Origin of the sequence: Roseomonas sp. HF4, from assembly GCF_005222755.1 — a bacterium.
Taxonomy (GTDB): Bacteria; Pseudomonadota; Alphaproteobacteria; order Acetobacterales; family Acetobacteraceae; genus Neoroseomonas.
The window spans coordinates 1-54,257 of the sequence record NZ_STGD01000014.1 but is presented as its reverse complement, the minus strand read 5'-3'; the positions used below and the strand labels follow the sequence as shown (position 1 = coordinate 54,257).

General features: G+C 70.6%; 62 protein-coding genes and 1 pseudogene (1 of these 63 running past the window's edge). 16 read left to right on the top strand and 47 right to left on the bottom strand.

All coding sequences use genetic code 11. The features are described from left to right. The 3 genes from E8M80_RS19625 to E8M80_RS19615 form a co-directional block, all read left to right on the top strand. Positions 1-565: the 3' portion of a universal stress protein gene (locus E8M80_RS19625; RefSeq protein WP_137127424.1), read on the top strand. Its footprint begins 314 nt before the window's first position; only the last 565 of its 879 coding nucleotides appear in the window; its start codon lies off the left edge, out of view; it ends in the stop codon at positions 563-565. A 126-nt stretch (positions 566-691) separates the two neighbouring features. Next, entirely contained in the window at positions 692-1,402 is a 711-nt protein-coding gene (locus E8M80_RS19620) for a pirin family protein (RefSeq protein WP_137127423.1), read from the top strand. A gap of 133 nt (positions 1,403-1,535) precedes the next feature. Continuing rightward, positions 1,536-2,360 (top strand): aldo/keto reductase, encoded by an 825-nt coding sequence (locus tag E8M80_RS19615; protein WP_137127422.1) that lies wholly within the window; start codon positions 1,536-1,538, stop codon positions 2,358-2,360. Between the two features lie 155 nt (positions 2,361-2,515). On the opposite strand, the gene E8M80_RS19610 is transcribed toward E8M80_RS19615, so the two are convergent. Next, complete coding sequence (locus tag E8M80_RS19610; RefSeq protein WP_137127421.1) at positions 2,516-4,738, bottom strand: primosomal protein N'; 2,223 nt, start codon at positions 4,736-4,738, stop codon at positions 2,516-2,518. A 75-nt stretch (positions 4,739-4,813) separates the two neighbouring features. Between E8M80_RS19610 and fsa the strand changes: the two genes are divergently transcribed. The 4 genes from fsa to pap all read left to right on the top strand — a co-directional run bounded on the left by fsa (position 4,814) and on the right by pap (position 8,900). Continuing rightward, on the top strand, positions 4,814-5,470 hold the full coding sequence (fsa, locus tag E8M80_RS19605) for a fructose-6-phosphate aldolase (protein ID WP_137127420.1): 657 nt from the start codon (positions 4,814-4,816) through the stop codon (positions 5,468-5,470). After that, positions 5,467-6,153, top strand: coding sequence for a DUF484 family protein (locus E8M80_RS19600; protein ID WP_170979516.1), 687 nt, complete (start codon positions 5,467-5,469; stop codon positions 6,151-6,153). The genes fsa and E8M80_RS19600 overlap by 4 nt, the downstream gene beginning before the upstream one ends. Beyond that, the gene (locus E8M80_RS19595; protein WP_137127419.1) at positions 6,150-7,085 is read left to right on the top strand and encodes a tyrosine recombinase XerC; all 936 of its coding nucleotides are present in this window, start codon (positions 6,150-6,152) and stop codon (positions 7,083-7,085) included. The genes E8M80_RS19600 and E8M80_RS19595 overlap by 4 nt, the downstream gene beginning before the upstream one ends. Before the next feature lie 324 nt (positions 7,086-7,409). Further along, positions 7,410-8,900, top strand: a complete 1,491-nt coding sequence (gene pap / locus E8M80_RS19590; RefSeq protein WP_137127418.1) for a polyphosphate:AMP phosphotransferase — start codon at positions 7,410-7,412, stop codon at positions 8,898-8,900. Positions 8,901-8,903: 3 nt separating this feature from the next. On the opposite strand, the gene E8M80_RS19585 is transcribed toward pap, so the two are convergent. Together E8M80_RS19585 and E8M80_RS19580 are read right to left on the bottom strand one after the other, a co-directional pair. Beyond that, on the bottom strand, positions 8,904-9,599 hold the full coding sequence (locus E8M80_RS19585) for a CBS domain-containing protein (protein WP_137127417.1): 696 nt from the start codon (positions 9,597-9,599) through the stop codon (positions 8,904-8,906). 81 nt (positions 9,600-9,680) lie between these two features. Continuing rightward, the gene (locus tag E8M80_RS19580) at positions 9,681-10,652 is read right to left on the bottom strand and encodes a tripartite tricarboxylate transporter substrate binding protein (RefSeq protein WP_137127416.1); all 972 of its coding nucleotides are present in this window, start codon (positions 10,650-10,652) and stop codon (positions 9,681-9,683) included. Positions 10,653-10,772: 120 nt separating this feature from the next. Here E8M80_RS19580 and E8M80_RS19575 point away from each other — a divergent pair, with 120 nt between their 5' ends. Beyond that, complete coding sequence (locus E8M80_RS19575; protein ID WP_137127415.1) at positions 10,773-12,110, top strand: replication-associated recombination protein A; 1,338 nt, start codon at positions 10,773-10,775, stop codon at positions 12,108-12,110. Continuing rightward, on the top strand, positions 12,110-12,478 hold the full coding sequence (locus tag E8M80_RS19570; protein ID WP_137127414.1) for a CrcB family protein: 369 nt from the start codon (positions 12,110-12,112) through the stop codon (positions 12,476-12,478). Before E8M80_RS19575 ends, E8M80_RS19570 begins: the two co-directional genes overlap by 1 nt. A gap of 139 nt (positions 12,479-12,617) precedes the next feature. On the opposite strand, the gene E8M80_RS19565 is transcribed toward E8M80_RS19570, so the two are convergent. The 5 genes from E8M80_RS19565 to E8M80_RS19545 are packed head-to-tail and all read right to left on the bottom strand — an operon-like array spanning position 12,618 to position 18,388. Continuing rightward, a complete protein-coding gene (locus E8M80_RS19565; RefSeq protein WP_240790129.1) occupies positions 12,618-13,094 on the bottom strand; it encodes a YaiI/YqxD family protein in 477 nt (158 codons plus the stop codon). Beyond that, positions 13,079-14,176: a 4-oxalomesaconate tautomerase gene (locus E8M80_RS19560; RefSeq protein ID WP_137127413.1), complete on the bottom strand. Its 1,098-nt coding sequence runs from the start codon at positions 14,174-14,176 to the stop codon at positions 13,079-13,081. The genes E8M80_RS19565 and E8M80_RS19560 overlap by 16 nt, the downstream gene beginning before the upstream one ends. 10 nt (positions 14,177-14,186) lie before the next feature. Beyond that, positions 14,187-16,151 carry a tripartite tricarboxylate transporter permease gene (locus E8M80_RS19555; protein ID WP_137127412.1) on the bottom strand — a complete coding sequence of 655 codons (1,965 nt, stop codon included), beginning with the start codon at positions 16,149-16,151 and terminating at the stop codon, positions 14,187-14,189. Positions 16,152-16,188: 37 nt separating this feature from the next. Then, positions 16,189-17,271, bottom strand: coding sequence for a tripartite tricarboxylate transporter substrate binding protein (locus tag E8M80_RS19550; protein ID WP_137127411.1), 1,083 nt, complete (start codon positions 17,269-17,271; stop codon positions 16,189-16,191). Positions 17,272-17,308: 37 nt separating this feature from the next. Next, positions 17,309-18,388, bottom strand: a complete 1,080-nt coding sequence (locus E8M80_RS19545; protein ID WP_137127410.1) for a tripartite tricarboxylate transporter substrate binding protein — start codon at positions 18,386-18,388, stop codon at positions 17,309-17,311. Between the two features lie 117 nt (positions 18,389-18,505). Between E8M80_RS19545 and E8M80_RS19540 the strand changes: the two genes are divergently transcribed. Genes E8M80_RS19540 through E8M80_RS19525 form a run of 4 tightly spaced genes read left to right on the top strand, consistent with a single transcriptional unit; the run spans position 18,506 to position 23,033 of the window. After that, a complete protein-coding gene (locus E8M80_RS19540) occupies positions 18,506-19,480 on the top strand; it encodes an RluA family pseudouridine synthase (protein ID WP_137127409.1) in 975 nt (324 codons plus the stop codon). A gap of 10 nt (positions 19,481-19,490) precedes the next feature. Then, positions 19,491-22,004, top strand: coding sequence for an AsmA family protein (locus E8M80_RS19535; protein ID WP_137127408.1), 2,514 nt, complete (start codon positions 19,491-19,493; stop codon positions 22,002-22,004). Positions 22,005-22,062: 58 nt separating this feature from the next. Then, positions 22,063-22,770, top strand: coding sequence for an ATP12 family protein (locus E8M80_RS19530; RefSeq protein ID WP_137127407.1), 708 nt, complete (start codon positions 22,063-22,065; stop codon positions 22,768-22,770). Then, on the top strand, positions 22,767-23,033 hold the full coding sequence (locus E8M80_RS19525) for an acylphosphatase (protein WP_137127406.1): 267 nt from the start codon (positions 22,767-22,769) through the stop codon (positions 23,031-23,033). Before E8M80_RS19530 ends, E8M80_RS19525 begins: the two co-directional genes overlap by 4 nt. 49 nt (positions 23,034-23,082) lie before the next feature. On the opposite strand, the gene E8M80_RS19520 is transcribed toward E8M80_RS19525, so the two are convergent. Beyond that, positions 23,083-24,069 (bottom strand): cyclase family protein, encoded by a 987-nt coding sequence (locus tag E8M80_RS19520; protein ID WP_170979515.1) that lies wholly within the window; start codon positions 24,067-24,069, stop codon positions 23,083-23,085. Between the two features lie 78 nt (positions 24,070-24,147). Between E8M80_RS19520 and E8M80_RS19515 the strand changes: the two genes are divergently transcribed. After that, the gene (locus E8M80_RS19515; protein WP_137127404.1) at positions 24,148-24,783 is read left to right on the top strand and encodes a hypothetical protein; all 636 of its coding nucleotides are present in this window, start codon (positions 24,148-24,150) and stop codon (positions 24,781-24,783) included. 149 nt (positions 24,784-24,932) lie between these two features. Next, entirely contained in the window at positions 24,933-25,295 is a 363-nt protein-coding gene (locus E8M80_RS19510) for a hypothetical protein (RefSeq protein WP_137127403.1), read from the top strand. A 73-nt stretch (positions 25,296-25,368) separates the two neighbouring features. On the opposite strand, the gene rplQ is transcribed toward E8M80_RS19510, so the two are convergent. The 38 genes and pseudogenes from rplQ to E8M80_RS27060 all read right to left on the bottom strand — a co-directional run. Next, positions 25,369-25,794 (bottom strand): 50S ribosomal protein L17, encoded by a 426-nt coding sequence (gene rplQ, locus E8M80_RS19505; RefSeq protein WP_137127402.1) that lies wholly within the window; start codon positions 25,792-25,794, stop codon positions 25,369-25,371. Positions 25,795-25,823: 29 nt separating this feature from the next. Then, complete coding sequence (locus E8M80_RS19500) at positions 25,824-26,840, bottom strand: DNA-directed RNA polymerase subunit alpha (RefSeq protein ID WP_137127516.1); 1,017 nt, start codon at positions 26,838-26,840, stop codon at positions 25,824-25,826. Between the two features lie 46 nt (positions 26,841-26,886). Then, positions 26,887-27,291, bottom strand: a complete 405-nt coding sequence (gene rpsK, locus E8M80_RS19495) for a 30S ribosomal protein S11 (RefSeq protein ID WP_137127401.1) — start codon at positions 27,289-27,291, stop codon at positions 26,887-26,889. 1 nt (position 27,292) lies between these two features. Next, on the bottom strand, positions 27,293-27,670 hold the full coding sequence (rpsM, locus tag E8M80_RS19490) for a 30S ribosomal protein S13 (protein WP_137127400.1): 378 nt from the start codon (positions 27,668-27,670) through the stop codon (positions 27,293-27,295). Between the two features lie 164 nt (positions 27,671-27,834). Further along, positions 27,835-28,488: an adenylate kinase gene (locus E8M80_RS19485; protein ID WP_137127399.1), complete on the bottom strand. Its 654-nt coding sequence runs from the start codon at positions 28,486-28,488 to the stop codon at positions 27,835-27,837. A gap of 17 nt (positions 28,489-28,505) precedes the next feature. Further along, positions 28,506-29,864: a preprotein translocase subunit SecY gene (gene secY, locus E8M80_RS19480; RefSeq protein WP_137127398.1), complete on the bottom strand. Its 1,359-nt coding sequence runs from the start codon at positions 29,862-29,864 to the stop codon at positions 28,506-28,508. A gap of 97 nt (positions 29,865-29,961) precedes the next feature. Continuing rightward, entirely contained in the window at positions 29,962-30,450 is a 489-nt protein-coding gene (gene rplO / locus E8M80_RS19475) for a 50S ribosomal protein L15 (protein ID WP_137127397.1), read from the bottom strand. A gap of 4 nt (positions 30,451-30,454) precedes the next feature. Then, positions 30,455-30,646, bottom strand: a complete 192-nt coding sequence (rpmD, locus tag E8M80_RS19470; RefSeq protein WP_137127396.1) for a 50S ribosomal protein L30 — start codon at positions 30,644-30,646, stop codon at positions 30,455-30,457. Then, positions 30,639-31,268, bottom strand: a complete 630-nt coding sequence (gene rpsE / locus E8M80_RS19465) for a 30S ribosomal protein S5 (protein WP_137127395.1) — start codon at positions 31,266-31,268, stop codon at positions 30,639-30,641. The genes rpmD and rpsE overlap by 8 nt, the downstream gene beginning before the upstream one ends. Positions 31,269-31,281: 13 nt before the next feature. Next, positions 31,282-31,644, bottom strand: coding sequence for a 50S ribosomal protein L18 (rplR, locus tag E8M80_RS19460; RefSeq protein ID WP_137127394.1), 363 nt, complete (start codon positions 31,642-31,644; stop codon positions 31,282-31,284). After that, the gene (rplF, locus tag E8M80_RS19455) at positions 31,644-32,177 is read right to left on the bottom strand and encodes a 50S ribosomal protein L6 (protein WP_137127393.1); all 534 of its coding nucleotides are present in this window, start codon (positions 32,175-32,177) and stop codon (positions 31,644-31,646) included. The genes rplR and rplF overlap by 1 nt, the downstream gene beginning before the upstream one ends. 17 nt (positions 32,178-32,194) lie before the next feature. Next, complete coding sequence (gene rpsH / locus E8M80_RS19450) at positions 32,195-32,593, bottom strand: 30S ribosomal protein S8 (protein WP_137127392.1); 399 nt, start codon at positions 32,591-32,593, stop codon at positions 32,195-32,197. A gap of 13 nt (positions 32,594-32,606) precedes the next feature. Next, positions 32,607-32,912 carry a 30S ribosomal protein S14 gene (gene rpsN, locus E8M80_RS19445; protein WP_137127391.1) on the bottom strand — a complete coding sequence of 102 codons (306 nt, stop codon included), beginning with the start codon at positions 32,910-32,912 and terminating at the stop codon, positions 32,607-32,609. Positions 32,913-32,966: 54 nt separating this feature from the next. Then, positions 32,967-33,527 (bottom strand): 50S ribosomal protein L5, encoded by a 561-nt coding sequence (rplE, locus tag E8M80_RS19440; RefSeq protein ID WP_137127390.1) that lies wholly within the window; start codon positions 33,525-33,527, stop codon positions 32,967-32,969. Then, a complete protein-coding gene (gene rplX / locus E8M80_RS19435) occupies positions 33,524-33,844 on the bottom strand; it encodes a 50S ribosomal protein L24 (RefSeq protein WP_137127389.1) in 321 nt (106 codons plus the stop codon). The genes rplE and rplX overlap by 4 nt, the downstream gene beginning before the upstream one ends. After that, positions 33,844-34,212 carry a 50S ribosomal protein L14 gene (rplN, locus tag E8M80_RS19430; RefSeq protein WP_137127388.1) on the bottom strand — a complete coding sequence of 123 codons (369 nt, stop codon included), beginning with the start codon at positions 34,210-34,212 and terminating at the stop codon, positions 33,844-33,846. Before rplN ends, rplX begins: the two co-directional genes overlap by 1 nt. A 3-nt stretch (positions 34,213-34,215) precedes the next feature. After that, entirely contained in the window at positions 34,216-34,494 is a 279-nt protein-coding gene (rpsQ, locus tag E8M80_RS19425) for a 30S ribosomal protein S17 (RefSeq protein ID WP_137127387.1), read from the bottom strand. A 16-nt stretch (positions 34,495-34,510) separates the two neighbouring features. Continuing rightward, complete coding sequence (rpmC, locus tag E8M80_RS19420) at positions 34,511-34,726, bottom strand: 50S ribosomal protein L29 (RefSeq protein ID WP_137127386.1); 216 nt, start codon at positions 34,724-34,726, stop codon at positions 34,511-34,513. A 1-nt stretch (position 34,727) separates the two neighbouring features. Next, positions 34,728-35,147 carry a 50S ribosomal protein L16 gene (gene rplP, locus E8M80_RS19415; protein ID WP_137127385.1) on the bottom strand — a complete coding sequence of 140 codons (420 nt, stop codon included), beginning with the start codon at positions 35,145-35,147 and terminating at the stop codon, positions 34,728-34,730. Positions 35,148-35,159: 12 nt separating this feature from the next. Continuing rightward, on the bottom strand, positions 35,160-35,837 hold the full coding sequence (gene rpsC / locus E8M80_RS19410) for a 30S ribosomal protein S3 (protein ID WP_137127384.1): 678 nt from the start codon (positions 35,835-35,837) through the stop codon (positions 35,160-35,162). A 1-nt stretch (position 35,838) separates the two neighbouring features. After that, positions 35,839-36,240, bottom strand: a complete 402-nt coding sequence (rplV, locus tag E8M80_RS19405; protein ID WP_137127383.1) for a 50S ribosomal protein L22 — start codon at positions 36,238-36,240, stop codon at positions 35,839-35,841. A 4-nt stretch (positions 36,241-36,244) separates the two neighbouring features. Next, positions 36,245-36,523: a 30S ribosomal protein S19 gene (rpsS, locus tag E8M80_RS19400; RefSeq protein WP_137127382.1), complete on the bottom strand. Its 279-nt coding sequence runs from the start codon at positions 36,521-36,523 to the stop codon at positions 36,245-36,247. A gap of 5 nt (positions 36,524-36,528) precedes the next feature. Continuing rightward, the gene (rplB, locus tag E8M80_RS19395) at positions 36,529-37,365 is read right to left on the bottom strand and encodes a 50S ribosomal protein L2 (protein ID WP_137127381.1); all 837 of its coding nucleotides are present in this window, start codon (positions 37,363-37,365) and stop codon (positions 36,529-36,531) included. A 3-nt stretch (positions 37,366-37,368) separates the two neighbouring features. Continuing rightward, positions 37,369-37,665, bottom strand: coding sequence for a 50S ribosomal protein L23 (locus tag E8M80_RS19390; RefSeq protein ID WP_170979526.1), 297 nt, complete (start codon positions 37,663-37,665; stop codon positions 37,369-37,371). A gap of 29 nt (positions 37,666-37,694) precedes the next feature. Further along, the gene (gene rplD, locus E8M80_RS19385) at positions 37,695-38,315 is read right to left on the bottom strand and encodes a 50S ribosomal protein L4 (RefSeq protein ID WP_137127515.1); all 621 of its coding nucleotides are present in this window, start codon (positions 38,313-38,315) and stop codon (positions 37,695-37,697) included. Positions 38,316-38,326: 11 nt separating this feature from the next. After that, complete coding sequence (gene rplC / locus E8M80_RS19380; RefSeq protein WP_137127379.1) at positions 38,327-39,013, bottom strand: 50S ribosomal protein L3; 687 nt, start codon at positions 39,011-39,013, stop codon at positions 38,327-38,329. Between the two features lie 11 nt (positions 39,014-39,024). Continuing rightward, on the bottom strand, positions 39,025-39,333 hold the full coding sequence (gene rpsJ / locus E8M80_RS19375; RefSeq protein ID WP_137127378.1) for a 30S ribosomal protein S10: 309 nt from the start codon (positions 39,331-39,333) through the stop codon (positions 39,025-39,027). Between the two features lie 24 nt (positions 39,334-39,357). After that, positions 39,358-40,545, bottom strand: coding sequence for an elongation factor Tu (tuf, locus tag E8M80_RS19370; protein ID WP_137127377.1), 1,188 nt, complete (start codon positions 40,543-40,545; stop codon positions 39,358-39,360). A 27-nt stretch (positions 40,546-40,572) separates the two neighbouring features. Further along, on the bottom strand, positions 40,573-41,049 hold the full coding sequence (rpsG, locus tag E8M80_RS19365) for a 30S ribosomal protein S7 (protein WP_137127376.1): 477 nt from the start codon (positions 41,047-41,049) through the stop codon (positions 40,573-40,575). 11 nt (positions 41,050-41,060) lie between these two features. Then, the gene (gene rpsL, locus E8M80_RS19360; protein WP_137127375.1) at positions 41,061-41,432 is read right to left on the bottom strand and encodes a 30S ribosomal protein S12; all 372 of its coding nucleotides are present in this window, start codon (positions 41,430-41,432) and stop codon (positions 41,061-41,063) included. A 296-nt stretch (positions 41,433-41,728) separates the two neighbouring features. Then, positions 41,729-45,901 (bottom strand): DNA-directed RNA polymerase subunit beta', encoded by a 4,173-nt coding sequence (rpoC, locus tag E8M80_RS19355; RefSeq protein WP_137127374.1) that lies wholly within the window; start codon positions 45,899-45,901, stop codon positions 41,729-41,731. Positions 45,902-45,983: 82 nt separating this feature from the next. Beyond that, complete coding sequence (gene rpoB / locus E8M80_RS19350; protein WP_137127373.1) at positions 45,984-50,171, bottom strand: DNA-directed RNA polymerase subunit beta; 4,188 nt, start codon at positions 50,169-50,171, stop codon at positions 45,984-45,986. A gap of 183 nt (positions 50,172-50,354) precedes the next feature. Next, positions 50,355-50,732: a 50S ribosomal protein L7/L12 gene (gene rplL / locus E8M80_RS19345; RefSeq protein ID WP_137127372.1), complete on the bottom strand. Its 378-nt coding sequence runs from the start codon at positions 50,730-50,732 to the stop codon at positions 50,355-50,357. A 108-nt stretch (positions 50,733-50,840) separates the two neighbouring features. Then, complete coding sequence (gene rplJ / locus E8M80_RS19340; RefSeq protein ID WP_137127371.1) at positions 50,841-51,365, bottom strand: 50S ribosomal protein L10; 525 nt, start codon at positions 51,363-51,365, stop codon at positions 50,841-50,843. Positions 51,366-51,656: 291 nt separating this feature from the next. After that, positions 51,657-52,358 (bottom strand): 50S ribosomal protein L1, encoded by a 702-nt coding sequence (gene rplA, locus E8M80_RS19335; protein ID WP_137127370.1) that lies wholly within the window; start codon positions 52,356-52,358, stop codon positions 51,657-51,659. A 3-nt stretch (positions 52,359-52,361) separates the two neighbouring features. Then, positions 52,362-52,796, bottom strand: a complete 435-nt coding sequence (gene rplK / locus E8M80_RS19330) for a 50S ribosomal protein L11 (protein WP_137127369.1) — start codon at positions 52,794-52,796, stop codon at positions 52,362-52,364. Between the two features lie 314 nt (positions 52,797-53,110). Beyond that, complete coding sequence (locus E8M80_RS26720) at positions 53,111-53,428, bottom strand: hypothetical protein (RefSeq protein WP_240790128.1); 318 nt, start codon at positions 53,426-53,428, stop codon at positions 53,111-53,113. Positions 53,429-53,440: 12 nt separating this feature from the next. Further along, positions 53,441-53,680, bottom strand: a pseudogene (locus E8M80_RS27060) (transposase); the annotation flags it as partial. A gap of 178 nt (positions 53,681-53,858) precedes the next feature. Between E8M80_RS27060 and E8M80_RS19320 the strand changes: the two are divergent. After that, entirely contained in the window at positions 53,859-54,176 is a 318-nt protein-coding gene (locus E8M80_RS19320; RefSeq protein ID WP_137127367.1) for a hypothetical protein, read from the top strand. The last annotated feature ends 81 nt before the right edge of the window (positions 54,177-54,257 follow it).

The window sequence follows — 54,257 nt, the reverse complement described above, 5'->3', positions numbered from 1 at the left end:
CCCCACCCTGTCCTTCGAATCGATCGCAGGGCGGGAGGAGGACATCGTCGCGCAGCAGTCGCGCCTCTATGACATGGCAGTGGTGCCGCACCCCGAGGCGGGCGAGGACGTGTCCAGTTCCGACGCGCTGCACGCCATCCTGTTCGATTCCGGCCGCCCGGTGCTGATCGCCCCGCGCGTCGCGCCGGCCGACATCGGCACCAAGGTCTGCGTCGCCTGGAACGGCACGGCCGAGAGCGCAGCCGCCGTCGCCGCCGCCCTGCCCTGGCTGCACAAGGCGAGCGCGGTGCGCATCCTCTGTTCCGACGAATACCAGCGCCGCGGCCCGAAGGCCGAGGGCATCCAGGCCTATCTCCGCTGGCATTCCATCACCGCCGAGATCGTGCCCTTCAAGCCGACGACGCGGGAAGTGGGCGCGGGCCTGCTCGGCGCGGTGCGGGACTTCGAGGCGGACCTGCTCTGCATGGGCGCCTATTCGCATTCCCGCCTGCGCCAGCTCATCCTGGGCGGCGTGACGCGCCACGTGCTCGAGAACGCCGAGATCCCGGTCCTGATGTGCCGCTGAGCGCGGCGTCATCACCGGCGTGAATGGCCGCGATCCGGGCGCCCGCGTGGCGGCCGGGCACGCCCGGCCCTATCTGCCGTGTCGAACGGAGGTCCGCCCGGCGGGCCACAGAGACGGAGCATCCCGATGATCGAGATCCGCCCCTTCGACAGCCTCGGCAAGGCGAATTTCGGCTGGCTGAACGCCAACCACCACTTCTCCTTCGGCCACTACATGGACCCGAAGCGCATGGCCTGGGGCCGGCTGCGCGTCTGGAACGACGATGAGATCGCGCCCGGCAAGGGCTTCGACCCGCACCCGCATCGCGACATGGAGATCATCACCTATGTCCGCGAGGGCGCCATCACGCACCGCGACAACATGGGGAACGAAGGCCGCACGGGAGCGGGCGACGTGCAGATCATGTCCGCCGGCAGCGGCGTGGTGCACGCGGAATACAATCTCGAGCCCACCACCACGCGCATCTTCCAGATCTGGATCATGCCCGACCGCCAGGGCGTGAAGCCCGCCTGGGGCGCCAAGGCCTTCCCGAAGGAGAAGCGCGAGGCCGGGTTCGAAGTGCTCGCCTCCGGCCGGCCGCAGGACGGCGGCAACGGCGCGCTCCCGATCAACGTGGACGGCGCCGTGATGGCCGCCACGCTGGCGAAGGGGCAGACGCTGGTGCAGCCGCTGGCCGCCGGGCGCGCGGCCTACATCGTGCCGGCGAAGGGCGTGGTCACGGTGAACGGGCATGCCGCAGCGGCGCGGGACGGCATCGCGATCCGCGACGAGGCGGAGTTCGCCATCACGGCGTCGGAGGACGCGGAACTCGTGATGGTGGAAGTGGCGGCGGACTGACGGGGAAGGTCGGGGGAGGGGAACCTCCCCCGAACCCCCTCCCTTCTTTGGCACTTGGCGCGGCGTGCAAGGGGGCACTTTCCCGGTCCGGCGCGGCAGGTCTAGCCTCAGGGCAATCCCGGAGGAGCCGCCGATGCCGAGCCTGCCCGACGGCACCCCGATCCCAGCCCTCGGCCAGGGCACCTGGCACATGGGGGACGACCGCCGCGCGCGGGGGCAGGAGGCCGATGCGCTCCGCCTCGGCCTCGACCTCGGCATGACGCTGATCGACACCGCCGAGATGTACGCCGAGGGCGGCGCCGAGGAGGTGGTGGGCGAGGCCATCCGCGGCCGGCGCGACGACGCCTTCCTGGTCTCCAAGGTCTATCCGCACAACGCATCCCGCCGCGGCGCCGTCGCCGCCTGCGAGCGCAGCCTGAAGCGCCTCGGCGTCGAGGCGATCGACCTTTACCTGTTGCACTGGCGCGGCGCCGTGCCGCTGGCCGAGACGGTCGAGGCCTTCGAGGCGCTGCGCGCCGCCGGCAAGATCCGCCGGTGGGGCGTGTCCAACTGCGACGTGGACGACCTCGAGGAGCTCGGCCCAGCGCTGGCCGACTGCGCGACCGACCAAGTGCTCTACAGCCTCGAGCATCGGGGCGTGGAGTTCGACCTGCTGCCCTTCTGCGCCGCGCGGCGCATGCCGGTCATGGCCTATTCGCCGATCGGCCAGGGCGGCAAGCTGCTCCGCCACCGTGCGCTGCACGAGGTGGCGGCCCGGCATGGCGTGACACCTGCGCAGGTGGCGCTGGCCTGGACGCTGCGCGACCCCAACATCGTCAGCATCCCGAAGGCGTCCGACCCGGCGCATGTGCGGCAGAACGCGGCGGCGCGGGACGTCCGGCTGGCGGCAGACGACCTCGCGACGCTCGATGCCGCCTTCGCCCCGCCCGCGCGCAAGCGCGGTCTCGCCATGCTCTAGAAATCACGGTTTCCAAAGGCCCTTCGGCCTTTGGCCGGAGGGGTTCGGGGAGGGCGGAGCCCTCCCTGAGGTCGGCGCGGGGTTCGGGGAGGGCGGATGCCTCCTCGCGGACAGCGCCGTGTTCGGGGAAAGCTGCCCCCCTCTCCGCCGCCCCATCACAGGAACCCGACCGGATCCACGTCCACCTGCACGCGCACATTGCCCGGCACCTGCACCTTCGCGAGCCACGCCTCCAACAGCGGCTGCACCGCGATGTCGCGCCGCGTCCTCAGCAGCAGCCGCCGCCGATGCCGCCCGCGCAGGATGGCGAGTGGCGCCGGTGCCGGACCCAGCACCTCCACCCCCTCCCCGCCCGGCGCCGCCTGGCCCAGGTCGCGCGCCGTCCGGTCCGCCGCGCGCTCGTCCTCGGAGCTCACGACCAGCGCCGCGAGGCGCCCGAAGGGCGGCCAGTGTCCCGGCTTCCGGCCTTCCGCCTCGGCCTCCATGAAGGCGTCGAGGTCGCCGCCGACCAGCGCCTGCATCACCGGATGCTCGGGGGAGAAGGTCTGCAGCAGCACGCGGCCCGGCCGTTCCTCCCGCCCCGCGCGGCCGGCCACCTGGTGCAGCAGCTGCACCGTGCGTTCCGCCGCGCGCAGGTCGCCGCCCGCCAGGCCCAGGTCGGCATCGACCACGCCGACCAGCGTCAGGTGCGGGAAGTGCCAGCCCTTGGCGACGATCTGCGTGCCGATCACGAGGTCGACCTCGCGGTCCTGGATCGCCTTCGCCGCGGCGGCCGCGGCGGCAGGGCCGGGGATGGTGTCCGACGCCATGACCAGCAGCCGCGCCTCGGGCCAGAGCAGGCGCGCTTCCTCCAGCACGCGCTCGACGCCCGGGCCGATCGGCACGGTCGAATGCGCCGCGCCGCAGGACGGGCAGGCCTCAGGGATGGCGTCCACATGGCCGCAATGATGGCATTGCAGGCGGCGGGCGGCGCGGTGCTCGACCAGCCAGGCGGTGCAGTTCGGGCAGCGCATGCGGTGCCCACAGGCGCGGCAGAGCGTCAGCGGCGCATAGCCGCGGCGGTTCAGGAACAGCATCGCCTGCTCGCCACGCGTGAGCGTCTCCGTCACCGCGGCGACCAGCGGCGGGCTCAGGAAGCGCCCACGCTCGGGCGGCGTGCGCCGGAGGTCGACCGCCTCCACCGCCGGCATCTCGGCGCCGCCGTGCCGGGCCGGCAGGTGGACCAGCCCGTAGCGCCCCGTGGCCGCGTTCGTGGTGCTCTCCAGCGAGGGCGTGGCGCTCGCCAGCACGCAGGACGCGGCCGACAGGCGCGCGCGCACCACCGCCATGTCGCGCGCGTGGTAGACGACGCCTTCCTCCTGCTTGAACGCGGTCTCGTGCTCCTCGTCCACCACGATCAGGCCGAGGTCGGGGAAGGGCAGGAACAGCGCGGATCGCGCGCCGACCAGCACCGGCGCCTGCCCTTCCGCCACCGCGCGCCAGGTGTCGCGCCGCGTGCGCGACGTCAGTTCGGAATGCCAGAGCGCCGGTGCCGCGCCGAAGCGCGCGCGGAAGCGGTCGAGCCATTGCGTCGACAGCGCGATCTCCGGCAGCAGCACCAGCGCCTGGCGGCCTTCCCGCAGGCACTGCGCGATGGCCTCGAAATAGACCTCCGTCTTGCCCGATCCGGTGACGCCGGTCAGCAGTGTGGTCGAGAAGGCGCGCGCCGCGACCGACGCGCGGAGCACGGTCGCGGCCTCCTGCTGCTCGGGGCCGAGCGCCGGGCCGGGATGGGCCGGGTCGGGGGCGGCGAAGCGGGACGCGGCGGGCAGCGGCGCGGGCGCGATGAGCCCGGCGTCGGCCATGCCGCGCAGCACGCCGGGCGCGACCTCCGCCGCCGCGGCCAGGTCCGTCCCGGCGCGCGGGGCGCCATCGGCCAGCAGGGCCAGGACGCGGGCGCGGCCGGCCGTGCTTCGCGCCCCCGCCGGCGGGTCCGCGGCGCGGCGCCAGCCGGCGCGGACGGGCGGCGGCTCCAGCGCCGCCGGCACGCTCATCGCCATGCGGAGCACCGCGCCCGGCGGGCTCAGCGTATAGGCCGCGACCCAGTCCACGAAGCGGCGCAGCGTCGCGGCCATGGGCGGCGCGTCGAGCACGCCCCGGATGTCGCGCAGCCGGGATTCGGCGAGGCCGGGGTCCGCCTCGCCATCCCAGACCACGCCCAGCGCCTCCCGCGTGCCGAGCGGCACGGCGACGAAGCAGCCCGGCGCCAGCGCCATCCCCGCGGGCACGCGGTAGTCGTAGGCGTCGGCCAGCGGCAGGGGCAGCAACACGCGCACCCGTGGCGCCGCCGCCACAGCGCCCGACGTCGCGCCGCCCCGCGTGTGCTTCCGGCGCGCCATCAGGTATGGTCCGGCCCGAACCAAGACCGGGGCCGGCGTCCGGCACCCGATTCGCGATCTGGCAGGTCCCACACCATGAAATTCTTCGTCGATACCGCCGAGGTGGCGGACATACGGTCCCTCGCACAGGCCGGCCTCGTGGACGGCGTCACCACCAACCCCTCCCTCGTCGCGAAATCCGGCCGCGACTTCAAGGAGGTGATCGCGGAGATCTGCGCCATCACCGACGGCCCCGTCAGCGCCGAGGTCACCGCCACCGACGCCGCCGGCATGATCGCCGAGGGCAGGGCGCTGCGCGGCATCGCACCCAATGTCGCGGTCAAGGTCCCCCTGACGGAAGCCGGCCTCGTCGCCTGCCGTACGCTGGCCGGCGAAGGGGCGATGGTCAACGTCACGCTCTGCTTCAGCCCGGCGCAGGCGCTGCTGGCGGCCAAGGCGGGCGCCGCCTTCATCTCCCCCTTCGTGGGCCGGCTCGACGACATCTCGACCGACGGCATGCGGCTGATCGCGGACATCGTGCAGATCTACCGCAACTATCCCGCCCTGAAGACCGAAGTCCTGGTCGCCTCCGTGCGCCACCCGATCCACCTGATCGAGGCGGCGAAGATGGGCGCGCATGTCGCGACGCTGCCGCCGGCCGTGATCCGCATGCTGCTGAAGCACCCGCTGACCGACCGCGGCCTCGAGGCCTTCCTGGCCGACTGGGCGAAGACGGGACAATCCATCCTTTGAGCAGCCGCCGCCTCCCCGCCAGGGCTGCCCAGCCGGGCCTCCGGGCGGAGGAGGTGGAGGCGTTCCTCGAGGCCAATCCCGGCTTCCTCGCGGAACGACCCAGCATCTACCGCGCCCTGGTGCCGCCCCGGCGGATCCATGGGGAGGCGCTGGCGGACCACATGGCGGCCATGCTCGAGATGGAACGCACCCGCACCCGGGCCCTCGAGGCCGAGGTCCTGGCCGCGATCGAAGCCGGGCGCGCCGGTGCCGGCCTTTCGGTCCGCATCCGCCTGGCCGTGCTGGCGCTGATGCGGGCACAGGACGTCATGGAGGCCGTGACGCAGGAGATCCCGGCGCTGCTCGGCGTCGAGACCTGCACGCTCGCGGCCGAGCCCGGCATGCGTGCCGGGTTCCTTGTGCTGCCCGCGGGAACGCGGCCCCTGGCCGAAGGCGCGGTGCAGCGGCTGATCGGCCGCGGGCGGGACGCCGTGGTCCGCATCCAGCCGCAGGAGTCGGCGCTGCTGCACAACGAGGCCGCGCCGCTGGTCGTGCGCGACGCCCTGGCCCGCGTGCCGCTGGCGAACGGCCCGCCGGCGCTGATCGCGCTCGGCACGCGGCAGGCGAATGCGCTGCCGGTCCGCCAGAGCGTCGGCGTCCTCGCCTTCCTCGGCCGCGCGGTGGCGGCGGCGCTGTCGCGGTGACGGGCGCGCAGGCGCGCGCGGCCTGGCTCGCCTGGCTGGCCGCCGAACGCCGCGCCAGCCCGAACACGGTCGAGGCCTATGGTGCCGACGCGGCCGAATTCCTGGGTTTCCTGACGCGCCACCTGGGGCAGGAACCAGACCTCGGCGCGCTCGGCGCGATGGTGCCGGCCGATCTGCGCGCCTTCCTGGCGGATCGTGCGGCGGCAGGCGACAGCCCCGCGACGCGCGCGCGGCGGCTCGCAGCGCTGCGCGGCTTCCTGCGCTACCTGACGCGGCACCACGGCATGGCGGCCCTGCCGCTCGGCGCCCTGCGCGGCCCGCGGCCGAAGCCGCCCATCCCGCGCGCGCTGACGGCCGCCGATGCGCGTCGCGTCGCGACCGAGGCAGGGGATGTGCACGCGCTCGGCCGGCGGGAGAAGCCGGCGCTGCAGGCGGCGCGGGAGGTCGCGCTGTTCAGCCTCCTCTACGGCGCGGGGCTGCGGATTGCGGAGGCGCTGGCGCTCGACCTCGCGGATGCGCCTCTGCCGGGCGGCACAGCGGCGCTGCGCGTGCGCGGCAAGGGAGGGAAGGAACGGCTGGTGCCGGTGCTGCCGGCGGTGCGGGACGCCGTCGCGGCCTACCTTACCCAGCGCGGGCCCGGGTCGCCGGCAGAGCCCCTGTTTCTCGGCGCGCGGGGCGGGCGGCTGGATGCCGCGGTGGCGCAGCGCAGCCTGCGCGAATTCCGCCGTCTGGCCGGCCTGCCGGAACACGCGACGCCGCACGCGCTGCGGCATTCCTTCGCGACGCATCTGCTGGGCGGCGGCGCAGACCTGCGGGCAATCCAGGAACTGCTCGGCCATGCAAGCCTGTCCACGACGCAGCGCTATACGGCGGTCGATGCGGCGGGGCTGCTGGCGACGTGGCGTCGCGCGCACCCGCGCGCGCGGGAGTAAAACGGCGCACCCGCGCGCGCGGAAGCAACGCGGCGCACCCACGCGCGCGGAAGCAACGCGGCGCATCCGCGTGCCGGCCGGCGCGGGTGTCGATCGGCCGTGGCGCCCGGAGAGGTGGGGGGAGGCGAACCTCCCCCGATCCCCCTCCCTTCTTTCTCGTTTGGCGCCTGGCCTTCCGGCACGACGCCGGGTTCCAACCGAAGCTTGAGGGGGAATGGGCGCGCGCTCACGCGCCACACGAGCACCGCGCTACCACCCCGCCCGTCTATCCGGCACCATGCCCCGATGCGCCCCACCCGGGGCGCGGGTCAGGACGGAAGCGCCATGTTCGAAGCGGCGGAACTCGACCACAAGGTCACGAAGGCCGACTACAAGCGTGAGGAGCCGGAGCTCCGCCGCGCGCTGCTGCAGGCGCAGCGCGACCTCGGCGCGCAGCAGCGCTTCCCGGTGCTCATCCTGATCGCCGGCATCGAGGGCGCGGGCAAGAGCGAAACGGTCCACCTGCTGAACGAATGGCTTGATCCGCGATTCATCGAGGTGACGGGCTTCGCCCTGCCGACCGAGGAGGAAGCCGCCCATCCGCCGATGTGGCGCTTCTGGCGGGCGCTGCCGCCCAAGGGCCGCATCGGCGTGTTCTTCGGCGCCTGGCAGACGATGCCGATCCTGGAGCGCGTGATGGGCCGCCTCGGCGCCGACGGCTTCGCCGCACGCATGGAGGAGATCCTGCGCCTTGAGCGGATGCTCGCCGAGGAAGGCGTTCTGCTGGTGAAATACTGGTTCCACCTCTCGAAGGGGCAGCAGCGCAAACGCATCCGCGCGCTCGAGAAGGAGAAGGAGACCTCCTGGAAGGTCACGCGCTACGACCGCGCGCTGTTCGAGCGCTACGACGATTTCCGCGCGGTCTGCGACCCCTTCCTGCGCGAGACCTCGACCGGCGAGGCGCCCTGGACGGTGGTTCCGGCGGCGGATGACCGCTACCGGGCGCTGTTCGTCGGGCGCCACCTGCTCGGCACGCTGCGCGCGCGGCTCGACGCGCCGGCGCCGCCGAAGCCGCCGCCGGCCAAGCCCTTCACGGTGCCGCCGCCCGACCGGCTGAACGTGATCCGCGCGCTGACGCTGAGGCAGGAGATGTCGCGCGCCGACTACGACCGCGCGCTCGTCGAGGCGCAGGCGCGGCTCGCGCGCGCCACGCGGCACAAGCGCTACGGGAAGATCAGCGTGATCGGCGTGTTCGAGGGCAACGACGCCGCCGGCAAGGGCGGCGCCGTGCGACGGCTCGGCGCCGCGCTCGACCCGCGCGCCTACCGCATCGTGCCAGTCGCCGCGCCGACCGAGGAAGAACGCGCGCAGCCCTATCTCTGGCGCTTCTGGCGCCATGTGCCGCGGCCCGGACGCCTGACGATCTTCGACCGGTCCTGGTATGGCCGCGTGCTGGTCGAGCGCGTCGAGGGCTTCGCGGCCGAGGCCGACTGGCGCCGCGCCTATGCCGAGATCAACGACTTCGAAGGCCAGCTCGTGACGCACGGCGCCGTGGTCGCCAAGTTCTGGCTCGCCATCAGCAAGGACGAGCAGCACCGCCGTTTCCAGGAACGCGAGGCGACGCCCTTCAAGCGCCACAAGATCACGGAGGAGGACTGGCGCAACCGCGAGAAGTGGGACGCCTACGAGGAAGCGGTCTGCGAGATGGTGGAGCGCACCTCGACCGGCCAGGCGCCCTGGACGCTGGTCGAGGCCGACAACAAGCTGCATGCGCGGGTGAAGGTGGTCACCACCCTCGCCGACATGCTGGAGGCCGCGCTGAAGCGGGCGAAGTGAGCCTCAGGGGATGCCGAGCATGAAGGGCGGCGCCGGATGCGTCTCGAAGCGCACCTCCTTCACGCCGGGAATGCCCTCCGCCAGGACGCGCAGCGCCGCCATCACCTCCGCGCTGCCAAGGAAGCCGTGGAACGACACGACGCCGTCCGCCACCATGGGGAAGACGAAGCGCGTGCTGACCCAGGACTGGTTGCGCATCTCGCGGATCACCTCCCGCCGGATGCGCCCGTCCGAGGCTTCCTCCGCCGAGCCCTCGGCCACCGGCGCCATCACCGCGCGCAGCAGGTCGGCGCGGGACACGACGCCCACCAGGCGGCCGTCCCGCAGCACCGGCACGCGGCGGATGCGGCGCGTCTCCAGGATCTTCGCCACCTCCTCGGCCGTCGCGTCGTCCTCCACTGTGGCGAGGTCGGTCGTCATGACGTCGCGCACGCGCCGGCCATGGGTGCGCGCGTAGCGCAGCGCCTGGTCCGCATTGGCGCCGATCAGCGCGGCGAGGAAGGAGGCGGGCTCGTCCTCCTTCGCCGCCAGGCGGCGCATCAGGTCGCCATCCGTGACGATGCCGAGCAGCCGTCCCTCCCCGTCCACGACGGGCAGGCCGGAGATCGCGCGCTCGGCCATCAGCGAGGCAACCGCCGCGAGCGGCGTGTCGGGCGGCACGGTGACGGGATCGGCGGTCATCAGGTCGCGGGCACGCATGGGGGTCCTCCGGCATCAGGTGGAGGAAAGTTCATCCATGCCGCGCCCGCGCGCCTTGACGCGGATCAAGATTCCGCCGGGTCAGCCGATTTCGATGCGCGCCTCGCGCACGATGCGGCCCATCATCTCCCGCTGCTCCGCGACGAAGCGCGCGAAGGCCGCGGGTTCGGTGCCGACCGGAATGGCGCCGAGCGCGCCGAGCCGCTGCTGCACCGCCGCATCGGCCAGCGCGTGTTTCGCCGCCTCGAACAGTCGCTGCACGACCGGGGCGGGCGTGCCGGCCGGCGCGTACATGCCGTTCCACTCGTTCAGCTCGAAGCCGGGGAAGCCCTGCTCGGCCACCGTCGGCACCTCGGGCAGCGGCGCGATGCGCGTCGCGGTCGAGACGCCGAGCGCCACCAGCCGCCCGTCGCGCACAAGCTGCAGCGTGGAGGAGACGGTGCCGAAGACGAAGGCGATGTTGCCGCCGAGCAGGTCCTGCAGCGCCGGCGTGCCGCCGCGATAGGGCACGTGCGTGAGGTCGAGCCCCGCGCGGTTCAGGAACAGCGCCGAGGCGAGATGCGCCGCCGTCGCGTTGCCGGATGATCCGTAGGACAGCTCCCGCGCCCGCGGCCGCGCCCAGGCGACGAAGTCCTGCACCGTCCGCGCCGGCACCTTGGCTGGGTTCACCGCCAGGATCTGCGGCAGCACCACCACCTGGCTGACCGGCGCGAAGGCTGTCGCGTAGTCGAAGGGCAGGTTGCGGATGAGGTGCGGGTTCACCGTATGCGCCATGGCGTCCACCATGATGGTGTGCCCGTCCGGCGCGCTGCGGGCGAGTTCCGCCGCACCGATCGAGCCGCCGGCGCCGCCGCGGTTCTCGACCACCACGGGCTGGCCGAGGAAGGCGCCCATCGGCACGCCGAGCAGCCGGCTGGTCGTGTCCACGCCGCCGCCCGGCGGATAGGGCGCGATGAGGCGGATCGGGCGCGTGGGGAAGGCCTGCGCGCGGGCCAGCGCGGGCAGGGCGAGGCCAGCGGCGACCAGGGTGCGGCGCGCGATGCGATGGGTCATGTCGGCGTTTCCTTCCCGGTTTCTTGATCGCCATGGCTGTAGAACGTTTTCCGCTGCGCCGAAATCGGCACCGGCCCGAGGCCCATGGATCGCGACCGCGGGGCGGCGCAGAATGGCGGCATGGCCAGGCCATCGCCACCCGCCGCCGACCTGTTCGGCACCACCGAAGCCGCCCCGGCGACCGAGGCCGCCCGCCCGCTCGCGGACCGGCTGCGCCCGCGGACCCTGGCGGAGGTCGTCGGCCAGGATCACCTGCTGGGCGAGGAGGGCAGCATCGCCCGCATGCTCGGCCGCGGGTCGCTGGCATCACTGATCCTCTGGGGGCCGCCCGGCGTCGGCAAGACCACCATCGCGCGGCTGCTGGCGGAAGCGGCGGGGCTGCGCTTCACGGCGCTCTCGGCCGTGTTCTCGGGCGTGGCCGACCTCAAGCGCGCGTTCGACGAGGCCCGGGCGCGCAAGTCCAACGGCCAGGGCACGCTGCTGTTCGTGGACGAGATCCACCGCTTCAACCGCGCCCAGCAGGACGGCTTCCTGCCGGTGGTCGAGGACGGCACCGTGACGCTCATCGGTGCCACGACCGAGAACCCGTCCTTCGCGCTGAACGGCGCGCTGCTGTCGCGCTGCCAGGTGATGGTCCTGAAGCGGCTGGACGATGCGGCGCTCGACCTGCTGCTGGCGCGCGCGGAGGCCGAGACCGGCCGCGCCTTGCCGCTGGACGACGCCGCGCGCGCCACAATGCGCGCCATGGCGGACGGCGACGGGCGCTACCTGCTGAACATGGCCGAGCAGCTGTTCGCCCTGCCGCCGGCGACCGCGCCGCTCGACACCGCGGCGCTGGCGTCGCTGCTGGCGAAGCGCGCCGCGCTCTATGACAAGGATCGGGAGGAGCACTACAACCTCATCTCCGCGCTGCACAAATCCATGCGCGGCAGCGACCCCGACGCGGCGCTCTACTGGTTCGCGCGCATGCTGACGGGCGGCGAGGACCCGCGCTACATCGCCCGCCGCCTGACGCGCTTCGCCGCCGAGGATATCGGCATGGCCGACCCGCGCGCGCTGCCGCTCGCCATCGCGGCGTGGGAGACCTTCGAGCGCATGGGCTCGCCGGAAGGCGAGCTGGCGCTCGCGCAGCTCGTGGTGCACCTGGCGACCGCGCCGAAGTCCAACGCCGTCTACGCCGCCTTCGGCGCGGCGATGCGCGCGGCGAAGGAGACCGGGTCGCTGATGCCGCCCAAGCACATCCTGAATGCGCCGACCAAGCTGATGCAGGAGATCGGCTACGGCAGCGGCTACGAATACGACCATGACGCGGAGGAGGCCTTCTCCGGTCAGGACTACTTCCCGGACGAGATGCGCCGGCAGTCCTTCTACCGCCCGACCGACCGCGGCGCGGAGGCCGCGATCGCCGAGCGCATGGCGCGCTGGGACCAGATGCGGCGGAAGCGGAAGCGCGGCTGATGCCGGGCGTGACGCTCGGCGCCCTGCTGCTGGTCGGCCTCGGCGGCGCGGCGGGTTCGATTCTGCGCTACCTCGCCACCATGGCGGGCTTCGCGCTGTTCGGCACGGGCTTCCCCTGGGGCACGCTGGCGGTGAACATCCTCGGCAGCGCGGCAATCGGCGCCATCGCCGCCGCTGGGCTCGAGGGGCATCTGCGCATGCTGCTGGTGGCGGGCTTCCTCGGCGGCTTCACCACCTTCTCGGCGTATTCGCTGGAGACGACGCTGCTCTGGGAACGCGCGCCGCCGGTCGCGGTGCTCTACGCCGTGCTGTCTGTGGCGCTCGGCGTCGCGGCGTGCCTGGCGGGGGCGTGGATGGTGCGACGCTGAAGGGCGGGGAGAGAAGGGAACTTCTCCCCCCGGACCCCCCTCAACCTTCTTTGGCACCTGGCGCCCGACCTCGCGGGGTCAGTGCCCAATGACAAAGAAGGGAGTAGGCGCGGGGGAGGTTCCCCTCCCCCGCCCTGCTTCACCCCCCGCGCAACGACGCCTGCACCAGCCCATCCAGCGCCTGCAGGAACCGCGACCGCGCCGCCTTGTCGAGCGGCGGCGGCCCGCCGGTCATCATGCCGGCCTCGCGGAGGCTCCGCCCGATCTCGCGGCTCGCCAGCGCGCCGCCGATATTCGTGCTGTCCCAGACGCGCCCGTTCGGCGACAGCGCCTTGGCCGATTTCGCGAGGCAGCGCGCTGCGAGCGGGATGTCGGAGGTCACGCAGACATCGCCGGCGGCGATGTGTTCCACGATCCAGTCGTCGGCGGCATCGGCGCCCTCCCCCACCACGACGATCCGCGCATTGGGCAGCGGCGGCGGCCGCACGCCGCGCGACCCGTTGCCCACGACCACGACCGGCAGGCCGAGCCGGCCCGCGACGCGGTAGGCCTCATCGCGGACGGGACAGGCGTCGCCGTCGATATACAGGGTGGGGGTGCTCAGCGGCCGCCCCACACGCGCGCGGGGACGAAGACCTCGCCCGACATCAGCTTCCGCGCGGTACGCAGCGTGCCGCCGCCCAGCACCTCGACGCCATCGTTGCCGGTGCGGCGGGTGGAGATGACCGCCTCCATCTGCCCGGTCGGGTGCTCAATCGCGATGGTCTCGCGCTCATGCGGCCCGATGCGCGCGAGGCCGTCGGCCACCGTGCCGGGCAGCATGCAGGCGGTCGCGATGCAGATGCCGCCCGTGACCGCCATCGCCTCATGGCACGCGAGCGGCGTGAAGTAGCGCGCCGCGATGCCCTGCCCGCCGGCCGGCTCGGCCACCATGGCGAATTTCGGAATGACGCGGCCCTCGGCGTCGCCCATGCCCATGGCGAGGGACGCCGCGCGGCGGATGCGCTCGATCCGCGCCATGAAGTCGCTGTCGGCGTCGAGGTCCTTCGCCGTCTCGCGCGCCGTCTTGCCGAGGTCGGCCGCGCGCGCGATCACGACCGGCATCGCGACGTCGAGGCACGTGACCTCCACGCCCTCGATCATGTCGCGCGCATTGCCCGTCGGCATAAGGCTGCCGGTCGCGCCGCCCACCGCGTCGGCGAAGTTCAGCACGATCGGCGCCGCGGTGCCCGGCACGCCGGCAATCGCCGTGTCGCCCTCATAGGTCACGGCGCCGCCCGGCGTCTGCACCACCGCCTCGATCAGCGCGCCGGTGTTGACGGCGCGGATGCGCACGCTCGTCTCGCCATCCTGCACGGGCACGAGGCCCTTCTCGATCGCGAAGGGGCCGATGCCGGCCAGCATGTTGCCGCAGGTCGGGCCGAAATCGACGAAGGCCTTGTCGACCGAGACCTGTGCGAACAGGTAGTCGACCTGCTGCTTCTCCCCGGCCGCGGCGGGGGAGACGATGCAGACCTTGCTCGTCAGCGTGGTCGCGCCGCCGAGCCCGTCGATCTGCCGCGCATCCGGGCTGCCCATGGCGGCGAGCAGAACCTGCGAGATCCCTTCGCGGCTGTCCGGCAGGTCCTTCGCCAGGAAATAGGGGCCGCGGCTGGTGCCGCCGCGCATCAGGGTGCAGGGGATCGCGGTCTGGGTCATGGGTCGGGTCTCAGCGAAGGGGCCAGGGCAGGTCGTAGTGCTCCTGCAGCAGGCCGCCGGGGAAGATCAGGTTCAGCGAGGAAGCGAGGATCAGCAGGAAGCCGCAGGCCGCGGCCGTCAACAGCAGCGTCTGGACCCAGCCGCAGCGCGCCACCACGCGCAGGAAGGCCACGAAGAACATCGCCAGCGCCGCGAAGAAGCCGACCAGCAGCGTGAGCGCGAGGAACCCCAGCGCCCAGCCCACGAAGGGCCAGGGCCCGTTGTCGGTCGCCGAGGCCTCCTGGTCGAAGTTCGTGGTGCCCGCGGTGGTCGCGCCGCGCGCCTGGAACACCAGGACCAGCAGCACCGCCGCGGCGCCGAGCGAGCCCACCACCACCGGCATCAGCGCCGCCAGGTAGGAGTTCTTCAGTCCCTCGAGGATGACCCAGCCGAAGAAGACCAGCAACAGGCCGGTGAAGGCGACCTGCGGCAGCATCGAGGTCGCGCGGGATTCGTCGGCCGCGCCCTCGGTGTTCACGTTCGACTGGCTGCGCCGGAGCCCCGCCCAGAGCGAAAGCGCCGTCAGCGCCAGGATGACCAGCGCGACCGGACGCGTCACGAACTCCCAGCCCGAGAACTGCACCGCCTGGTAGAGGTAACGCTCGGCGCCCAGCGACAGCACGAAGCCGATCAGGAAGGCGGGCCGCGACCAGCCGAAGCGGCGCAGGAACAGCCCGAGGATGCCCACCGCGAACAGCGCCATCAGGTCGTAGACGCTCCGCGTCGCCTGGAAGGCGGCGAAGGAGATGACCATGATCATGAAGGGCGCGATCAGCGCGTAGCGGATCGTCGTCAGCTTCGCGATGCCCGGCGCCAGCGCGATGCAGAGCAGCGTGCCGACGAAGTTCGCGATCGCGAGCGACCAGATGATCGTGTAGGTCACGTCGAGGTTGCGGTCCGCCATCGCGGGACCCGGCTGCAGGCCGATCAGGATCATCCCCGCCAGGAAGATCGCCATCGAGCCCGAGCCCGGGATGCCGAACAGCAGCGTCGGCAGCAGCGCGCCGCCCTGCGTCGCGTTGTTCGCGCTCTCGGGCGCGATGACGCCGCGGATCTCCCCCTTGCCGAACTGGGAAGTGTCCTTCGTCGTCTGCATCGCGTGGCTGTAGGCGATCCAGTCCACCACCGAACCGCCGATGCCCGGGATGGCCCCGATCAGCGCCCCGATGCCCGAGCAGCGCAGAACCAGCCAGGGGTTCTTCAGCACGTCCTTGACGCCCTGGATCCAGCCCGTGCCCATCGGGTTGTGCTGCGCGATCGCGCCGCCGCCGCGCAGCAGGTTGAACAGTTCGGGCAGCGCGAAGATGCCGAGGCCCACGATGACGAGCGGCACGCCGTCGCTCAGATAGAGCGTGTCGAAATCCATCCGGTACTCGCCGGTGGCGGGTGCCGCGCCGATCATCCCGAAGGCGAGGCCGAGGCAGGCCGAGGCGACGCCCTTGGCGAGGTTGCCGCCCGACAGCGCCGCCACGGTGGACAGCCCGAACAGCGTTAGCATGAACAGCTCGGCCGAGCCGAACAGCAGGATGATCGGCCGCGCCGCCAGCACCGAGGCGGTCAGCACGATGGCGCCGAAGAAGCCGCCGATCATCGAGGCGAAGAACGCCGCCGAGAGCGCCCGCGCGCCCTCGCCCTTTTGTGCCAGCGGGAAGCCGTCCAGCACCGTCGCCTGGCTGGCCGAGGACCCCGGTATCCCCATCAGGATCGAGGAGAAGGTGTCCGAGGTCGGGATCACCGCCACGAGCCCGATCAGCATGGCCAGCGCCGAGGTCGGGTCCATGCCGTAGATGAAGGGCAGCAGGAGCGACAGCCCGGCGATGCCGCCCAGGCCCGGCAGCACGCCGATCACGAGCCCGACGCTGACGCCCAGCATCATGAACATCATGCGTTCGGGCGTCAGCAGTTCGAACAGCGCGCCGAGGATCACGTCCATCATGGCGAAAGGCCTTTTCCCCGGCGGGCGGCGGACAGAGTCAGAAGCGGGCGTTGTGGTTCTGCGTCAGAAAGGTCCGCACCCACTCCCGCGCCTCGGGCGCGATGGTGGTGGCGGTCGCATAGAGCCGGTCTGCCGCCGGACCCACCGCCTGACGGTAGTCGCCGAGGATGTCGCCGCGCCGCGCGATCAGTTCCGGGTCGGCAACCGCGTCCTGGAAAGCCTTGCGGAAGGCGGCGATGATCGGCGCCGGCGTCTCCTTCGGCAGCACCGCCGGCTTCTGGCCCGCGAAGGCGGCGACGGAGCAGGCAAGGTAGGCCTCGTATTCCTGGCCCGCCGGGTCGCGCCCGTGCATGGCCTTGTAGACCTCCTCGAAGGTCGGGATCTCGGGGAAGGACGGGTCGCGGACGATCTTCCCGTCGTCGTCCTGCACGCCATAGGAGAACAGCGGCACCGCCGCGCCGGACTGGACCATCGGCACCACCTGGGTCAGCCAGGCCGGCGTCGTCTGGTGGTCGATGGACGCATCGCCGCGCTCGAGCGCCAGCCGCGCATCGCCGCGCCCGCGCATGCCGAAGACGTAGCGGACGTTCAGACCGAGCATGTGCAGCGCGAGGATCGGCACGATGTCGAGCCCCGTGGCGCCCTGGCTCGGGAAGACCAGTTCCTTGCCGCGCAGCTGCGCGACCTGGTCGGTACGCGAGATGCCGGTGCGGGAGGAAACGTAGACCACGCCGCCGGTCGGCGAGACGATCAGCGGCGTCCACTTCGCGAAGTCGTAGCGCACGCGCCGGTCGCCCAGCAGGAAGGGCAGCTGCGTGGAGGCCGAGGAGCCGAAGATCGAGGAACCGTCCGGCCGCGCGCGCGCCGCCCAGTCATTGGCGCCCGTGATCGAGCCGCCGCCCGGGACGTTGCGGATGATGACCGTCGGCCGGCCCGGCAGGTGGCGCGACAGGAAGGGGGCCAGGAAGCGCGCCCATACGTCGGACCCGCCCGCCTCGGCGAAGGGGATGACGAATTCGATGGTGCGGCCCGCGAAGTCCACGGGCGCCTGCGCGCGGGCAGGCAGCGCCGCGCCGAGTGCGGCCGCGCCGAGCAGGCCGCGCCGTCCGATGATTGTCATTGCCGTTGTCCTCCCGGAAAGAAAGCGTGGGGCGCGCTCAGAAGCGGACGTTGTGGTTGGTGGTCAGGTACTCGCGCACCCAGCTCCGCGCATCGGCGTCGATCGTTGTCGCGACCTCGTACAGGCGCTGGATGTTGCCACCCACGGCCTGGCGGTACTCGCCGAGCACTTCTCCCTTCCGCGCCTGCAGCTCGGGGTCCGCCACCGCCTGCACGAAGGCCTGGCGATAGGCGGCGACGATGGCGGGCGAGGTCCCGCGCGGCAGCATGGCCGGCTTCTGCGCGGCGAAGCCCGAGCCGAAGAAGGCCAGGTAGGCGTTGAACTCGACGCCGGACGGGCGGCGCCCGTGCATCATCTCGTAGGCTTCGACGAAATGCGGCAGCTCGGGGAAGGTCGGATCCCGTGCGACGTTCCCCGCCTCGTCCAGCACGCCCCAGGAGAACAGCGGCACGACGGTCCGCGCCTCGATCAGCGGGCGCACCTGCGTCAGGAAGGCGGAGGAGGTCTGGTAATCGATCGTCGCCTCGCCGCGTTCGAGCGCGAGCCGCCCCTCGCCGCGCCCGCGCATGCCGAACACGTGCCGCACCTTGAGGCCGAGCAGGTGGAAGGCCAGCATCGGCACGAGGTCGAGCGAGGTCGCGCCCTGGCTGCCATAGACCAGTTCCTGGTCGCGCAGCTTGCCGAGCTCGGACGCATTCGCGACCCCGAAGCGCGTCGGCAGGTACACCACGCCGCCGGTCGGCGAGACGAGCACGGGCGGCATGTTCGCGTAGTCGTAGCGGACGCGCCTGTCGCCCAGCAGGAAGGGGAACTGCGTCGAGCCAGAGGTCCCGATGAAGGTCGAGCCGTCGTTGCGTGCACGCTGGTAGAAGTCGTTCGTGCCCGTGATGGACCCGCCGCCCGGGGCGTTGCGGATGATCACGGTCGGCCGCCCCGGCAGGTTCTTCGCGAGGTAGGGCGCCATGAAGCGGGCCCAGACGTCGCTGCCGCCGCCCTCGGCGAAGGGGATCACCCACTCGATCGTCTTGCCTGCGAAGTCCACGCCCTGCGCCAGCGCGGGCACGGCAAGCATGCCGCTGGCGCCGGCCAGCAGCGAGCGGCGACGGATTTGTGTCATGGTTCGGTGTCCTCCCGTGTCCTGCGCCTGTTACGCGACAAGCGGGCCGCCGCGCAACGGGCGCCGCGGCGCAGCTGCCGCGTGGCGCACCCCCCGCCGGGCGCGGTAGGATGCGCCATGCCCGTCACCACCCGCACCGTCCGCCCCGCCGACGGCGAGATCCGCCTCGACCGCTGGTTCCACCGCCACTTCCCCGCCCTGACGCAGGGCGCGCTGCAGAAGATGCTGCGCACCGGCCAGGTCCGCGTCGACGGACGGCGGGCCGAGGCGAATACGCGCCTCGCCCCCGGCCAGGTCCTGCGCATCCCGCCGATGCCCGACGCGCCGGCGCCGCTTGCCGCGCCGAAGCCGGTCGACCCTCGCGAGGCTGCTTCCCTCGAACGCCTGGTCCTCTACCGCGACGACAGCGTCATCGCGATCGACAAGCCGCAGGGCATGGCGGTTCAGGGCGGGCCGGGCATCGCGAAGCATTTGGACGGCATGCTGGACGCGCTGCGCTTCGGGTCGGAGGACCGCCCGCGCCTCGTGCACCGGCTGGACCGCGACACGACCGGCGTCCTGCTGCTGGCGCGCACGCCGGCGGCGGCCTCGGCGCTCGCGCGCGCCTTCCGCGGGCGCGACACGCAGAAGACCTATTGGGCCATCGTGGTGGGCCGGCCGCATCCGCTGGAGGGGCGGATCAGCATGCCGCTCGCCAAGCACGCCGGCGGCCACGGCGAACGCGTCGTGCCCTCGGATGCGCGGGATGCGGCGCATGCCGTCACGCTGTACCGCACCGTCGACACCGCACAGAAGCGCGCCGCCTGGCTCGAGCTGACGCCGCTGACCGGGCGCACGCACCAGCTGCGCGTGCATTGCGCCTCCGCACTGGCCTGCCCGATCCTCGGCGACGGCAAGTATGGCGGCGCCGCCGCCCATCCCGATGGCTTCGGCGACCGGACCCTGCACCTGCACGCGCGCGCCCTCCGGTTGCCGCACCCCGAGGGCGGCATGCTCGAAGTCGCCGCCCCCCTGCCGCCGCACATGAAGGACACCTTCGTCTTCCTGGGCTTCGACCGGCCGCGAACGCCCCCCTGCCGGCGGGTGCGATAGGGCGGCCGCGATGCGCGCGCTGAAATGGGCCGGGGCGCTGCTGGGCGGGGCGCTGCTGCTGGCCGCGGCCGGCATGGTCGCGCTAGTGCTCGCGCTCGACGCCGGGGCGCTCACGCCGCGCCTCCTCGCCGCCATCGAGGGCGCGACCGGGCGCCGCGCGACGCTCGGCGCCGTCTCGCTCAGCCCGGGCCTCGTGCCGCGCCTCGCGGTCGACGGCGCGACGCTCGCGAACATCGAGGGGGGCTCGCGCCCCGAGATGGCGCGCATCCGCCGCATCGAGGCCAGCGTCGCGCTGCTGCCGCTGCTGCGCGGCGAGGTCGCCTTCGGCCGCATCGCCCTCGACGGCGCGGACATCCTGCTCGAACGGCTCGCGGACGGGCGCGCGAACTGGACCTTCGCGCCGCCTCGCGGCACCACCGCCACCGCGGCACCCGCGCCCGCCGCCGAGGCGACGGCCCCGGCCACACGGCGCGCGGTCTCGGTCGGCGAGGTCGTGCTGACCGACAGCCGCATCGCCCTGCCCGATGCGCGGCTCGGCACCGTGGCGATCCTGCGCCTGACCGCCACGGGGGTCGGCACGGGCGGGCCGGTCGGCCTCGACGCACGCGTGGCCCTGCACGGCGTGCCGCTTGCGATCGAAGCGACGTCAGGCGCCCTGCCGCCACCGCCCGACCTCCCCTGGCCGTTGCGCGCCCGGCTGTCTGCCGGCGCCAACAGCGTCACGGCCGAAGGCGCGCTCGGCGCGCCCTTCGCGCTGGCCGCCACGCTGCCCGAGCCCGCCGCGCTGCTGCCGCTGCTTGCGGCGCTGGCGCCCGGCGCGCCGATGCCGCCCGTGCTGCCGCCGGTCGAGGCGAGCCTCGTCCTCGGCGCCGACCTTGCGCCGCGGGAGATTCGGGTGCGCCTCGGCGCCGCGGACCTCGGCGCGCTGGCACCCGGGCTGCTGCTGACGCGGCTCGAGGCCAGCCTGCCGCACCTTGCGGCGCCCGCCGAGGCCACGGTGGAGGGGAGCCATCGCGGCCTCCCCTTCCGTCTCGCGCTGCGGCTCGACGCGCCGGCCGCCCTGCTGCCGGGCGCGGCGGAGCCGGCGCTGGCCATCGCCGCCGACATCACCGCCGGCGGGGCCACGGCCAATGTTACGGGCCGCATCGCGCGGCCCCGCAGCCTGGAGGATGCGGCCTTCGAGGTCAGCCTCGCCGCGCCGGACCTTGGCGCGCTGGCGGCCGTGCTGCCGGATGCGCCGCCGCTCCGCGACGTGACCGCGACCGCGCGCCTGGCCGCGCCGGGACGCCTGGACGGCACGTGGCGCGTCGCGCCCTTCAGCATCGCCTCGACGGTCCTGTTGGCCGGGGGCGATGTCACGGTCCGCCCCGGGAGCCCTGTCGGCCTCGACGGGCGCGTCGCGGTGGAACGGATCGACCTCGATGCGCTGGGCGAGGCCCTGGCCCGCCGCGAGGCCGCGCAGCCCCGCCCGGCCGCCCCTACACCCGCGCCCCGGGCCGCACCCCCTGCAGCATCGTCGCCGCAGGAGGCGCGTATCATCCCGGATATCCCGCTGCCGCTCGCGATGGCCCGGGTCTTCCGCGGCCGCCTCGACCTCGCCGCCGACCACCTGATCGTGGGCGGCACCGACTGGCGGGGCATGCGGGGGCGGCTGGCGGTCGCGGACGGCAGTGCGCGCCTGACCGACTTCGCCGCCGTCACCCCCGGCGGGCCGGTTCGCGGGGAGGCGACGCTCGATGCCGCCGCTACGCCGCCCGGTCTCGCGCTGGCGCTGCGGAGCGAGGGCGCCGGCCTCGACCTCGCCGCGCTGCGCCGGGCCCGGCAGGAGGCCGCCGGGATCGAGGGCCGGGCGCAGGTCCGCATCGAGGTCCGCGGGCAGGGCGCGACGACGCGCGCCGTGGCCGCCACCCTGACCGGCGAAGCCGGGCTCGCGCTGGCCGATGGCCGCCTCGCGCAGGCGGGCATGTTGCGCCTCGGTCCGGATCTGCTCGGGCTGCTGCTGCCTGGCGCGCCTCAGGACGGGCTCGATCTCCGCTGCCTTGCGGTTCGCCTGTCGGCCGAGGACGGCATGGCGCGGACATCCGCGCTGCTGGTCGAGACCTCGGCCGGGCGGATCGAAGGCGTGGCGGCGGTGAACCTCGCGACCGAGGGGCTGGCGGCGCGGCTGTTGCCCGACGTGACGCTGTTCGGCGTGCGGGTGCGCGCGCCGGTCGGCGTCGGTGGCACGATCTCGACGCCGCGGGTCGGCGTCGAGCCCGGGCGCGCGCTGACGCAGGTGATCGGCGACAAGGTCGCGAACCGGCTGTGGCGCGACCCGACGGTGGAATGGCTGCGCGGGCGGGCGGGCGGCACGACGCCGGCCGGGGACTGCGCGACGCAGCTCCGCATCGCGCGCTTCGGCGCCGACGGGCCGGTGCCCGCGGCGCCGCGCATCGTGCCCGGCGTGCCGCGCGAATTGCAGGGCACGGCGCAGGACGTGCTGCGCGGGCTCGGCGGCCTGCTGGGCGGCGGTGGTCGGCGGTAGGGCGGCGCCCGCCGCCGGCTCGATTCCGCCGGAGCCCGATCTGATCTAGAGAGCCGCCATGAAGCGCTTCTGGGACCATGCCGTCGCGGTGCCGCGACCCGAAGGCGGCCATGCCGTGCTGCTCGACGGCCGCCCGCTCCGCCTGCCGGGCGGGCAGCCGCTCACCACCCGCTCCGCCCCGCTGGCCGCGGCCATCGCCGCCGAATGGCAGGCGGCCGGCGGCGCCCGGGGCGGCGAGATGACGATGGAGGCGGTGCCGCTGACGCGCCTGCTCGGCACGGCGCAGGACCGCGTGGCGCCGGATCCTTCGGCGATGGTCGAGGGCCTCGCACAATATGGCGGGACCGACCTGCTCTGCTACCGCGCCGAGGACCCGGCGCTGGCGGCGCTGCAGGCCCGGGACTGGCAGCCGCTGCTCGACTGGGCGGCGGACGCGCTCGGCGCGCCGCTCACCGTGACCGCCGGGGTGATGCCGGTGGCGCAGCCGGCGGCGAGCCTCGCCGCACTGCGGGCGGCGGTGGCGCAACATGCCCCCGAGGAACTGGCGGCGCTCGGCGTGGCGGTGCCGGGGCTGGGCAGCCTGGTGCTGGGGCTGGCGATGTCGGCCGGGCGGATCGACGCGACGGCGGCGCAGGCGCTCGCGGCGCTCGACGAGACCTTCCAGGAGGCCCGCTGGGGGGAGGACCCCGAGGCGACCGCGCGGCGCGCGCGGATCGCGGCGGACCTGGCGCTGGCCGAACGCTTCCTCGCGCTGGTGCGGTCATGACGGTGCTGCGGGTCGTCATCGTCGGCCGCGTGCAGGGCGTGGGCTACCGCGACTGGATGGTGCGGGAAGCCGCGCGGCACGGCGTCCGGGGCTGGGTGCGCAACCGGCCCGACGGCACGGTCGAGGCGCTGGTCGCCGGGGAGGAGGAGGCGGTGCAGGCGCTGCTTTCGGCCTGTCGGCGGGGCCCGCTGCTGGCGCGGGTCCACGGGATTGTGGAGGAGGCCGCCGAGCCCCCGGCCGAGCAGGGCTTCCGGCGGGCATAGGGCAGCGCGGGCCGGTGGCCGAAGGGGTGGCGAACCGGTGCCGCCCGACCTACCGGATCGCCATCGCGTTCCCGGGGCTGCCGATGCCGCCGCGCAGATGCAGCGGCGAGGCGGCGAAGAAGGCCGTGCGGCGCCCGGTCTGCGCGCTGTCCTCGGCCAGCGCCTCGAGGTCGAAGAACTCGCCCAGGCAGAGGCCGAGCCGCGCGATCGCGAGGTGCAGCGCCGGCTTCCAAGGAAAGATCGGCCACGCCTCGACCGTCGGGTTGTCGGCGGCGACGGCGGCGATGCCGGCATCCCAAAGGAAGCGCCACATCGGCTCCGCCCCATCGAGGCCCGAATAGTCCCGCGCGCCGCCTTCCCCCTGCAGCAGCAGGTGGCGCGCGGCGACGTCGGGCGCGGCGCGGAAGGCGGCGAGCCAGCCGGTGCGCACCAGCAGGATGTCGCCCGGGCGGAGCGCGACGCCATCGGCCGCGAGGCAGGCCGCGAGGTCCTCGGCCGTCGCGCGCCGCCCGCCCATCGGCCCCCAGTCCCGGCCGGTGCGAGCGAAGTGCCGCGCCAGGTCCGCCATGACGCAGCGCCCCGCGATGCCGTGCGCCAGCGCCTTGTCGATGCCGTTTCGGCTGTCTGCCCCGTGCACGATCGAGGCGAGCGGCGCGTGGTTGTAGAAGCCATGCGTCGGGTCGGCGAAGTGGCTGAGGCCGTCCCATTGCGTGCTCGCCTGCAGCCAGAAGCCGTCCAGGCGGTCGTCGCGGGTCACGCGGCCGGGGTGTTCCTCGGCCACCATCACCGGGTGCGGCGCGTCCCGCCGCCGGTGCGCGCCCGGCAGCGCGGCGCCGAAGGGCTCATCGAGCGGCAGGTTGAGGTTGAATCGGCGGCCGTCGCGGATTTCCTCGCGCGCCGCGGCGACCGTGGCGGCGGTGATCCGGTTCAGCGTGCCCACCTGGTCGTCCGGGCCCCAGGCGCCCCAGGAGAGCGGCAGGCCGGTCGGGTCGCCGGCGGGGCGGGGCAGGTCGTCGTAGCGGGGCGGCATCGTCATGCCGGGCATCCTGCCCGCGGCCGCAGTGCGGCGCCATGCGGCTTGACGCGCACGGCACGGGCCCGCAGACCGCAGGCCATGACAGCAGGGACGGCCGCGAAGGCTCTCGGCGGCGCGGCCGTCGCGGCGCTTCTGGCAATCGGGATCGATGGCACGGTGTTCGGGGTCGCCGTGGCGGGCCGCGAGGTCCAGGGCGCCCCGGCCGCGCTTGCCGGCATCGCGCTCATGGTGCTCGCGGGCGACCCGCGGCAGCTGCCCGCCGCGGCGGGGTGGGTCATGCTCGGCGCGGCCGGCGCGGTGGCGCTGCGGGCCGTCCTCGGCACGCTCGGTGCCGACGGCTGGATGCCGGGCGAGAGCATGTCCGGACCTGCCATCCTTGCCGAGGCCGCCTGGCTCCTGGCCTTCGGCATTCTCGGCTGGCGAGGTGCTTCGCCCGCCCTGCTGGGCCCCGCCCTGGGGGCCTGCGTCGCGACGAGGCGCATCGGCGGCTATGGGCAGGCGCTGGTCCCGGTGATGTGGGAGGACACGTACCGCGACGCCGTGCTCGTCGGCGCGTCGGTCCTCGCCGGCGGGGTGGCCGGCCTTCTCGTGCTGCTGCTGGTGGGCTGGGGGGTCGCGATCCTGGCCCGCCTGCCCGCGCCGCGGGCGGCACCGGGCCGCGTGCTGGCCGCCCTGGCGGCAGCGGCGGCGATCGGGCACATGCTGCGGCTGTGAAACATCATCCTGCGCCACGGCCGGTGCGGCGCACCGCGCCGGCCCCTTCATCCCGTCCCGCGCCACGCGCGCGTGGCGCCGCGGCGGGGTTCGCAGCCGCGGCGCTGGCCCTGCTTGGCGCCGGGGCGGCCCTGGCGCAGCAGGACATCATGGACGTCGTCGGTCAGCCGGTGCTGGCGCTGGCGCAGCGGCCCGAGATGACGACCGTGCTCCGCTTCAATGCGGGCGGCCATCGCGGCGTGCTGGCGGCACGGCTGCGCGACCCGGGGCCGCCCGTGGAGGTCGCCGAGGATCGCTACCTGTTCGGCTGGGGTTGCCGCAGCGAGGGGTGCCGCGAAGGCGGCGCCTTCCTCGGCTTCGACATGCAAGCCGACCGCGTCTACCTGCTGTTGACCGAGCGCGGCAGCGTGCGCCTGTCCGTCCCGCCGGACCCCCAGGCCTGGCCCGAGGCGCTGCGCCCGGGGCTCAGCGCCTTCGTGCCCGCGCTGGGCGAGGCGATGGGGCCGCGGTAGTAGCCGGCAAACGAAAAAGGGGAGGACGCCGGCGTCCTCCCCCTTCGATCAGGTCCTGGCTGCGTGCCGGGGCTCAGCTTTCGGCACTGTCCTCGGCGGCGGCCTCGGGCTTCGGGCCGCTGTCCTGGCCCTTGGCGGCCGGGTTGCGGTCCACCAGTTCGATCACCGCCATGGTCGCGGCGTCGCCATAGCGCACGCCGGCGCGCAGCACGCGGCAATAGCCGCCCTGGCGCGCCTTGTAGCGATCGGCGATCTCGCCGAAGAGCTTGGTCACCACCTTTTCGTCGCGGATCTGCGCGAGCGCCTGGCGGCGCGCATGCAACCCGCCGCGCTTACCGAGCGTGATGATGCGCTCGACATACGGGCGCAGTTCCTTCGCCTTCGGCAGGGTGGTCGTGATCTGCTCGTGCTTCAGAAGCGACGTCGCCATGTTGCGGAACATGGCGAGCCGATGGGACGAGGTGACGCTGAGCTTACGCCCGGCCATTCCGTGACGCATGGTGATCTATCCTTCGTGAGAGCCGTTCGTCAGAACGGCTCTTCGACCTTCTTCGCGAGTTCCTCGATGTTCTCGGGCGGCCAGCCGGTGACGGTCAGGCCGAGCCCGAGGCCCATCGAGGCCAGGACTTCCTTGATCTCGTTCAGCGACTTGCGCCCGAAGTTCGGGGTGCGGAGCATCTCCTGCTCGGTCTTCTGAACCAGGTCGCCGATGTAGACGATGTTGTCGTTCTTCAGGCAGTTCGCGCTGCGGACCGACAGTTCCAGCTCGTCGACCTTGCGCAGTAGGTTGCGGTTGAAAGGCAGGTCGTCGCGGACCTCCTCCTCCACCCGCGCGCGCGGCTCGTCGAAGTTGATCAGGATCTGAAGCTGTTCCTGCAGGATGCGCGCGGCGACGCCGACCGCGTCCTCCGGGGCCAGCGTGCCGTCCGTCTCGACCGTCAGGATCAGCTTGTCGAAATCGGTGCGCTGGCCGACGCGGGTGGGTTCCACGCGATAGGCCACGCGGCGGACGGGCGAGTAGATCGCGTCCACCGGGATCAGGCCGATCGGCGCGTCCTCGGGCCGGTTCTCGGCGGCGGGGACGTATCCCTTGCCGATGTCGACCGTCAGTTCGGCGGACAGCTTCGCCCCGTCGTCGAGCGTGCAGAGCACGAGCTCGGGGTTCGCGATCTCGATGTCGCCGGTGGTCTGGATCTGGCCGGCGGTCACCTCGCCCGGGCCGGTCGCGGTGAGCTGGAGCCGCTTCGGCCCCTCCCCCTGCATCCGGATGGCGAGTTGCTTCACATTGAGGACGATGTCCGTCACGTCCTCGCGCACGCCCTGGATGCTGCTGAATTCATGCAGCACGCCGTCGATGCGGATCGCGGTGACGGACGCGCCCTGGAGCGACGACAGCAGAACGCGGCGCAGCGCGTTGCCGAGGGTCATGCCGAAGCCGCGCTCGAGCGGCTCCAGCACCACGGTCGCGGTGCGCAGCGGGTCCGACCCCATCTCGACGCTCTTTTGCGTCTCGATCAGCGAACGCCAATTCCTCTCGAGCACGATCACTCTCTCCTTTCGGCAGTTCCGGCGGGCAGGCGAGGCGTCGCGATCAGACGCGACGACGCTTCCGCGGCCGGCAGCCGTTGTGCGGGATGGGCGTCACGTCCTTGATGGCGGTGACGTAGAAGCCGACCGCCTGCAGGGCGCGCAGCGCCGATTCGCGGCCCGAGCCGGGGCCGCTCACCATGATTTCGAGCGTTTCCATGCCGTGCTCGCGCGCCTTGCGCCCGGCATCCTCCGCCGCGACCTGCGCCGCGTAGGGGGTGGACTTGCGGCTGCCCTTGAAGCCCTGGGAGCCGGAGGACGACCAGGCGATGGCGTTGCCCTGCGCGTCCGTGATGGTCACGATCGTGTTGTTGAAGGACGCCAGCACATGGGCCACGCCCGAGCTGATGTTCTTCCGTTCCTTGCGCTTGACGGGGCCACGGGCGCCGGCGCGGGGTTCGCGGGCCATCTTACTTCGTCACCTTCTTCTTGCCGGCGATCGCGACCGCCTTGCCCTTGCGCGTGCGGGCATTGGTGTGGGTGCGCTGGCCGCGGGTCGGCAGGCCCTTGCGATGGCGCAGGCCGCGGTAGCAGCCGAGGTCCATCAGGCGCTTGATGTTCATCGCCTGCTCGCGGCGCAGGTCGCCCTCGACGCGGTAGTCGCGGTCGATCATCTCGCGGATGCGCAGGATCTCGTCGTCGGTCAGCTGGTTCACCCGGCGGTCGTCGGGGATGCCGAGCTTGCCGCAGATGTCCTTCGCGTTCTGCGGCCCGATGCCGAAGATGTAGCGAAGGGAAATGAGCACCCGCTTGGTGGTCGGGATGTTCACGCCGGCGATACGCGCCACAGTGCCTCTCCTGGGGCCCAGGCCCCGAAAACCGCCGTCCGGGGCGGGGGGCCCCTCCGGCGCTGGTGAACAAGTCGGTGCGAATAAGTCCGTGCAACGATGAACGGCGGCCGGGGTGACCCCCGCCGCGAGAGCGGGCGATCTAGCCCCGGTCACCCGGTCCGTCAAGCCTTCCCGTTCAGAATGGCGCCGATTGCGCCCGCCACTTGGTCCATCGCGGCCATGCCGTCCACGCCGCTCAGCTTGCCCTGGGCGGCGTAGTAGGGCAGCAGCGGCGCTGTCTGCCGATGATAGGCGTCGAGCCTCGCCGCCACCGTCTCCGCCTTGTCGTCGGCGCGCCGGGTGAATTCCGTCCCGCCGCAATTGTCGCAGATGCCGGGCTGCGCGGTCGGCTTGAAGGTGTCGTGGTAGCCGGCGCCGCAACTGGCGCAGGTGAAGCGGCCGGCGATGCGCTCGACCAGCGCGGCGTCGTCCACCTGCAGTTCGATCACGTGATCGAGCCGCAGGCCCTTCTCGGCCAGCATGCCGTCGAGCGCCTCGGCCTGCGGGACCGTGCGGGGGAAGCCGTCGAGGATGAAGCCCTTGGCGCAGTCGGGCCGCGACACCCGGGCGGCGAGCATGGCGGTGATGACCTCGTCCGGCACCAGGTCGCCGCGCTCCATGATCGCACGGGCACGCAGGCCGATCTCGCTGCCCGACTTCACCTCGGCGCGCAGCATGTCGCCGGTCGAGATCTGGGCGATGCCGCGCGCCTCCTCGAGGCGCTTGGCCTGCGTGCCCTTCCCGGCCCCGGGCGGGCCCAGCAGGATCAGGTTCATCCCTTCGTTCCCCTCCGTCAGCGAGGCCGCGGCATGCCGCGCCCGCCGAGCCTCGCCTTCTTGATCAGGCCTTCATACTGGTGGGCGAACAGGTGCGACTGCACCTGCGACACCGTGTCCATCGTGACCGAGACGATGATCAGCAGGGAGGTGCCGCCGAAGTAGAAGGGCACGCCGTAGTTGCTGATCAGGATCTCGGGGATGATGCAGACGACGCAGAGGTACGTGGCGCCGACCACGGTCAGCCGGGTCAGCACGCGGTCGAGGTAGTCCGCCGTATGCTGCCCCGGGCGGATGCCGGGCACGAAGCCGCCGTACTTCTTCAGGTTGTCCGCCGTCTCGGTCGGGTTGAACACCACGGCCGTGTAGAAGAAGGCGAAGAAGGCGATAAGCGCGAGGTAGAGCGCCATGTAGAGCGGCTGGCCGTGCGCGAGCAGCGCGCCGATGGATTGCAGCCAGCTTTCCTGCGTCGGGTCGGTCGAGAAGCCGGCCAGCGTAGCCGGCAGCAGCAGCAGCGACGAGGCGAAGATCGGCGGGATGACGCCGGCCGTGTTCAGCTTCAGCGGCAGGTGCGTCGCCTCGCCGCTGAACATGCGGTTGCCGACCTGGCGCTTCGGGTACTGCACCGGGATGCGCCGCTGCGCGCGCTCGACGAAGACCACCACGAAGATGATCCCGAGCGCCGCCAGCATGAAGAAGATGATGAAGAAGGTGGACAGCGCCCCCGTCCGCCCGAGTTCAAGCGTGCTGATAAGTGCCGAGGGCAGGTTCGCCACGATGCCCGCGAAGATGATCAGGCTGATGCCGTTGCCGACCCCGCGCGCGGTGATCTGCTCGCCGAGCCACATCAGGAACATCGTCCCGCCGACCAGCGTGATGACGCAGGAGAACCGGAAGAACCAGCCGGGATCGTAGACCGCCGCGCCGAACTGCCCGCGCATCGACTCGAGGCCGATCGCGATGCCCCAGGCCTGGACGATCGCGATGACCAGCGTCAGGTAGCGGGTGTACTGGTTGAGCTTCTTGCGCCCCGCCTCGCCTTCCTTCTTCAGCTGCTCCCAGGCGGGGATGGCCGCCGTCATGAGCTGCACGATGATGGAGGCGCTGATGTAGGGCATGATGTTCAGCGCGAAGACGGTCATGCGCCCGAGCGCGCCGCCCGAGAACATGTCGAACATCGCGAGGATCCCGCCGCCGTGCTGGGCGAGGATCTCCCCCATCACCGCGGCGTCCACGCCGGGGACGGGCACGTAGGTGCCGATGCGGTAGACGATCAGCGCACCCAGCGTGAACCAGATGCGCTTCTTGAGTTCGGTCGCCTTCGCCAGAACCCCGAAATTGAGGCTGGACATCGCCTGCTCGGCCGCCGACGCCATGCAATCCCTCCTGAGCGACTGCGGCGCCCGGGTTCCCCCGCGCGCCGCAGCGAAGACCGGACCCTGACCTAGGCGGATGCCCGGCCAGGGGCAAGGGTCACTCGGACGCGGCCTCGGGGGCCGCCGCGGTGACGGTGACGCTTCCGCCCGCCGCCTCGATCGCAGCGATCGCGGCCGCCGAGGCGCCGGTCACGCTGATGGTGACGGGGCGCTTGATCTCACCCTTGGCCAGCAGGCGCACGCCGGCAAGCTTGGCCGAGGACCGCACCACGCCGGCCGCCTTCAGCGCCGCCTCATCCAGCGGCTGGCCTGCGGGCAGCCGCCCGTCCTCGATCGCCGCGTCGAGCGCGCCGATGTTCAGCACCGCGTAGTCCTTGCGGAAGATGTTCACGAAGCCGCGCTTGGGCATCCGGCGGTAGATCGGCAGCTGGCCGCCCTCGAAGCCGTTGATCGACACGCCGGTGCGCGCCTTCTGGCCCTTCACGCCGCGGCCGGAGGTCTTGCCCTTGCCGGAGCCGATCCCCCGCCCGATGCGCTTGAACTTCGGGCGCGCGCCCTCGTTGTCGCGGATCTCGTTGAGCTTCATGGCGTCAGCCCTCCACCTTCACGAGGTGGGCCACCTTGCGGATCATGCCGCGCACGGCCGGCGTGTCCTCGAGTTCACGGCTCCGGTGACGCTTGTTCAGGCCGAGCCCGATCAGCGTCTCCTTCTGCCCCGGCTTGCGGCCGATCGGGGACCCGAGCTGGGTCACCTTCACGGTCTTCTTCTGCGGATCAGACACTGGTGGCCTCCGTCGCCTCGGGGGCGTCCTTTTTCTGGCCGAGGATGTCGGCGACCTTCTTGCCGCGCCGCGCGGCGACCGCGCGCGGGCTCGTGCAGCGGCCGAGCGCCGCGAAGGTGGCCTTCACCATGTTGTGCGGGTTCGCGCTGCCCAGGCACTTGGCGACCACGTCGCCCATGCCGAGCGTCTCGAACACCGCGCGCATCGGGCCGCCGGCGATGATGCCGGTACCGGCCGGCGCCGCGCGCAGCACGACCCGCCCGGCGCCGTATTCGCCGATCACGTCGTGGTGCAGGGTGCGGCCCTCGCGCATCGGCACGCGGATCATCGTGCGCTTGGCACGCTCCGTCGCCTTGCGGATCGCCTCCGGCACCTCGCGCGCCTTGCCTGCGCCCCAGCCGACGCGGCCCTTCTCGTCGCCCACGACAACCAGCGCGGCGAAGGAGAAGCGACGGCCGCCCTTCACCACCTTGGCGACGCGGTTGATCGTGACGAGCTTGTCCTTCAGCTCGTCGCCATCCTGACGGTCCTGGCGGTTCTCGTTGCTGTCGCGACGGCGGCCGCGGCGCTCGCGCCCGCCCTCGCCACCACCCTCGCCGCCGGACCTCGGTGCATATGCCATGTCTGTCAGCCTCTCAGAACGACAGCCCGCCCTCGCGGGCGCCGTCCGCGAGCGCCTTGACGCGCCCGTGATAGAGATAGGGTCCGCGGTCGAAGACGACTTCCGTCACCCCGGCCGCGATCGCGCGTTCGGCCACGAGCTTGCCGACCGCCGCCGCGGCGTCCTTGTCGGCGCCGGTCTTCAGGCCTTCGCGCATCGGCTTCTCGAGCGACGAGGCCGCGGCCAGGGTGCGGCCCGCCTTGTCGTCGATGACCTGCGCGTAGATGTGCTTGCCCGAGCGGAACACCGACAGGCGCAGGCGCCCGCCGGACTTCTGCCGGAGCTGGAAGCGGAGGCGGCGGCGGCGCCGCGCCTCGAGGTCGAGCTTGCTGGTCATTACTTCTTCTTACCCTCCTTCCGGAGGATCTGCTCGTTCTCGTACTTGACGCCCTTGCCCTTGTAGGGCTCGGGGCCGCGATAGCCGCGGATCTCGGCCGCCACCTGGCCCACCTGGCGCTTGTCGATGCCCTCCACCTTCACGGCGGTCGGCTTCTCGCAGGTGATCTTGATCCCCTGCGGGATCGCGTAGCGGATCTCGTGGCTGTAGCCGAGGTTGAGCACCAGGTCGGAGCCCTGCACCGCGGCACGGTAGCCCGTGCCGTTGATCTCCATCGACTTCGTGAAGCCGGCGGAGACGCCGGTCACCATCGAGTTGATCAGGCTGCGCGTCGTCCCCCACATGGTCCGCGCGCGGCGGTCCGTGCGGCGGGGCGACACGGCGACCTCGTTCGCCCGGATCTCGACATCCACGTCGTCCGTCAGGTCGAGCTTCAGCTCGCCGAGCCGGCCCTTGGCCGTGATGGTGCGGCCCGCCATGGCGAGCGTGACGCCCGACGGCACCGGCACCGGATACTTACCAACGCGAGACATGTGCTTCCAGCCTCCCGTCAGAACACGCGGCAGAGGACTTCGCCGCCGACATTGGCGGCGCGGGCCTCGTTCTCGCTCATCACGCCGCGCGGCGTGGAGAGGATGGAGGTGCCGAGGCCGTTGTAGACCTTGGGCAGCTCCGCGATCTTGGAATAGACGCGCCGGCCGGGCTTGGAGATGCGGGTGATCTCCTTGATGGCAGGCTCGCCCTCCGAGTACTTCAGCTCGATATCGATGAAGCGCACGCCGGGGCGCACTTCCTCGGTGCGCCAGGCGCGGATGTAGCCCTCGCGCTTCAGCGCCTCGAGCACGTTCTCCCGCAGGCGGGACGCCGGCGCCTTGCAGCGCGACTGGCGCGCCGACTGGGCGTTGCGGATGCGGGTGAGCATGTCACCCAGCGGATCGGACATCGACATGGCCGGTCCTTCCTTACCAGCTCGCCTTGACCACGCCCGGGATCTGGCCCTTCGAGGCCAGCTCCCGGAACTGGTTCCGGCAGAGCTTGAACTTGCGGTAGTTGCCGCGGGGGCGCCCGGTCACTTCGCAGCGCAGGCGCACGCGGATCTTGGCGCCGTTGCGGGGAAGCTGTGCGAGCCTGAGCGTCGCCTCGAAGCGCTCCTCCACCGGCAGGTCGCGGTCCATGACCACGGCCTTCAGGGCGGCGCGCTTCGGCGCGTGAAGCTTCGACAGCCTCTCACGACGCTTATTCTTCTCGACAGACGAGGTCTTGGCCATGCCGTCTAGGTCCTCCGGAACCTGCCGGGGTTGCCCCCGGCGGTTTTCCAAAAATCAGTTCTGGAACGGAAGGTCGAAAGCCTTGAGCAGGGCCTTCGCTTCCTTGTCGGTCTTCGCCGTCGTGACAAAGACGATGTCCATGCCGCGGATCGCGTCCACCTTGTCGTAGTTGATCTCGGGGAACACGATCTGCTCCTTGAGGCCGAGGGAGAAATTCCCGCGCCCGTCGAAGCCCTTGTTCCCCGGCAACCCACGGAAGTCGCGCACGCGCGGCAGGGCGATCGTCACGAGCCGGTCGAGGAACTCGTACATCCGCGTCTGGCGCAGCGTCACCTTCGTGCCAATCGCCATGCCCTCGCGGATCTTGAAGCCCGCGATCGCCTTCTTGGCCTTCGTCTTGACCGGCTTCTGCCCGGCGATCGCCGTCAACTCGGCCACGGCCGAGTCGAGCTTCTTCTGGTCCGCGGCGGCTTCGCCCACGCCCATGTTGATGACGATCTTCTGGAGCTTCGGCACTTCCATCGGGTTCTTGTACCCGAACTCCTCGGAGAGGGCGCGACGCACCTCCTCCTCGTAGCGCCGCCGCATGCGCGGCTGTTCCTTCACGTCGGTCATGCGTCGATCACTTCGCCGGAGGCCTTCGCCACCCGGACCTTCTTGCCGTCTTCCAGCACCTTGAAGCCGACGCGCGTCGGCTTGCCGGACTTGGGGTCCAGCAGCGCCAGGTTCGAGAGGTCGACCGACGCCTCGATCTCCTGGATGCCGCCCGGCTTGCCCATGCCCTGCGGCTTCTGGTGCTTCTTCATCAGGTTGATGCCCTGCACGAGCGCACGGCCCGCATCCGGCATCACCCGGATCACCTCGCCCTGGCGGCCCTTGTCCTTGCCCGTGAGGACCTGGACGCGGTCGCCCTTCCTGATCTTGGCGGCCATCACAGCACCTCCGGCGCCAGGGAGATGATCTTCATGAACTTCTTGGCGCGCAGCTCGCGCACCACCGGTCCGAAGATGCGGGTGCCGATCGGCTCGTTCTGCTTGTTGATCAGCACGGCCGCATTGCGGTCGAAGCGGATCACCGTGCCGTCCTGGCGACGCACCGGATAGGCGGTGCGCACGATCACGGCGCGCTCCACGGTCCCTTTCTTCACCTTGCCGCGCGGAATCGCTTCCTTGACGGAGACGACGATGATGTCGCCCACGCCCGCGGTCTTGCGCTTCGACCCGCCCAGCACCTTGATGCACTGGACACGCCGCGCACCGGAATTGTCGGCGACTTCGAGGTTGGATTCGACCTGGATCATCGATCAGGCCTCCGCTGCGCCGAGGAAGGCCGGACGGTCCACCGAGGCGCCGTTGCGCTCGATCACCACCCAGGACTTCGACTTGCTGATCGGGCGGCATTCCTCGATCTGCACCACGTCGCCTTCCTTGCAAAGGTTGGCGTCGTCATGCGCGGCGTACTTCTTCGAGCGCCGGATGAACTTCTTGTAGAGCGGATGCATCACGCGACGCTCGACCAGGACCGTGATGGTCTTGTCCGTCTTGTCGCTGGTGACCCGCCCGGTGAGGACGCGCTTCGGCATGGCCGTCGGTCTCCTCTCAGGCCTTGGTGGCGGAAGCGCGCGCACGCTCCCCGATGATGGTCTTCACCCGCGCGATGTCGCGGCGGACCTGCTTGATGCGCGAAAGCGCCTCAAGCTGGCCGGTCGCGCGCTGGAAACGCAGGTTGAACTGCTCCTTGCGCAGGTCGAGCAGCATGGTGGATAGCTCGTCCGCGGACTTCGCGCGGACATCGCCGATCTTGGTCGCAGGCATCTCAGGCCTCCGCACCCAGGCGGGTGACGAACTTTGTCTTGATCGGCAGCTTCGCCGCGCCGAGGGTCAGCGCCTCGCGCGCCGTCTCGGGCGGGACGCCGTCGATCTCGAACATGACGCGGCCCGGCTTCACGCGGCACACCCAGTATTCGGGCGCGCCCTTGCCGGACCCCATGCGGACTTCCGCGGGCTTGGTCGAGACCGGCACATCCGGGAAGATGCGGATCCAGACGCGGCCCTGGCGCTTCATGGCGCGGGTGATCGCACGGCGCGCGGCCTCGATCTGGCGCGCGGTGACGCGCTCCGGCTCGAGGGCCTTGAGGCCGAAGCCGCCGAAGGACAGCGTGAAGCCGCCCTTCGCCAGGCCGTGGATGCGACCCTTGTGGGCCTTTCGGAACTTGGTGCGCTTAGGTTGCAGCATCGTCCATCACCTTCAGCGCTGCGGCGCCTGCTCGGCGGCGCGCTTGTCTTGCGCCATCGGGTCATGCGCCATGATCTCGCCCTTGAAGATCCACACCTTCACACCGCAGGTGCCATAGGTGGTCTTCGCGGTCGCCGTGCCGTAGTCGATATCGGCGCGCAGGGTGTGCAGGGGCACGCGGCCCTCGCGATACCACTCCATGCGCGCGATCTCGGCCCCGCCCAGGCGGCCCGAGCAGTTGATGCGGATCCCGCCCGCGCCGAGGCGCATGGCGGACTGCACGGCGCGCTTCATCGCGCGGCGGAAGGCCACGCGGCGCTCGAGCTGCTGCGCGATGCTCTCGGCGACCAGCATCGCCTCGATCTCGGGCTTGCGGATCTCGACGATATTGAGCGCCACCTCGGCGTTCGCCATCTTCGCGAGGTCCTTGCGCAGCACCTCGATGTCGGCGCCCTTCTTGCCGATCACGACACCCGGCCGCGCCGCGTGGATCGTCACGCGCGGCTTCTTGGCCGGACGCTCAATCACGATGCGCGACACGCCGGCGCCCTTGAGGCGCTTCTGCAGCGTCTCGCGCAGGCGGAAATCCTCGTGCAGCAGCTTCGCGTAGTCGTTGCCCGCGAACCAGCGGCTGTCCCAGGTCCGGTTGATGCCGAGCCGAAGCCCGATCGGATTGACCTTCTGCCCCATGTTACGCGGCCTCCTGCTCGGCCGCGGCGGCCAGCTGCTGTTCCGCCACCACGATCTTGAGGTGGCTGAACCACTTCTCGACCGTCGACGCGCGGCCGCGGCCGCGCGCATGGAAGCGCTTCATCACCATCGCGCGGCCGACCTCGGCCTTCGAGACGACCAGGCGGTCGACGTCGAGGCTGTGGTTGTTCTCGGCGTTGGCGATCGCGGATTCCAGCGTCTTCTTCACCGTCACCGCGATGCGGCGCTTGGAGAAGGTCAGCTGCGCGACCGCGTCCTGCGCCTTCTTGCCGCGGATCAGCGCGGCGACCAGGTTCAGCTTGCGCGGCGAGACGCGGATGTTCCACGTCACGGCCTGCGCCTCGTGGTCGTCGAGACCCCGGGGATGCTTCGGCTTGCTCATCGGATCAGCCCCGCTTCGCCTTCTTGTCCGACGCATGGCCGGTGAAGGTCCGCGTTGGCGAGAACTCGCCGAACTTGTGGCCCACCATGTTCTCCGTCACCTGCACCGGCAGGAACTTCTTGCCGTTGTAGACGCCGAAGGTCAGGCCCACGAACTGCGGCAGGATCGTCGAGCGGCGCGACCAGATCTTGATGATCTCGTTCCGCGTCGATTCCCGTGCCTTGTCCGCCTTGGCCAGCAGGTAGCCGTCCACGAACGGCCCCTTCCATACGCTGCGCGCCATCGCGATCAGCCCTTCGTCGCGTTGCGGCGGCGGACGATGAGCCCGTCGGTCCGCTTGTTGTTGCGGGTCTTGGCGCCCTTGGTCGGCTTGCCCCAGGGCGTCACGGGATGACGGCCACCGGAGGTCCGGCCCTCACCACCACCATGCGGGTGGTCGATCGGGTTCATCGTCACGCCGCGGTTGTGCGGCTTGCGCCCCAGCCAGCGGCTGCGGCCGGCCTTGCCCAGTTCCTGGTTGCTGTTGTCCGGGTTGGACACCGCACCGATGGAGGCCATGCACTCGGACCGGATGCGGCGCAGCTCGCCGGACTGCAGCTTCACCTGCGCGTAGCCGCCATCCTTGCCGACCAGCTGCGCGAAGGTGCCGGCCGAGCGCACGAGCTTGCCGCCCGCGCCGGGCTTGATCTCGATGTTGTGGATGATCGTGCCGACCGGGATCGCCGCCATCGGCATCGCGTTGCCCGGCTTGATGTCCGCGCGCTCGTCCGCAACCACCGTGTCGCCCACCTTCAGGCGCTGCGGCGCGAGGATATAGGACAGCTCCCCATCCTCGTACTTCACCAGCGCGATGAAGGCCGTGCGGTTCGGATCGTATTCCAGGCGCTCGACCAGGCCCGGCACGCCGAACTTGGTGCGACGCTTGAAATCCACGAGCCGGTAGGACCGCTTGTGTCCGCCGCCGCGGAACCGCACCGTGATGCGACCGTGCTGGTTGCGCCCGCCCGAGGCATGCTTGCCCTCGGTCAGGCCCTTGACCGGCGCGCCCTTCCAGAGCCCGGAGCGATCGATCAGGATCGTCCCGCGCAGGGAGGGCGTGACCGGGTTGAAGTTCTTCAACGCCATGGCTTACGCGAGCCCCGTGGTGAGGTCGATGCTCTGGCCCTCGGCCAGGCGCACCATCGCCTTCTTCCAGTCCGAGCGCTGGCCCGGCCGGTTCTTGAACCGCTTCGACTTGCCCTTGACGACGATCGTGTTGACGCCGAGGACCTTGACGCCGAACAACCCTTCGACCGCCGCCTTGATCTGCGGCTTCGTCGCGTCGGGGGCCACCTTGAAGGTGACCTGGCCGCGCTCGCTGTTCAGCGTCGCCTTCTCCGTCACCAGCGGCGACAGGATGGTCTGGTACATGCGCTCACGGCCGATCACCGGGCGCTTCGCCTTGGGCGCGTCGCTCATGCCAGCCGCTCCTTCAGCGCTTCCACGCCGGCCCGCGTCACAGCGAGCACGTCGTGGTTCAGGATGTCGTAGACATTGGCGCCGATGGTCGGCAGCACCTGCACCTTCGGCAGGTTGCGCACCACGCGGGCGAAGTTCTCGTCCGCCGCGGCATCGACCACCAGCACGCTCTTCCAGCCGAGCGCCTTGACCTTCGCGGCCATCGCGCCGGTCTTGGCGTCCGCCGGCAGCACAGCGTCCTCGAGCACCACGAGCTTGCCCTCGGCGGCCTTCATCGACAGCGCCGAGATGAGCCCGAGCCGGCGCACCTTCTTGTTCAGGCAGTAGCCGTGGTCGCGCACGACCGGGCCATGCACCACGCCGCCCTTGCGGTACTGCGGCGCGCGGAGCGAGCCCTGGCGGGCGTTGCCCGTGCCCTTCTGGCGGTAGGGCTTCTTGGTGGTCCCGGAGACCTCCCCCATGCCCTTGGCCTTGTGGGTGCCGGCGCGGCGCTTGGCGAGCTGCCAATGCACGACGCGCGCCATGATGTCGGCGCGCGGCGCGGCGCCGAACACCGCTTCCGGCAGCTCGATCTCGCCGGCGGCGGCGTTGTCGAGGGTGATGACGTTGATCTGCATCGTCGCCTCGCTCACGCCACGGCCGCGGGGAAGGGCGCATCGGCATGGCGCGCGCGCTTCTCGGCGTCGCGCACCATCACGTAGCCGCCCTTGGAGCCCGGGACCGCGCCCTTGATCAGCAGCAGCCCCTTCTCGGCATCGACGCCCGCCACTTCCAGGTTCTGGGTGGTCACGCGCTCGCCGCCGAGATGGCCCGCCATCTTCTTGTTCTTGAAGGTCTTGCCTGGGTCCTGCCGGTTGCCGGTCGAACCATGCGACCGGTGGCTGACCGAGACGCCGTGCGACGCCTCGAGACCCGCGAAGTTCCAGCGCTTCATGGCACCCGCGAAGCCCTTGCCGACCGTGACGCCCGTCACGTCGACCTTCTGGCCCTTCACGAAATGCGCCGCGCTCAGCACCTTGCCGGGTTCGATCACCGCGTCGCTGCCGACGCGGAACTCGACCACCTTCGTCGGTGCCTCGACCCCGGACTTCGCGAAGTGACCCTTGTTCGCCTTCGAGACGTTCTTGGGCTTCGCCGCGCCGATGCCGAGCTGCACCGCCTCGTACCCGTCCTTCTCCGTCGTGCGCGTCGCAACGACGCGGACGTTGTCCACGTGCAGGAGGGTCACGGGCACGGTCGAGCCGTCCTCGTTGAACAGCCGGGACATGCCCAGCTTCCTCGCGATCAGGCCCGTCCGGCCCGTCTTCGCGGCCATGTCTGTCGTCCTCAGATCTTGATCTCGACGTCCACGCCCGCGGCCAGGTCGAGCTTCATCAGCGCGTCCACGGTCTGCGGGGTGGGGTCGACGATGTCGAGAAGGCGGCGATGGGTCCGGATTTCGAACTGCTCACGCGACTTCTTGTCCACATGCGGGGAACGGTTCACCGTGAACCGCTCGATATGCGTCGGCAGAGGGATCGGGCCCCGCACGCGCGCGCCGGTCCGCTTCGCGGTGTTCACGATCTCCCGCGTGCTGCCGTCGAGCACGCGGTGATCGAACGCCTTGAGGCGGATGCGGATGTTCTGGTTGTCCATGGTACGGGACCCGCGCTCCTGCCGTTACGCCGTGATCTTCGCGACGACGCCGGCGCCGACGGTCCGTCCGCCTTCGCGGATCGCGAAGCGCAGGCCTTCATCCATCGCGATCGGCGCGATCAGCTCCACGTCCATCGACACGTTGTCGCCCGGCATCACCATCTCGACGCCCTCGGGCAGCGAGACAACGCCGGTCACGTCCGTCGTGCGGAAGTAGAACTGCGGACGATAGTTCGTGAAGAACGGCGTATGGCGACCGCCCTCCTCCTTCGTCAGCACGTAGGCCTCGGCCTTGAACTTGTTGTGCGGCTTGATCGAACCAGGCGCCGCCAGCACCTGACCGCGCTCCACGTCCTCGCGCTTCGTGCCGCGCAGCAGCGCGCCGATGTTGTCGCCCGCCTGGCCCTGGTCCAGCAGCTTGCGGAACATCTCGACGCCGGTCACGACCGTCTTCACCGTGGCCTTCAGGCCGACGATCTCGACCTCCTCGCCCACCTTGATGATCCCGCGCTCGACGCGGCCCGTCACCACCGTGCCGCGGCCCGAGATCGAGAACACGTCCTCGACCGGCATCAGGAACGGCTTGTCCACCTCGCGCGCAGGCTGCGGGATGTACGCATCCACCGCCGCCATCAGCTCCAGGATCGCGTTCTCGCCAAGCTCAGGCGACTTGTCCTCCAGCGCCATCAGCGCCGAGCCCTTGATGATCGGGATGTCGTCGCCCGGGAACTGGTAGGACGACAGCAGCTCGCGCACCTCCATCTCGACCAGCTCCAGCAGGTCGGGGTCCGCCATGTCGCACTTGTTCAGGAACACCACCAGCGCAGGCACGCCAACCTGGCGCGCCAGCAGGATGTGCTCGCGCGTCTGCGGCATCGGACCGTCCGCCGCCGACACGACCAGGATCGCGCCGTCCATCTGCGCGGCACCCGTGATCATGTTCTTCACGTAGTCGGCATGGCCCGGGCAATCGACATGCGCGTAGTGCCGGTTCGCCGTCTCGTACTCGACATGCGCCGTCGAGATCGTGATGCCACGAGCCCGCTCCTCCGGCGCCTTGTCGATCTGGTCGTACGCCGTGAACGACGCACCGCCCGACTTGGCAAGAACCTTGGTGATCGCCGCCGTCAGCGACGTCTTGCCATGGTCCACATGCCCGATCGTACCAATGTTGCAGTGCGGCTTGTTACGCTCGAATTTCGCCTTGGCCATCTTCGTCGTTCCCGATCGGGGGTTTCGTTACCAGCGGTAATGGCTGAAGGCCTTGTTCGCCTCCGCCATCCGGTGCGTGTCTTCGCGCTTCTTGACGGCCGAACCGCGGTTGTTCGCCGCGTCCATCAGCTCGCCGGAGAGGCGCTCCTCCATCGTGTTCTCGCCGCGCTTGCGCGCGCTCTCGATCAGCCACCGGATCGCCAGCGCCTGGCGCCGCTCGGGGCGGACCTCGACCGGCACCTGGTAGGTCGCGCCGCCGACGCGGCGGCTGCGGACCTCGACGGCCGGCTTCACGTTGTCCATCGCCTCATGGAACAGGCGCAGCGGATCACCCTGCGGGCCGCTGCGCTTCTTCAGCGTGTCCATGGCAGCGTAGACGATTCGCTCGGCGGTCGACTTCTTGCCGTCGTACATGAGCACGTTCATGAAACGGCTCAGAACGATATCGCCGAACTTCGGATCCGGCAGGACTTCGCGCTTCTCTGCGCGGTGACGACGCGACATCTCTCAGCCCCTCACTTCGGCCGCTTCGCGCCGTACAGCGAACGGCGCTGGCGACGCTTGGCGATGCCCTGGGTGTCGAGCACGCCGCGCAGGATGTGGTAGCGGACGCCCGGAAGGTCCTTCACGCGGCCGCCGCGAATGAGCACGACCGAGTGCTCCTGCAGGTTGTGGCCTTCGCCCGGGATGTAGCTCACGACCTCGAAGCCGTTCGTCAGGCGCACCTTGGCGACCTTGCGAAGCGCCGAGTTCGGCTTCTTCGGCGTGGTCGTGTAGACGCGAGTGCAGACGCCGCGCTTCTGCGGGCTGCCCTTCAGCGCCGGAACCTTGTTCCGGGCCGGCTTCGTCTCACGCCCCTTGGCGATGAGCTGGTTGATCGTCGGCATGACGCCCCTTCGTGACCATTCCGTACAGCTTCGCCAAACGGATGAGCCCGGCAGGCGCGGGAAGTCGCGCCGTCCGGGCGTCCGTCGTGCTGCCGGCCTCAGCCCCTGTAATCCGGGGCGGCGCCGGCGGCGCAGCGTTGTGGACCAAAACCTGACAGGGCGCCGGTATCCGGAACCCTGCCGAGGGGCGGCTATCTACGCCCGCACCCTGCATGAGTCAAGCGCGTGAACCCTCGATTCACGCAAAGGGCCGCCCCTTTCCGGAGGCGGCCCCGAATTGCGCACGTGGCGCCGGCCTATTCCGCCGCGCTGGCGTCCGGCAGGGCGGCCGCAGCGGCCGGCAGGCGGCCCTTGTCGCGCTGCGCGGCCAGGGCGCGCAGGCGGTTCATCACGGACCCCGTGCCCGCCGGGATCAGGCGCCCGACGATCACGTTTTCCTTCAGGCCGGCCAGGTAGTCGACCTTGCCCGCCGTGGCGGCCTCCGTCAGCACCCGGGTCGTCTCCTGGAAGGAGGCGGCCGAGATGAAGGAGGTCGTCTGCAGCGACGCCTTGGTGATGCCCTGCAGCACCGGCTCGGCCACCGCGGGCCGCTCCTTGGCCGCGACCCGCTTCTCGTTCTCGATCTCGAACTCGATGCGGTCCACCTGCTCGCCCACCAGGTAGGTGGTGTCGCCGGGGTCGGTGATCTCCACCTTCTGCAGCATCTGGCGGACGATCACCTCGATGTGCTTGTCGTTGATCTTCACGCCCTGCAGCCGGTAGACCTCCTGGATCTGCTCGACCAGGTAGTCGGCCAGCTTCTCCACGCCGAGGACGCGCAGGATATCGTGCGGCACGCGCGGCCCGTCGACCAGCGGGTCGCCGCGCTTCACGTAGTCGCCTTCCTGCACCGAGACGTGCTTGCCCTTGGGCACGAGGTATTCACGCGCCACGGGGGCTTCGTCGCCGACCTGCTCCGGCACCACCAGGATGCGGCGCTTGGCCTTGTAGTCCTTGCCGAATTCCACGCGACCGTCGATCTCGCTGATGATCGCGTGGTCCTTCGGGCGCCGCGCCTCGAACAGCTCCGCCACGCGCGGCAGGCCGCCCGTGATGTCGCGGGTCTTGGACGATTCGCGCGGCAGGCGTGCCAGCACGTCGCCGGCGGCGACAGGCGCGCCGTTCTCGATCGAAAGGATGGTGCCGGGCGTGAGGAAGTAGATCGCCTCCGTCCCATTCTCGCGCTTGACGACGTTGTTCTTCTCGTCGCGCAGGATCAGGCGCGGGCGGAGGTCGGCCGACTTGCCTGGCGCCTTGTATTCCACGACCTCCTTGAACGAAAGGCCCGTCACCTCGTCCTGGCGGTCGACCAGGGTGACGTTCTCGATCAGGTCCGAGAACTCCACCTTGCCCGCGCGCTCGGTGATGATGGGCAGGGTGAAGGGGTCCCACTCGGCCAGCTTCTGGCCGCGGGTGACCGCGGCGCCGTCCTCGGTCAGCAGGCGGGCGCCGTAGGGCACGCGCTGGCGCGCGCGTTCCCGGCCCATCGCGTCGATCAGGATGATCTCGCAGTTGCGCGACATCACGATCGGATGGTTCTGGCTGTTCGCGACCACCACGCGGTTCAGCACCTTGATGGTGCCATCGCCCGAGGCCTCGACCGCAGATTGCTCGGCACCGCGCTGCGCCGCGCCGCCGATATGGAAGGTGCGCATCGTCAGCTGCGTGCCCGGCTCGCCGATCGACTGGGCGGCGATGACGCCCACCGCCTCGCCGATGTTGACCGGCGTGCCGCGCGCGAGGTCGCGGCCGTAGCAGCGGCCGCAGACGCCCTGGCGCGCGTCGCAGGTCAGCACGGAGCGGATCTTCACCTGCTCCACGCCGGACTGCTCGATGCGCTCGGCCGCCACCTCGTCGATCAGGTCGAGGCGCCGAACGATCATCTCCCCCGTGGCCGGGTCGGCCACGTCTTCCTGCGCGGTGCGCCCGAGGATCCGCTCAGACAGGGAGGAGACGACCTCAGCCCCGTCCATCACGGCCGCGACCGTCAGCCCGCGCTCGGTGCCGCAATCCTGCTCGACGATGATGCAGTCCTGCGCCACGTCCACCAGGCGCCGCGTCAGGTAGCCCGAGTTGGCGGTCTTCAGCGCGGTGTCGGCCAGGCCCTTGCGGGCGCCGTGGGTGGAGTTGAAGTACTCCAGCACCGACAGGCCCTCCTTGAAGTTGGCGATGATCGGCTGCTCGATGATCTCGCCCGAGGGCTTCGCCATCAGGCCGCGCATGCCGGCCAGCTGGCGCATCTGCGCGGGCGAGCCGCGCGCACCGGAATGCGACATCATCCAGACGGAGTTGGTCGGCGTGCCGACCTCCTGCTTCTGGATCTCCTTCATCATCGCGCCGGCGACCTCGTCCGTGCAGCGCGACCAGGCGTCGACCACCTTGTTGTAGCGCTCACCGGCAGTGATGAGGCCGTCGAGGTACTGCTGCTCGAACTCCTTAACCTCGTCCTTGGTCTTGGCGATGGACGCGACCTTGGTGTCCGGCACCACCATGTCGTCCTTGCCGAACGAGATGCCCGCCTTGGCGGCCTGCTTGAAGCCCAGGCCCATGAGGCGGTCGGCGAAGATCACGCTCTCCTTCTGGCCGCAGTGGCGATACACCGCGTCAATTACGTCGGAGACGTTCTTCTTGGTCAGCATCCGGTTGACCAGGCTGTATGGCAACTGCGGATGCAGCGGCAGCAGCGCGCCGATCATCATGCGCCCCGCCGTGGTCAGCACGCGCTCGGTCACCTCCTGGCCGTCCGCGTTCATGGTCCTGCGACGCGCGCGGATCTTGCTGTGCAGCGTGATCGCGCCCGCTTCCAGCGCCTGCTCGATCTCGCCCATGGCGGCGAAGGCAGGCGTGTCCTTCTCCTCGGTCGCCAGGAACTCCGGCGTCTCGAGGGTCAGGTAATAGAGGCCGAGCACGATGTCCTGCGACGGCACGATGATGGGCTTGCCGTTCGCGGGGCTGAGAATGTTGTTCGTCGACATCATCAGCACGCGCGCCTCGAGCTGCGCTTCCAGCGACAGCGGCACGTGCACCGCCATCTGGTCGCCGTCGAAGTCCGCGTTGAACGCGGTGCAGACCAGCGGGTGCAGCTGGATCGCCTTGCCCTCGATCAGCACCGGCTCGAAGGCCTGGATGCCCAGGCGGTGCAGCGTCGGTGCCCGGTTCAGGAACACCGGGTGCTCGCGGATCACCTCCTCGAGGATGTCCCACACCTCGGGACGCTCCTTCTCCACCATCCGCTTCGCGGCCTTGATGGTGGTGGCGTGGCCGTACTTCTCGAGCTTCGAGTAAATGAACGGCTTGAACAGCTCGAGCGCCATCTTCTTGGGCAGCCCGCACTGGTGCAGCTTGAGCTCCGGCCCGACGACGATCACCGAACGACCCGAATAGTCCACACGCTTGCCGAGCAGGTTCTGCCGGAACCGGCCCTGCTTGCCCTTCAGCATGTCGGAGAGCGACTTCAGCGGGCGCTTGTTGGCGCCCGTGATCGCGCGGCCGCGGCGGCCGTTGTCGAACAGGGCGTCGACCGATTCCTGCAGCATGCGCTTCTCGTTGCGCACGATGATGTCCGGCGCGCGCAACTCGATCAGGCGCTTGAGGCGATTGTTACGGTTGATGACCCGGCGATAGAGGTCGTTGAGGTCCGACGTCGCGAAGCGGCCGCCGTCCAGCGGCACCAGCGGGCGCAGCTCGGGCGGGATGACCGGCACGACGTCGAGGATCATCCACTGCGGATGCGCGCCCGATTCGCCGAAGCTCTCGATCAGCTTGAGCCGCTTGACCAGCTTCTTGCGCTTGGCCTCCGACGTCGTCTCCTTCAGGTCGGCGCGCAGCTTCACGCCCTCGGCCTGCAGGTCGATGCCGCCCAGCATCTGCTTCACCGCCTCGGCGCCGATGCCGACGCTGAAGGCGTCCTCGCCGAACTCGTCCATCTTCTGCTGGTACTGGTCCTCGTTCAGCAGCTGATGCAGCTTGAGGTCCGTCAGGCCCGGCTCGAGCACCACGTAGTTCTCGAAGTAGAGGACCTTCTCGAGCTCCTTCAGCGACATGTCGACCATCAGGCCAACGCGCGAGGGCAGCGACTTCAGGAACCAGATGTGCGCGACCGGGGAGGCCAGTTCGATATGGCCCATCCGCTCACGGCGCACCTTGGCCAGCGTCACCTCGACGCCGCACTTCTCGCAGATGATGCCGCGGAACTTCATCCGCTTGTACTTGCCGCACAGGCACTCGTAGTCCTTGATCGGACCGAAGATGCGCGCGCAGAACAGCCCGTCCCTCTCCGGCTTGAAGGTGCGGTAGTTGATGGTCTCGGGCTTCTTGATCTCGCCGTAGGACCAGGACCGGATCTGCTCGGGGGAAGCGATCGTGATCTTGATCTGGTCGAAGGTCATCGCCTGGCCGGTCTGGCCCAGGATCTTCATCAGCTCGTTCATGCGGTCCTCGTGGATGAGGCCGCCGCCGCGGAGGCTCCGCGGCGGCTGAGCGTTTCGAAAGGAAGCGGAGGGCGCCGACGCATCACGTCGGGCGGCTCTCCAGGTCGACATTGAGGCCGAGCGACTTCAGCTCCTTCACCAGCACGTTGAAGGATTCCGGGATGCCCGCCTCGAAATTGTCCTGGTCGCGCACGATCGCCTCGTAGACCTTGGTGCGGCCCGAGACGTCGTCCGACTTCACCGTCAGCATCTCCTGCAGGGTGTAGGCGGCGCCGTAGGCTTCCAGCGCCCAGACCTCCATCTCGCCGAAGCGCTGGCCGCCGAACTGCGCCTTGCCGCCGAGCGGCTGCTGCGTGACCAGCGAATAGGGGCCGATCGAGCGCGCGTGGATCTTGTCGTCCACCAGGTGGTGCAGCTTCAGCATGTAGATGTAGCCGACGGTCACCTTGCGCTCGAACTTCTCGCCCGTGCGGCCGTCATGCAGCCAGACCTGGCCGGAGGTATCGAGGCCCGCCTTCGTCAGCATGCCCTCGATGTCCGCCATGCGCGCACCATCGAAGACCGGCGTCGCGATGGGGATGCCCTTCTTCAGGTTCTCGCCCAGTTCGACCAGCTGCTCGTCGCTCATGGGCGCGATGTCGCGGTCGAAGATCTCGTCGCCATAGACATCCTTGAGCTTCGCCTCGAGCTCGCTGCGCCGGGCGCCGCGATGGCGGTATTCCTCCACCATCTCGCCGACCTGCTTGCCAAGGCTCGCGCAGGCCCAGCCGAGATGCGTCTCGAGGATCTGCCCCACGTTCATGCGCGACGGCACGCCGAGCGGGTTCAGCACGAGATCGACATGGCTGCCATCCTCGAGGAACGGCATGTCCTCGATCGGCACGACGCGGGACACGACGCCCTTGTTGCCGTGCCGGCCGGCCATCTTGTCGCCGGGCTGCAGCTTGCGCTTCACGGCCACGAAGACCTTGACCATCTTCATCACGCCGGGCGGCAGCTCGTCGCCGCGCTGCAGCTTCTCGACCTTGCTCTCGAAGCGCTTCTGCAGGCGCTCGACGGCGGCGTCGAACTCGCGCTTCAGCGCCTCGATCTCGGCCATCGACGCGTCGTCCGACACGCCGATCTGCCGCCAGGTCGCGCGGGCGAACTGGTCCAGCACCTCGTCGGTGATGACGGTGCCGGCCTTGACACCCTTGAAGCCGCCAGACGCCTTCTTGTTCAGCAGCCGCTCGCGCAGCCGGCCGTAGAAGGACCGCTCCTGGATCGCCTTCTCGTCGTCGCGGTCCTTGGCCAGCCGCTCGATCTCGGCGCGCTCGATCGCCTGGGCGCGCTCGTCCTTGTCCACGCCGCGGCGGGAGAAGACGCGCACGTCGACGATGGTGCCCGACACGCCGGGGGGAAGCTTCAGCGAAGTGTCGCGCACGTCCGACGCCTTCTCGCCGAAGATGGCGCGGAGCAGCTTCTCCTCGGGCGTCATCGGGCTCTCGCCCTTGGGCGTCACCTTGCCGACCAGGATGTCGCCCGGGTTCACCTCGGCGCCGATGTAGACGATGCCGGCCTCGTCGAGGTTGCGCAGCGCCTCCTCGCCGACGTTCGGGATGTCTCGGGTGATCTCCTCCTGGCCCAGCTTCGTGTCGCGGGCCATCACCTCGAATTCCTCGATGTGGATCGAGGTGAACACGTCATCCTTCGCGATGCGCTCGCTGATGAGGATGCTGTCCTCGAAGTTGTAGCCGTTCCACGGCATGAAGGCGACGAGCACGTTGCGGCCCAGCGCCAGTTCGCCGAGTTCGGTCGACGGCCCGTCGGCGATGATGTCGCCGCCGATCACCTTGTCGCCCACGCGCACCAGCGGCCGCTGGTTGATGCAGGTCGACTGGTTCGACCGCATGAACTTGCGCAGCCGGTAGATGTCGACGCCGCGCGTCGTGCCGTCGTCGCCGGTCGCGCGCACCACGATGCGGGCGCCGTCGATGCTGTCCACCACGCCGTCGCGGCGCGCGACGATGGTCGCGCCGCTGTCGCGCGCGACCGCCGCCTCCATGCCGGTGCCGACCAGCGGCGCGTCCGCGCGGATCAGCGGCACCGCCTGGCGCTGCATGTTCGAGCCCATCAGCGCGCGGTTGGCGTCGTCGTTCTCGAGGAACGGGATGAGCGCCGCCGCCACCGAGACCAGCTGCTTCGGCGAGACGTCGATCGCCGTCACTTCCTCGGGCTTCACCAGGCGGAAGTCACCGCCCTGGCGCACGCTGACCAGCTCGGAGCGGAACTCGCCGGTCTCGGCGTCCACCTCGGCATCGGCCTGCGCCACGACCAGGCGCTCCTCCTCCATCGCCGAGAGGTAGCGCGGCTGGCCCACTATGCGGCCGTCCTTGACCAGGCGGTACGGCGTCTCGATGAAGCCGTACTTGTTCACCTTGGCGAAGGTCGCGAGGCTGTTGATCAGGCCGATGTTCGGGCCTTCGGGCGTCTCGATCGGGCAGATGCGGCCGTAATGGGTCGGGTGCACGTCGCGCACCTCGAAGCCTGCGCGCTCGCGCGTCAGGCCGCCCGGGCCAAGCGCCGACAGGCGACGCTTGTGCGTCACCTCGGACAGCGGGTTTGTCTGGTCCATGAACTGCGACAGCTGGCTGCTGCCGAAGAACTCGCGCACCGCCGCCGCCGCCGGCTTCGCGTTGATCAGGTCGTGCGGCATGACGGTGTCGATGTCGACCGACCCCATGCGCTCCTTGATCGCGCGCTCCATGCGCAGCAGGCCGACGCGATACTGGTTCTCCATCAGCTCACCGACCGAGCGCACGCGCCGGTTGCCGAGGTTGTCGATGTCGTCGATCTGCCCGCGCCCGTCCTTGAGGTCGAGCAGCACGCGCAGCGTCGAGACTATGTCGTGCTTGCGCAGCGTGCGGACGTGGTCCGGCACCTCGTCGATCGAGAAGCCGAGCCGCATATTCATCTTGACGCGCCCGACGGCCGAGAGGTCGTAGCGCTCGGGATCGAAGAACAGGCCCTTGAACAGCGCTTCCGCGGTCTCCGGCGTCGGCGGCTCGCCCGGGCGCATGACCCGGTAGATGTCCATCAGCGCCTCGTCGCGGTTGGTGTTCTTGTCCACCGCGAGCGTGTTGCGGATCCAGGGGCCGACCGACTGGTCGATGGCCAGCGTCGGCAGGCGATCGAGCCCGGCGGCCTCGATCGCGGCGAGCTTCGGCTCGGTCAGCTCGTCGCCGGCCTCGGCCCAGATCTCGCCGGTCGCGAGGTCCACCAGGTCCTCGGCCACGAAGCGGCCGAGCAGGTCGGCGCGGCCGACCAGCACCTCGGTCGTGCCGGCCTCGGCGATCTTGCGCGCCGTGCGCGGGGTCAGCTTGGCGTCCTTCTCGGCCACGACGAGGCCGGTCCGGGCGTCCACCAGGGGGTCGATCAGCTTGACGCCGCGGAAGGCCTCGGGGTCGAAGGCGCGCGACCAGCCCTTCGGCCCGCGCGAGAACACGACCTGGCCGTAGAAGGCATTCAGGATCTCCTCGGCGTCCATGCCGCGGATCTCGCTGGCCTCGAGGTCACGCCCCGCGGTCGCGGCCTGCTCGCGCAGCGCCTCGGTGCGCAGGCCGTCAAGGGCCAACAGCAGCGTCGTGGTGGGCAGCTTGCGCTTGCGGTCGATGCGGACGTAGCAGATGTCCTTGGCGTCGAATTCGAAGTCGAGCCACGAGCCGCGATAGGGAATGACGCGCGCGGCGAACAGGTACTTGCCGCTGCTGTGGGTCTTGCCCTTGTCGTGGTCGAAGAACACGCCCGGGCTGCGGTGCATCTGCGAGACGATGACGCGCTCGGTGCCGTTGATGATGAAGGTGCCGTTGTCCGTCATGAGCGGCATGTCGCCCATGTAGACATCCTGCTCCTTGATGTCGCGGACGGAGCGGCTGCCCGTGTCCTCGTCCACGTCCCACACGATCAGGCGGAGCCGCACCTTGAGCGGCGCGGCGAAGGTCAGGCCGCGCTGGATGCATTCCTCGACGTCGTACTTCGGCTCCTCGAGCTCGTACTGCACGAATTCGAGCCGGCCGCGGCCGGCGAAATCGTCGATCGGGAAGACGGACTTGAACACCTCCTGCAGGCCGGTGTGCGTCCGGCTGTCCGGGCCCGTCTCCATCTGCAGGAAGGCCTCGTAGGAGGCGCGCTGCACGTCGATGAGGTTCGGCATCGGCGCGACTTCGGGCAGGCGCCCGAAGCTCTTGCGGATCCGCTTGCGCCCCGTGAACGACTTCGTGATAGCGTTCATGCCTGTCCTGCTTCCCTATCTGCTCCGGCCCGAACACCCCGGCCGGCGGGGACTTTTCGCGCTGCCTCGGTCAGGCAACGCAGGAACGGGCGGCGTTGCCGGACCCATCCGGCAACCCCACCCGCACCCGTCCGAACTTGTCCCCCATCCCAGCCCGTCGCCGGACCGGGACGAGGGTCGAGATCACTTGATCTCGACCTTGGCGCCGTTCTCTTCCAGCACCTTCTTCATCTTATCCGCCTCATCCTTGGACACGCCTTCCTTGACGGTCTTCGGCGCGCCCTCGACCAGGTCCTTGGCTTCCTTCAGGCCCAGGCCGGTGATGGTGCGGATCTCCTTGATAACGTTGATCTTCTTGTCGCCGGCGGCGGCAAGGATCACGGTGAACTCGGTCTGCGCCTCGGCGGCCGGGGCGGCAGCCGCGGCGGCCGGCGCGGCGGCAACCGCCACCGGCGCGGCGGCGGAGACGCCCCACTTCTCCTCGAGCATCTTGGAGAGCTCGGCAGCCTCCAGGACGGTCAGGGACGACAGCTCGTCCACCAGCTTCGCGAGATCGGCCATGTCTGTGTGCTCCTCGATCTAATGGCTTGACTTGGGTTCTGCAACTCCCCCGGCGCCGGGTTTTCAACCTGCCGGCGAAACGAATCCGGGGGAAACGGGTTCCGGCCCTCAGGCCGCCTGCGCCTCGTCCTTCTTGGCGTATGCCGCCAGGACCCGCGCCACCTGCCCACCAGGGGCCTGGAGAATGCCTGCGATGCGCGTCGCCGGGGTCTGGATCAGACCAACCAGCTGCGCCCGCAGCGTCTCCAGGGACGGAAGCTCGGCCAACGCCTTGATGCCGGTGGCATCGAGGGTCTGGGTACCGAGCGCACCGCCCAGGACAACGAACTTGTCGTTCGTCTTGGCGAACTCGACCGCGGTCTTCGCCACCGCCACCGGATCCGTCGACCACGCGAGCGCGGTCGGACCCTTCAGCAGCGGCTTGACGCCGTCGAAACGGGTGCCTTCGAGGGCGAGGGTGGCCAGGCGGTTCTTCGCGACCTTGTACGTCGCACCCGCCGCGCGCATCCGGCGACGCAGTTCGCTCACATCCGCGACCGTCAGCCCCTTGTTCTGGGCCACGAGCACGAAGGAGGTCTCTGCGAAGACGGTCGCCAGCGAAGCGACGAACTCACGCTTCTCCGTACGGTCCACTCCACGTCTCCGTCGGTGGCAGATGCCTTCTGGAAGGGCACCGGCCAGTCCACACGGGGGCGCCCGGCACCATGCCGCGCACCCCGGTTCGCCTGTCAGTCCGGAACACCAAGCCAAGCCGTCCCGGGACGCATCCCAGGGCGACATCACCGTGGCATACCGTCTCATCCCTGCCCGGCCTTGGCCGAATCAAGGCCCCGAAGGGCCGCAGGAAGTCTCCGACAGGTATCGGACAAAAGGCCGCAGCCCCTGCCCTGCCCGCCCGACCCCGGAGGGGACGGGCGTATCTCATCAGGCCGAAGCCGAAAGGCTGGCCACATCCACACGCACGCCCGGGCCCATGGTCGAGGACACGGCGACCTTCTTCACGTAGGTCCCCTTCGCCCCGGCCGGCCGCGCGCGCTGGATCGCATCCACGAAGGCGCGCGCATTGGCCAGCAGCGCATCATCGCCGAAGGACGCCTTGCCGATGCCGGCATGCACGATGCCCGCCTTCTCGGCGCGGAATTCCACCTGGCCGGCCTTGGCCGCGGTCACCGCACCCTTCACGTCCATGGTCACGGTGCCGAGCTTCGGGTTCGGCATCAGGCCGCGCGGGCCCAGCACCTTACCGAGGCGGCCCACCAGCGCCATCATGTCCGGCGTCGCGATGCAGCGGTCGAACTCGATCTTGCCGTCCTGCACCAGCGCGGCCAGGTCGTCGGCGCCCACCACGTCGGCACCGGCGGCCAGCGCCTCCTCGGCCTTGGCACCACGCGCGAAGACGCCGACACGCACGGTCTTGCCCGTTCCATGCGGCAGCCCCACCACGCCACGCACCATCTGGTCCGCATGGCGCGGGTCGATGCCGAGGTTCATCGAGATCTCGATCGTCTCGTCGAACTTCGCCTTCGCGGCCGTCTTCGCGAGCTTCACCGCCTCATCCAGCGCATAGGTCTTCTCGCGGTCGAAACCGGCGTAGACGGCCTTCAGGCGCTTGCCCTGCTTCGCCATGGCTCAGCCCTCCACCACGGTGAGGCCCATGGAGCGCGCGGACCCCGCGAGCATCCGCACGGCCGCGTCCACGTCGTTCGCGTTCATGTGCACCATCTTGGTCTTCGCGATCTCGACAAGCTGCGACTTCGTCACGCGGCCGATCGCGGCACCCTTGCCCGGCGCAGTCGAGCCCTTCTCGAGCTTCGCGGCCTTGAGCAGGAAATACGTGTTCGGCGGCGTCTTGGTGATGAAGGAGAAGGTGCGGTCGGTATACGCGGTGATGACGACCGGCGTCGGCGTGCCGGGCTCCATCTGCTGCGTCGCCGCGTTGAATTCCTTCACGAACTGCATGATGTTCAGGCCACGCTGACCGAGCGCGGGCCCGACCGGCGGGGACGGATTGGCCTTCCCGGCCGGGATCTGCAGCTTGATGTAGCCTGCGATCTTCTTCGCCACTGTGGCAGTCCTCTGCTGTTGCCAGAGGCCCGCGGTGCATGCGACCCCGAAGGATCTCCCGCGTTCCCTGAAACGCCGAAGGCCGAGGGACGAACCCCCGGCCGGTCGGCGAGGGCGGGCGTGTAGCGGGGTTGCACGGGCTTGTCCAGGGGGGCGCGCCGCCACGCCACGCGGATTCGTGGAGGGGCTCCGCCCCTCCAAACCACGCCTTCGCTTGGAGGGGCTCCGCCCCTCCAAACCTCCCAGGCCAGGGTTCCACCCTGGACCCGCCAAAGGCCGAAAGGCCTTTGGAAACCGATACCTGGTGCACGGCATCAGCGTTGGCGCCAATGCCGGAGGCCGCCACCGGCTCGGCCGATCAGGCGCGCCAGCGCCGCGAACAGGTCCGCCGGCTGGTTGTGCACGTCCATCAGCGCACATCGGATGCGCGCCTGGAGCGCATTGGACAAATCCGGGTCCGGCAGGTGCTGCGGCGCCGCCGGCAAGGCCTCCAGCACACCCAGGCGCCGCGCCAGCAGGATGCGCGACAAGGACGCCAGGCGCGACACCCGCCGCCAGGCCCGCGCCACACGCCAGGCCAAGGCCTGCCACACCCGATCCGCCCGCCCGCGCCCGGCCACCTCCGTGAGCAACAGGTCGAGATGCCCACTCCGCGACCAGCGCCGCAAGGCACGGGACGCGCTGTAGGGACGGCCATACGCCTCCGGCAGGTCCTTCCAATGCGACCGGCCACAGGCGACCCAAAAGATGGCATCCAAGGTCCGGCGCCGATCCTGCGCCGGACGGCCGGGACGCCCGGCCTCGGGCGGGAGGTGACGGGCGAGGAGGGCGTATTCCGCGTCGGTCAGGGGGCGGAAGGGGTGGGGGGTGATCGGGCGGGGCATGGCGGGCGGTCCGGAGCAGGGATCAGGACCGGGCAGGATATAGGAATTTTTTCTTTTTCTCAAGATGATTCAGGGCGGGGCGGAGGGGCGCCGCCCCTCCGGACCTCCCCGGCAAAGGCCGAAGGGCCTTTGCAAGTGGGAAGTTGGGAGGCGCGAGGGCAGATGATACGATGCCGGGATGGCCGAGACAGATGGAATGGCTACCGCGCGGGAACGGATCTCGCGGGAGGCGGCGGAGAAGACCGGTACTCTGAATCTGCGGGATCTAGGACTGACCGACCTGCCGGCGGAGTTGTTGGCGCTCGATCACCTCCAAGTGCTTCGACTTGGAAGAATGTCGCGGCTTGCAGAGCTGATTGGCCCAAGTTTTGGTGTTAATATGATCACGGGCCGGCTCGACGGGTTGTCGCGCTTGACCTCACTCGTCGGCCTCGATCTGTCGGGGTTGGGCTTGAGCGGGGACTGTCAGGAATTCCGTGTGTGGCCGGTCGGTTGAACGACACGGTCAGGCCATGGCTTTGGTGAAGCGTTCGCCGAACAGGACGGCGAACTGGGCCTTGGCCATGGACCACTCACG

Bases quoted from the DNA above. Each gene is read 5' to 3' on its own strand.
- E8M80_RS19620 (WP_137127423.1), top strand. From the start codon at position 692: ATGATCGAGATCCGCCCCTTCGACAGCCTCGGCAAGGCGAATTTCGGC.
- E8M80_RS19615 (WP_137127422.1), top strand. From the start codon at position 1,536: ATGCCGAGCCTGCCCGACGGCACCCCGATCCCAGCCCTCGGCCAGGGC.
- E8M80_RS19610 (WP_137127421.1), bottom strand. From the start codon at position 4,738: ATGGCGCGCCGGAAGCACACGCGGGGCGGCGCGACGTCGGGCGCTGTG.
- fsa (WP_137127420.1), top strand. From the start codon at position 4,814: ATGAAATTCTTCGTCGATACCGCCGAGGTGGCGGACATACGGTCCCTC.
- pap (WP_137127418.1), top strand. From the start codon at position 7,410: ATGTTCGAAGCGGCGGAACTCGACCACAAGGTCACGAAGGCCGACTAC.
- E8M80_RS19585 (WP_137127417.1), bottom strand. From the start codon at position 9,599: ATGCGTGCCCGCGACCTGATGACCGCCGATCCCGTCACCGTGCCGCCC.
- E8M80_RS19580 (WP_137127416.1), bottom strand. From the start codon at position 10,652: ATGACCCATCGCATCGCGCGCCGCACCCTGGTCGCCGCTGGCCTCGCC.
- E8M80_RS19575 (WP_137127415.1), top strand. From the start codon at position 10,773: ATGGCCAGGCCATCGCCACCCGCCGCCGACCTGTTCGGCACCACCGAA.
- E8M80_RS19570 (WP_137127414.1), top strand. From the start codon at position 12,110: ATGCCGGGCGTGACGCTCGGCGCCCTGCTGCTGGTCGGCCTCGGCGGC.
- E8M80_RS19560 (WP_137127413.1), bottom strand. From the start codon at position 14,176: ATGACCCAGACCGCGATCCCCTGCACCCTGATGCGCGGCGGCACCAGC.
- E8M80_RS19555 (WP_137127412.1), bottom strand. From the start codon at position 16,151: ATGATGGACGTGATCCTCGGCGCGCTGTTCGAACTGCTGACGCCCGAA.
- E8M80_RS19550 (WP_137127411.1), bottom strand. From the start codon at position 17,271: ATGACAATCATCGGACGGCGCGGCCTGCTCGGCGCGGCCGCACTCGGC.
- E8M80_RS19545 (WP_137127410.1), bottom strand. From the start codon at position 18,388: ATGACACAAATCCGTCGCCGCTCGCTGCTGGCCGGCGCCAGCGGCATG.
- E8M80_RS19540 (WP_137127409.1), top strand. From the start codon at position 18,506: ATGCCCGTCACCACCCGCACCGTCCGCCCCGCCGACGGCGAGATCCGC.
- E8M80_RS19535 (WP_137127408.1), top strand. From the start codon at position 19,491: ATGCGCGCGCTGAAATGGGCCGGGGCGCTGCTGGGCGGGGCGCTGCTG.
- E8M80_RS19530 (WP_137127407.1), top strand. From the start codon at position 22,063: ATGAAGCGCTTCTGGGACCATGCCGTCGCGGTGCCGCGACCCGAAGGC.
- E8M80_RS19525 (WP_137127406.1), top strand. From the start codon at position 22,767: ATGACGGTGCTGCGGGTCGTCATCGTCGGCCGCGTGCAGGGCGTGGGC.
- E8M80_RS19520 (WP_170979515.1), bottom strand. From the start codon at position 24,069: ATGACGATGCCGCCCCGCTACGACGACCTGCCCCGCCCCGCCGGCGAC.
- E8M80_RS19515 (WP_137127404.1), top strand. From the start codon at position 24,148: ATGACAGCAGGGACGGCCGCGAAGGCTCTCGGCGGCGCGGCCGTCGCG.
- E8M80_RS19510 (WP_137127403.1), top strand. From the start codon at position 24,933: ATGGACGTCGTCGGTCAGCCGGTGCTGGCGCTGGCGCAGCGGCCCGAG.
- rplQ (WP_137127402.1), bottom strand. From the start codon at position 25,794: ATGCGTCACGGAATGGCCGGGCGTAAGCTCAGCGTCACCTCGTCCCAT.
- rpsK (WP_137127401.1), bottom strand. From the start codon at position 27,291: ATGGCCCGCGAACCCCGCGCCGGCGCCCGTGGCCCCGTCAAGCGCAAG.
- E8M80_RS19485 (WP_137127399.1), bottom strand. From the start codon at position 28,488: ATGAACCTGATCCTGCTGGGCCCGCCCGGGGCCGGGAAGGGCACGCAG.
- secY (WP_137127398.1), bottom strand. From the start codon at position 29,864: ATGGCGTCGGCGGCCGAGCAGGCGATGTCCAGCCTCAATTTCGGGGTT.
- rplO (WP_137127397.1), bottom strand. From the start codon at position 30,450: ATGAAGCTCAACGAGATCCGCGACAACGAGGGCGCGCGCCCGAAGTTC.
- rpsE (WP_137127395.1), bottom strand. From the start codon at position 31,268: ATGGCATATGCACCGAGGTCCGGCGGCGAGGGTGGTGGCGAGGGCGGG.
- rplR (WP_137127394.1), bottom strand. From the start codon at position 31,644: ATGACCAGCAAGCTCGACCTCGAGGCGCGGCGCCGCCGCCGCCTCCGC.
- rplF (WP_137127393.1), bottom strand. From the start codon at position 32,177: ATGTCTCGCGTTGGTAAGTATCCGGTGCCGGTGCCGTCGGGCGTCACG.
- rpsH (WP_137127392.1), bottom strand. From the start codon at position 32,593: ATGTCGATGTCCGATCCGCTGGGTGACATGCTCACCCGCATCCGCAAC.
- rpsN (WP_137127391.1), bottom strand. From the start codon at position 32,912: ATGGCCAAGACCTCGTCTGTCGAGAAGAATAAGCGTCGTGAGAGGCTG.
- rplE (WP_137127390.1), bottom strand. From the start codon at position 33,527: ATGACCGACGTGAAGGAACAGCCGCGCATGCGGCGGCGCTACGAGGAG.
- rplX (WP_137127389.1), bottom strand. From the start codon at position 33,844: ATGGCCGCCAAGATCAGGAAGGGCGACCGCGTCCAGGTCCTCACGGGC.
- rplN (WP_137127388.1), bottom strand. From the start codon at position 34,212: ATGATCCAGGTCGAATCCAACCTCGAAGTCGCCGACAATTCCGGTGCG.
- rpsQ (WP_137127387.1), bottom strand. From the start codon at position 34,494: ATGCCGAAGCGCGTCCTCACCGGGCGGGTCACCAGCGACAAGACGGAC.
- rpmC (WP_137127386.1), bottom strand. From the start codon at position 34,726: ATGCCTGCGACCAAGATCGGCGATGTCCGCGCGAAGTCCGCGGACGAG.
- rplP (WP_137127385.1), bottom strand. From the start codon at position 35,147: ATGCTGCAACCTAAGCGCACCAAGTTCCGAAAGGCCCACAAGGGTCGC.
- rpsC (WP_137127384.1), bottom strand. From the start codon at position 35,837: ATGGGGCAGAAGGTCAATCCGATCGGGCTTCGGCTCGGCATCAACCGG.
- rplV (WP_137127383.1), bottom strand. From the start codon at position 36,240: ATGAGCAAGCCGAAGCATCCCCGGGGTCTCGACGACCACGAGGCGCAG.
- rpsS (WP_137127382.1), bottom strand. From the start codon at position 36,523: ATGGCGCGCAGCGTATGGAAGGGGCCGTTCGTGGACGGCTACCTGCTG.
- rplB (WP_137127381.1), bottom strand. From the start codon at position 37,365: ATGGCGTTGAAGAACTTCAACCCGGTCACGCCCTCCCTGCGCGGGACG.
- rplD (WP_137127515.1), bottom strand. From the start codon at position 38,315: ATGCAGATCAACGTCATCACCCTCGACAACGCCGCCGCCGGCGAGATC.
- rplC (WP_137127379.1), bottom strand. From the start codon at position 39,013: ATGGCCGCGAAGACGGGCCGGACGGGCCTGATCGCGAGGAAGCTGGGC.
- rpsJ (WP_137127378.1), bottom strand. From the start codon at position 39,333: ATGGACAACCAGAACATCCGCATCCGCCTCAAGGCGTTCGATCACCGC.
- tuf (WP_137127377.1), bottom strand. From the start codon at position 40,545: ATGGCCAAGGCGAAATTCGAGCGTAACAAGCCGCACTGCAACATTGGT.
- rpsG (WP_137127376.1), bottom strand. From the start codon at position 41,049: ATGTCGCGTCGTCACCGCGCAGAGAAGCGCGAAGTCCTGCCGGATCCG.
- rpsL (WP_137127375.1), bottom strand. From the start codon at position 41,432: ATGCCGACGATCAACCAGCTCATCGCCAAGGGGCGTGAGACGAAGCCG.
- rpoC (WP_137127374.1), bottom strand. From the start codon at position 45,901: ATGAACGAGCTGATGAAGATCCTGGGCCAGACCGGCCAGGCGATGACC.
- rpoB (WP_137127373.1), bottom strand. From the start codon at position 50,171: ATGAACGCTATCACGAAGTCGTTCACGGGGCGCAAGCGGATCCGCAAG.
- rplL (WP_137127372.1), bottom strand. From the start codon at position 50,732: ATGGCCGATCTCGCGAAGCTGGTGGACGAGCTGTCGTCCCTGACCGTC.
- rplA (WP_137127370.1), bottom strand. From the start codon at position 52,358: ATGGCGAAGCAGGGCAAGCGCCTGAAGGCCGTCTACGCCGGTTTCGAC.
- E8M80_RS19320 (WP_137127367.1), top strand. From the start codon at position 53,859: ATGGCCGAGACAGATGGAATGGCTACCGCGCGGGAACGGATCTCGCGG.